General features: G+C 72.5%; 39 protein-coding genes and 1 pseudogene. 24 read left to right on the top strand and 16 right to left on the bottom strand.

Going from position 1 to position 43319, the window contains the following annotated elements:
* From MHY49_RS11425 to MHY49_RS11435, 3 genes are all read left to right on the top strand, one after another.
* A partial coding sequence (locus MHY49_RS11425; RefSeq protein ID WP_239204186.1) for a lipopolysaccharide assembly LapA domain-containing protein occupies nucleotides 1-486 on the top strand: 486 nt, incomplete at its 5' end.
* 137 nt (nucleotides 487-623) lie between these two features.
* Nucleotides 624-1343, top strand: a complete 720-nt coding sequence (locus tag MHY49_RS11430; protein WP_239204188.1) for a response regulator transcription factor — start codon at nucleotides 624-626, stop codon at nucleotides 1341-1343.
* A 10-nt stretch (nucleotides 1344-1353) separates the two neighbouring features.
* Nucleotides 1354-2964, top strand: coding sequence for a HAMP domain-containing sensor histidine kinase (locus MHY49_RS11435; protein WP_239204190.1), 1611 nt, complete (start codon nucleotides 1354-1356; stop codon nucleotides 2962-2964).
* A gap of 9 nt (nucleotides 2965-2973) precedes the next feature.
* Here MHY49_RS11435 and MHY49_RS11440 read toward each other — a convergent pair whose 3' ends face one another.
* Together MHY49_RS11440 and MHY49_RS11445 are read right to left on the bottom strand one after the other, a co-directional pair.
* A complete protein-coding gene (locus MHY49_RS11440; protein ID WP_239204192.1) occupies nucleotides 2974-3549 on the bottom strand; it encodes a DUF4031 domain-containing protein in 576 nt (191 codons plus the stop codon).
* A 46-nt stretch (nucleotides 3550-3595) separates the two neighbouring features.
* The gene (locus tag MHY49_RS11445) at nucleotides 3596-4051 is read right to left on the bottom strand and encodes a DUF1772 domain-containing protein (RefSeq protein ID WP_239204194.1); all 456 of its coding nucleotides are present in this window, start codon (nucleotides 4049-4051) and stop codon (nucleotides 3596-3598) included.
* A gap of 70 nt (nucleotides 4052-4121) precedes the next feature.
* On the opposite strand from MHY49_RS11445, the gene MHY49_RS11450 reads away from it, so the two are divergent.
* Nucleotides 4122-4469 (top strand): helix-turn-helix domain-containing protein, encoded by a 348-nt coding sequence (locus MHY49_RS11450; protein ID WP_239204196.1) that lies wholly within the window; start codon nucleotides 4122-4124, stop codon nucleotides 4467-4469.
* 18 nt (nucleotides 4470-4487) lie between these two features.
* On the opposite strand, the gene MHY49_RS11455 is transcribed toward MHY49_RS11450, so the two are convergent.
* Entirely contained in the window at nucleotides 4488-5567 is a 1080-nt protein-coding gene (locus tag MHY49_RS11455; RefSeq protein ID WP_239204198.1) for a ribonuclease HI family protein, read from the bottom strand.
* Between the two features lie 155 nt (nucleotides 5568-5722).
* Here MHY49_RS11455 and MHY49_RS11460 point away from each other — a divergent pair, with 155 nt between their 5' ends.
* Entirely contained in the window at nucleotides 5723-7708 is a 1986-nt protein-coding gene (locus MHY49_RS11460; protein WP_239204200.1) for an OPT family oligopeptide transporter, read from the top strand.
* Nucleotides 7709-7765: 57 nt separating this feature from the next.
* On the opposite strand, the gene MHY49_RS11465 is transcribed toward MHY49_RS11460, so the two are convergent.
* From MHY49_RS11465 to MHY49_RS11490, 6 genes are all read right to left on the bottom strand, one after another.
* Nucleotides 7766-8596 carry a hypothetical protein gene (locus tag MHY49_RS11465; RefSeq protein ID WP_239204202.1) on the bottom strand — a complete coding sequence of 277 codons (831 nt, stop codon included), beginning with the start codon at nucleotides 8594-8596 and terminating at the stop codon, nucleotides 7766-7768.
* On the bottom strand, nucleotides 8593-9483 hold the full coding sequence (locus tag MHY49_RS11470) for an ABC transporter ATP-binding protein (RefSeq protein ID WP_239204204.1): 891 nt from the start codon (nucleotides 9481-9483) through the stop codon (nucleotides 8593-8595). The genes MHY49_RS11465 and MHY49_RS11470 overlap by 4 nt, the downstream gene beginning before the upstream one ends.
* Before the next feature lie 185 nt (nucleotides 9484-9668).
* A complete protein-coding gene (locus tag MHY49_RS11475) occupies nucleotides 9669-10046 on the bottom strand; it encodes a GntR family transcriptional regulator (RefSeq protein ID WP_239204206.1) in 378 nt (125 codons plus the stop codon).
* 96 nt (nucleotides 10047-10142) lie between these two features.
* Nucleotides 10143-11192 carry an alcohol dehydrogenase catalytic domain-containing protein gene (locus MHY49_RS11480; RefSeq protein ID WP_239204208.1) on the bottom strand — a complete coding sequence of 350 codons (1050 nt, stop codon included), beginning with the start codon at nucleotides 11190-11192 and terminating at the stop codon, nucleotides 10143-10145.
* Between the two features lie 88 nt (nucleotides 11193-11280).
* A complete protein-coding gene (locus tag MHY49_RS11485; protein ID WP_239204210.1) occupies nucleotides 11281-13269 on the bottom strand; it encodes a sugar-binding domain-containing protein in 1989 nt (662 codons plus the stop codon).
* A 99-nt stretch (nucleotides 13270-13368) separates the two neighbouring features.
* Nucleotides 13369-14427, bottom strand: a complete 1059-nt coding sequence (locus MHY49_RS11490) for a LacI family DNA-binding transcriptional regulator (RefSeq protein ID WP_239204212.1) — start codon at nucleotides 14425-14427, stop codon at nucleotides 13369-13371.
* Between the two features lie 358 nt (nucleotides 14428-14785).
* Here MHY49_RS11490 and MHY49_RS11495 point away from each other — a divergent pair, with 358 nt between their 5' ends.
* From MHY49_RS11495 to MHY49_RS11510, 4 genes are all read left to right on the top strand, one after another.
* Nucleotides 14786-16369 carry a DEAD/DEAH box helicase gene (locus tag MHY49_RS11495; RefSeq protein WP_239204214.1) on the top strand — a complete coding sequence of 528 codons (1584 nt, stop codon included), beginning with the start codon at nucleotides 14786-14788 and terminating at the stop codon, nucleotides 16367-16369.
* A gap of 49 nt (nucleotides 16370-16418) precedes the next feature.
* A complete protein-coding gene (locus MHY49_RS11500; RefSeq protein WP_239204216.1) occupies nucleotides 16419-16820 on the top strand; it encodes a rhodanese-like domain-containing protein in 402 nt (133 codons plus the stop codon).
* Between the two features lie 61 nt (nucleotides 16821-16881).
* Nucleotides 16882-17466: a hypothetical protein gene (locus tag MHY49_RS11505; protein WP_239204218.1), complete on the top strand. Its 585-nt coding sequence runs from the start codon at nucleotides 16882-16884 to the stop codon at nucleotides 17464-17466.
* A 102-nt stretch (nucleotides 17467-17568) separates the two neighbouring features.
* Nucleotides 17569-18627 (top strand): LLM class flavin-dependent oxidoreductase, encoded by a 1059-nt coding sequence (locus tag MHY49_RS11510; RefSeq protein ID WP_239204220.1) that lies wholly within the window; start codon nucleotides 17569-17571, stop codon nucleotides 18625-18627.
* 326 nt (nucleotides 18628-18953) lie between these two features.
* Here the strand turns inward: MHY49_RS11510 and MHY49_RS11515 are convergent, their stop codons facing one another.
* Nucleotides 18954-20111, bottom strand: coding sequence for a hypothetical protein (locus MHY49_RS11515; protein WP_239204222.1), 1158 nt, complete (start codon nucleotides 20109-20111; stop codon nucleotides 18954-18956).
* 331 nt (nucleotides 20112-20442) lie between these two features.
* On the opposite strand from MHY49_RS11515, the gene MHY49_RS11520 reads away from it, so the two are divergent.
* Genes MHY49_RS11520 through MHY49_RS11550 form a run of 7 tightly spaced genes read left to right on the top strand, consistent with a single transcriptional unit; the run spans nucleotide 20443 to nucleotide 29169 of the window.
* Entirely contained in the window at nucleotides 20443-21963 is a 1521-nt protein-coding gene (locus MHY49_RS11520) for an FAD-linked oxidase C-terminal domain-containing protein (protein WP_239204224.1), read from the top strand.
* A gap of 5 nt (nucleotides 21964-21968) precedes the next feature.
* Nucleotides 21969-23309, top strand: a complete 1341-nt coding sequence (locus tag MHY49_RS11525; RefSeq protein ID WP_239204226.1) for a PLP-dependent aminotransferase family protein — start codon at nucleotides 21969-21971, stop codon at nucleotides 23307-23309.
* Nucleotides 23306-25069 carry an ABC transporter substrate-binding protein gene (locus tag MHY49_RS11530; RefSeq protein ID WP_370646121.1) on the top strand — a complete coding sequence of 588 codons (1764 nt, stop codon included), beginning with the start codon at nucleotides 23306-23308 and terminating at the stop codon, nucleotides 25067-25069. The genes MHY49_RS11525 and MHY49_RS11530 overlap by 4 nt, the downstream gene beginning before the upstream one ends.
* Nucleotides 25066-26001, top strand: a complete 936-nt coding sequence (locus MHY49_RS11535) for an ABC transporter permease (protein WP_239204228.1) — start codon at nucleotides 25066-25068, stop codon at nucleotides 25999-26001. The genes MHY49_RS11530 and MHY49_RS11535 overlap by 4 nt, the downstream gene beginning before the upstream one ends.
* Nucleotides 25998-26894, top strand: a complete 897-nt coding sequence (locus MHY49_RS11540) for an ABC transporter permease (protein WP_239204230.1) — start codon at nucleotides 25998-26000, stop codon at nucleotides 26892-26894. Before MHY49_RS11535 ends, MHY49_RS11540 begins: the two co-directional genes overlap by 4 nt.
* Nucleotides 26891-28669 (top strand): ABC transporter ATP-binding protein, encoded by a 1779-nt coding sequence (locus MHY49_RS11545; RefSeq protein WP_239204232.1) that lies wholly within the window; start codon nucleotides 26891-26893, stop codon nucleotides 28667-28669. Before MHY49_RS11540 ends, MHY49_RS11545 begins: the two co-directional genes overlap by 4 nt.
* On the top strand, nucleotides 28666-29169 hold the full coding sequence (locus MHY49_RS11550) for a GNAT family N-acetyltransferase (RefSeq protein WP_239204234.1): 504 nt from the start codon (nucleotides 28666-28668) through the stop codon (nucleotides 29167-29169). Before MHY49_RS11545 ends, MHY49_RS11550 begins: the two co-directional genes overlap by 4 nt.
* A gap of 58 nt (nucleotides 29170-29227) precedes the next feature.
* Here the strand turns inward: MHY49_RS11550 and MHY49_RS11555 are convergent, their stop codons facing one another.
* Nucleotides 29228-30196, bottom strand: a complete 969-nt coding sequence (locus MHY49_RS11555; RefSeq protein WP_239204236.1) for an MsnO8 family LLM class oxidoreductase — start codon at nucleotides 30194-30196, stop codon at nucleotides 29228-29230.
* Nucleotides 30197-30373: 177 nt separating this feature from the next.
* On the opposite strand from MHY49_RS11555, the gene MHY49_RS11560 reads away from it, so the two are divergent.
* The 4 genes from MHY49_RS11560 to MHY49_RS11575 are packed head-to-tail and all read left to right on the top strand — an operon-like array spanning nucleotide 30374 to nucleotide 34453.
* Nucleotides 30374-31243 carry an S-adenosyl-l-methionine hydroxide adenosyltransferase family protein gene (locus MHY49_RS11560; RefSeq protein WP_239204238.1) on the top strand — a complete coding sequence of 290 codons (870 nt, stop codon included), beginning with the start codon at nucleotides 30374-30376 and terminating at the stop codon, nucleotides 31241-31243.
* Nucleotides 31240-31794, top strand: coding sequence for an ECF-type riboflavin transporter substrate-binding protein (locus MHY49_RS11565; RefSeq protein ID WP_239204240.1), 555 nt, complete (start codon nucleotides 31240-31242; stop codon nucleotides 31792-31794). Before MHY49_RS11560 ends, MHY49_RS11565 begins: the two co-directional genes overlap by 4 nt.
* Entirely contained in the window at nucleotides 31791-33623 is a 1833-nt protein-coding gene (locus MHY49_RS19365; protein ID WP_239204242.1) for a DUF3744 domain-containing protein, read from the top strand. The genes MHY49_RS11565 and MHY49_RS19365 overlap by 4 nt, the downstream gene beginning before the upstream one ends.
* On the top strand, nucleotides 33620-34453 hold the full coding sequence (locus MHY49_RS11575) for an energy-coupling factor transporter transmembrane protein EcfT (RefSeq protein WP_239204244.1): 834 nt from the start codon (nucleotides 33620-33622) through the stop codon (nucleotides 34451-34453). Before MHY49_RS19365 ends, MHY49_RS11575 begins: the two co-directional genes overlap by 4 nt.
* 17 nt (nucleotides 34454-34470) lie before the next feature.
* Here MHY49_RS11575 and MHY49_RS11580 read toward each other — a convergent pair whose 3' ends face one another.
* Complete coding sequence (locus MHY49_RS11580; RefSeq protein WP_239204246.1) at nucleotides 34471-35286, bottom strand: hypothetical protein; 816 nt, start codon at nucleotides 35284-35286, stop codon at nucleotides 34471-34473.
* Nucleotides 35287-35465: 179 nt separating this feature from the next.
* Here MHY49_RS11580 and MHY49_RS11585 point away from each other — a divergent pair, with 179 nt between their 5' ends.
* Nucleotides 35466-35984, top strand: a complete 519-nt coding sequence (locus tag MHY49_RS11585) for a GNAT family N-acetyltransferase (protein WP_239204248.1) — start codon at nucleotides 35466-35468, stop codon at nucleotides 35982-35984.
* A gap of 154 nt (nucleotides 35985-36138) precedes the next feature.
* Here the strand turns inward: MHY49_RS11585 and groL are convergent, their stop codons facing one another.
* The 3 genes from groL to MHY49_RS11600 form a co-directional block, all read right to left on the bottom strand.
* Complete coding sequence (groL, locus tag MHY49_RS11590) at nucleotides 36139-37776, bottom strand: chaperonin GroEL (protein WP_239204250.1); 1638 nt, start codon at nucleotides 37774-37776, stop codon at nucleotides 36139-36141.
* A 338-nt stretch (nucleotides 37777-38114) separates the two neighbouring features.
* Nucleotides 38115-38681: a LytR C-terminal domain-containing protein gene (locus MHY49_RS11595; RefSeq protein WP_228357509.1), complete on the bottom strand. Its 567-nt coding sequence runs from the start codon at nucleotides 38679-38681 to the stop codon at nucleotides 38115-38117.
* A gap of 80 nt (nucleotides 38682-38761) precedes the next feature.
* The gene (locus MHY49_RS11600) at nucleotides 38762-39076 is read right to left on the bottom strand and encodes a DUF3263 domain-containing protein (RefSeq protein ID WP_239204252.1); all 315 of its coding nucleotides are present in this window, start codon (nucleotides 39074-39076) and stop codon (nucleotides 38762-38764) included.
* Between the two features lie 99 nt (nucleotides 39077-39175).
* Between MHY49_RS11600 and MHY49_RS11605 the strand changes: the two genes are divergently transcribed.
* Entirely contained in the window at nucleotides 39176-39856 is a 681-nt protein-coding gene (locus tag MHY49_RS11605) for a uracil-DNA glycosylase (RefSeq protein WP_239204254.1), read from the top strand.
* A gap of 81 nt (nucleotides 39857-39937) precedes the next feature.
* Nucleotides 39938-41716: a maltose alpha-D-glucosyltransferase gene (treS, locus tag MHY49_RS11610; RefSeq protein WP_200503421.1), complete on the top strand. Its 1779-nt coding sequence runs from the start codon at nucleotides 39938-39940 to the stop codon at nucleotides 41714-41716.
* 22 nt (nucleotides 41717-41738) lie between these two features.
* Here the strand turns inward: treS and MHY49_RS11615 are convergent, their stop codons facing one another.
* A complete protein-coding gene (locus MHY49_RS11615; protein WP_228357506.1) occupies nucleotides 41739-42725 on the bottom strand; it encodes a siderophore-interacting protein in 987 nt (328 codons plus the stop codon).
* 241 nt (nucleotides 42726-42966) lie between these two features.
* On the opposite strand from MHY49_RS11615, the pseudogene MHY49_RS11620 reads away from it, so the two are divergent.
* Nucleotides 42967-43319, top strand: a pseudogene (locus MHY49_RS11620) (hypothetical protein); the annotation flags it as partial.

Here is a 43319-nt window from a genome sequence, read left to right on the forward strand (position 1 = left end):
ACCCCGCGCGAGCCGCGCGACCCGCGCCCCAGCGAGGCCCCCGAGAGCCCCGTCGGCGGCACGACCGGCCGCACGACCGGCGGCCTCGACGCCCCCACCTCGCCGGAGACCACTCGCGAGGCCGACGGGAAGACCCCAGGCGGGAAGGGCGCCGCCTCCGGACGCACCGGCACGACGCCCCGCGAGCAGGTCGCGGACGTCCCGGCCTCCGGCAAGCGCACGGCGGGCGTCTGGATCGCCCTCGTGCTGGGCGCCATCGTGCTGATCCTGCTGCTCGTGTTCATCCTGCAGAACAACCACCCGGCGAACTTCCACTACTTCACCGCCGACTTCTCGCTGCCGCTGGGCGTCGCCATGCTGCTGGCTGCGATCGCCGGCGCCCTGGTGATGGCGCTGGTCGGCTCCGTGCGCATGTTCCAGCAGGGCCGCACCATCAAGAAGCTCCGCAAGCAGCAGGGCAAGATCCAGAGCATGCTGGACCGCTGAGCCGACTTCCCCGTCGGCCCGGATCCCGGGAGCGAAGCCGGGATCGTGTCCGGGATCTCCTGGGAAACCGACCTGGACGTGCGCTGTGCACAGCGCACGTCCAGGGAACTCCCACCCGTGCGGTTCACGGTGGTGCCATGACCACAGACCAGGATCAGAACTTCGAGGCCCGTCTCCTCGTCGTGGACGACGAGCCGAACATCCGCGACCTGCTCGCCACCTCGCTGCGCTTCGCGGGCTTCGAGGTCTTCACCGCCTCGACCGGCAACGAGGCCATCCGCGAGGCCACCGAGCACCAGCCGGACCTGGTGGTGCTGGACGTCATGCTCCCCGACATGGACGGCTTCACCGTCACCCGGCGCCTGCGCGACCGCGGGGAGCAGTACCCGATCCTCTTCCTCACCGCCAAGGACGACACCAAGGACAAGGTGCAGGGCCTCACGGTGGGCGGCGACGACTACGTCACCAAGCCCTTCAGCCTCGAGGAGGTCGTCGCGCGGATCCGCGCCGTGCTGCGCCGCACGCACGGCGGCACCGAGGACACCGTCGAGAGCGCGCTGGTCGTGGGCGATCTGAGCCTCGACGAGGACTCGCACGAGGTCTACCGCGGCGACATCGCCATCGACCTCTCCCCCACCGAGTTCAAGCTGCTGCGCTACCTCATGCTCAACGCCGGCCGGGTGGTCTCCAAGACGCAGATCCTCGATCACGTGTGGGACTACGACTGGTCCGGCGAGGTCGGCATCGTCGAGTCCTACATCTCCTACCTGCGCCGCAAGATCGACGTGATCGGCGAGCCGATGATCCACACCAAGCGCGGCATCGGCTACGTGCTGCGCTCTGCCGAGGGCCGCTGATCCGCTCCCCGTGTCCTTCCCGACCCTGAACGCCCAGCGGCCCGTGTCCCTGTGGACACGGCTGGTCACGCTGATCTCGCTCGTGCTGGTGCTGGGCACGCTGCTGACGGGCGCGCTGTCGCTCACACTGCTGCACCGCACCCTCATGCAGTCCAAGGACAGCGAGCTGCGCACGGGCATGCAGGGCATCGTGAGCGTCGCCGCGGCGGGTCTCGACGACTCCAGCGAGTCCGACGGGACCGGGGACTCCGACAGCTCCGACACCGAGGACCACCACGCCTCGTACGCCCCGGTGGACTTCGTGGTCGCCGTCCACGACGACGACGGCAAGCAGATCTACCGCAACGACAACTACCACGACGACAGCTCCGTGGACCTCACCTTCCCCGCCTGGACCGTCGCGCAGGTGAAGCAGCAGGGCGGGCAGCCGTTCACCATGATCGACACCGACGGCAACCGCTGGCGGGTCCGGGCCATGGTCGACGGCGACACGGGCGGCGGCAGCGTCTTCGTAGCCCTGCCCCTGGACAGCGTGGACCGCACGATGCGGGAGATGGCACTGGTCATCGTGCTGGTGGGCACGTTCGTAGTGCTCGTGGGCATGGGCGCCGGCGGGTACATGGCCCACCGCGCGCTCGAGCCGCTGCGCGATGTCGAGGAGGTCGCCTCGCAGATCGTCGCCGGCGACCTCTCGCGCCGCGTGCCGGTGACGGACACCAGCCAGGAGGTCAACGCCCTCGCGGTCTCCCTCAACGAGATGCTCGTGCGCCTCGAGCAGTCGTTCATCGCGCAGGCCGACAGCGAGGAGAAGGCGACGGCCTCCGAGGCCCGCATGCGGCGCTTCGTGGGCGACGCCTCCCACGAGCTGCGCACGCCGCTGGCCGCGATCCGCGGCTTCGGCGAGCTCTACCGGATGGGGGCGCTCAGCGGCGAGGAGAACGTGGCCTCGGCGATGCGCCGCATCGAGGACGAGGCCCGCCGTATGGGCTCCCTCGTGGAGAACCTGCTGCGTCTGGCCCGGCTGGACGAGAACCCCGAGATGGACCTCGAGCCCCTGGACGTCACCGACGCGGTCTTCGACGTCGCCCAGGACCTGCGGGCCCTGGACCCGACCCGCCAGGTCATGGTGGTTTCCCTCTCGGGCACGCCGCTGTCCGTGAGCCCGCACATCCCCGTGGGCGTGCAGGGCGACGAGCCCTCGCTGCGCCAGGTGCTGCTGAACCTCGTGGGCAACACCAACCGCCACACGCCCAAGGGGTCTCCCGTGGAGATCGCCGTGGGCCGCGAGGACGGCGGCACCGTCGCGATCGAGGTGCGCGACCACGGCGAGGGCATCTCCGAGGACCAGCGCGAGAAGGTCTTCGAGCGCTTCTACCGCACGGACGTCTCCCGCCAGCGCTCGGCGGCGCAGGGCGGCGGCGCGGGCCTGGGCCTCTCGATCGCCGCGACGATCGTCCAGCAGCACCACGGCTCGATCCGCGTGCTCGAGACCCCCGGCGGCGGCGCCACCTTCCGGGTCGAGCTGCAGGCCGCGGACCTCACGGCCGACCAGGTGGTCGAGCCCGATCAGACCAGCACGATCACCGGCGACGGGCCCGCGGGGGCCGACGGTCGGGGCTGACCGGCCCTCTCAGGCGCCCGGCCATTCGGGGGCATCGAGCACCTGCCCCACGAAGGTGTGCCCGGTCAGCTGCTGCGAGAGCACGTTCGCGCGGGCGAGGAACTCGCGGGCCGCGACGCGTCCGAGCTCATCGTGCGCCTCGACGCGCACCTGGCCGCAGGCGTCGTCGCTGCCGAGCCGGAAGGCGCCCTCGGGCGCCTCGCCGACGGGAGGCAGCGGATCCACGTGCCCCTCGAGGCCCAGCACCAGATCGTGCGGGACCTCGTCGGGCAAGAGCTCCAGCGCCGCGGCGGCGCGGGCCGTGCGCTCGCGCCGCGCCTGCGCGCGCCGGGCACCGGGAACCCGCAGACCGCTCGCGAGCAGACGGCGCGTGAGCTCCTTGTTGCCCAGGAACTCGACCCCCGCGGCCTCGAGCCCGGGCCGGGCCTGCTCGGGCCAGTCGTAGTGGTCGAGGTCGAAGGACCGCGGGTGCAGGCCGGCGCGGGCCGCCGTCTCGTGCAGCTCGACGAGCGAGGCGTCGGAGACCAGGTGGCCCCAGAGCGTGCCGTGGCGCTCCCAGCGCGGGGTGTCGGCGAGGACGGTCATGGGCCCATCGTCTCTCACCTGGGGCCGGGCCGTCCGGAGGCCCGGGTCAGATCACGGCCGCGACCGCGAGCAGCACGAAGCCCGTGAAGATGACGCCGACACGCCCCACGTGCCAGCCGTCCCATCTGCTCAGCTGCGCCCTCCAGTCGCTCGGCGCGCCCCTCTCGTCGCAGTCCCAGGTCCTGACCCTGTTGTTGATCGGCACGAGAAGGACGATCGAGAGCACGATCCCGACGACCAGGAGCGCACCGGACGCTCCGGCGAGCACCGTGCGGTCCGCCCCCTCGGCCGTGACAGCGCTGAGCAGGACGAGCAGGATAGCTCCGGCATACCACCAGGGCATGAGCCTCCCCATCACGCGAGCGGAGTCCGCACGGGCGAGAAGTCCGGTCTCTCCCGGAAGCCGGGAGAAGAGCGGAGCGGCGATCGCTGCGACCATGAGCTCGACGCCAACGAGAGTGCCGGTGACGACGAGGGCGAGTGCGAGAAGTGCGATGTGCATCGGTCCACCGTCCCAGCGTGGTGACGCGACGTGAAGTACTGACGGGAATGTCAGCGCTATCGTCAACCGCATGGAGACACGACACCGTCCATCCCTCGCCGGGGACTGCCCCGTCGACGCCGCCCTCGAGGTGATCCGGGGCCGGTGGAAGGGAACGATCCTCTGGCGCCTCGAGGACGGCCCCATGCGCACATCAGAGCTGCGCCGCAGCATCCCCGGCATCACCGAGCGGATGCTCATCCGGCACCTTCACGAGCTCGTCGCCGATGGGATCCTCGAACGTGAGGACGCGGGGACGATCCCGCCGCACGTCACCTATCGGCTCTCGGAGTACGGCCGGACGCTCGCTCCCATCGTGTGGGACCTGTGCCGTTGGGGTCGACTGCACCAGGAGCGCCGCGCCACGGAGAGCCTGTGACACCGCGGCTCCACGAGCTCAGGTGCCCGGCGCTCCCTGGGGGTCCGGCGTGCTCTGGTGGTGGCGCAGCAACCAGGTCCCGTCGACCCGCACCCACAGCGAGGAGCGCCGCTGGGTGCCGCGGGCGTCGGAGGTGACGAAGCGCAGCAGCACCACGCCGTCGGAGATCTCCTCGACGATGAACTCGCGCGCGCGCAGACCCGGCACCGGGGCGAGGACGGCCAGCACCTGCTCGCGGTCGTAGCTGCGGCCCGAGGTGCCGATCTCCGTGAAATCGGGGTGCAGCAGCTCGGCCGCGCGCTCGGGGTTCTTGCGCAGGAGATCGCTGAGCAGCACCTGCTCGCGGGCGACGATCTCCTCGAAGGGGGCCGAGTCCGGATCGGCGGAGGACCAGGCCGACGGGCCACCACTGCCCTGTGCGTCGTCGGCCCCCGCGCCGGAGCGCTCGGGGCCGGCGCTGTCTGCGTCGAAGAGGCTGAACAGGTCGTCGGCCGGAGAGGCGGCCGACGCGGAGTCGGCGCCGGGATCCGCAGGTGCGGAGCTGTCCGGGGTCAGGCACAGTCGCGGAGCGGACGCGGATCCCGTGGACCCTGAGGCCCCCGTCGCACTTCCTCCGTCGCCGGATCCCTCGGAGGCGCGGTAGCCGGGACCGACCTCGGGGTCCTGCTTCTTGGAGAAGGCGACGGCGGCGCCGTTCGCGCGGCGGTCGGCGGCTTCGTTCATGCGGTGGCCGGCGTGGCCCTTGACCCACTCGAACTCGACGCTGCGGCCGGCGAGCGCCCGGTCGATCGCCTTGAGGAGATCCACGTTCATGACGGGCTTGCCGTCCTTCTTGCGCCAGCCCTTGCGCTTCCAGCCGGGCATCCACTTCGTCACCGAGTTGATGACGTACTGGCTGTCGCACAGCACGTGAAGGTGCTGGTCGGCGTCCACCGCGGTCGCCTCGAGCAGATCGAGGACGGCCTTGAGCTCCCCCATGTTGTTCGTCCCGTGCGGCCACCCGCCGGCCCGCCAGGTCTGATCATCGATGTACCAGGCCCAGCCCGCCGGGCCGGGGTTTCCGAGCGCAGACCCGTCGGCCGCAGCGGTGATCGTCATGGCCCAATCGTTCCACAGCCCGGAGCAGGGCCGATCCCCGATCGACGCGGAGAGTTGGTCACGCGGGGGTGTTCTCGGTTACCCCGCGGGCGCCCGGGAAGAGTACGGTAACCGGTCGTCGGGGCGCGTCCATGCTCCGCGAACAAGGAGCATCCATGTCCTCGACCTCTGAGTCGACGCGCGCGACGGCCGCGCCCTCGGTCCGCGAGCTCACGCTGCGCGGCGTGATCCTCGGCGGGATCATCACCCTCGTCTTCACCGCGGCGAACGTCTACCTGGGCCTGAAGTCCGGACTGACGTTCGCGACCTCGATCCCGGCCGCGGTGATCTCCATGGCCGTGCTGCGGTTCTTCCGACGCCACAGCGTCGTCGAGAACAACATCGTGCAGACCATCGCGTCCTCCGCGGGCACGCTCTCGGCGATCATCTTCGTGCTGCCGGGCCTCGTGGTCGTCGGCTGGTGGAGCGGCTTCCCGTACTGGACCACCGTCGCGCTGTGCGCCGTGGGCGGCCTGCTGGGCGTCATGTACTCGATCCCGCTGCGCCGCGCCCTGGTCACCGGTTCCGACCTCCCCTACCCCGAGGGCGTCGCCGGCGCCGAGGTGCTCAAGGTCGGCGATGCCGAGGGCGGGGCCGAGGAGAACCGGCGCGGCCTGCGCGCGATCCTGCTGGGCGGCATCACGTCGGCCGCATTCGCCCTGGTCGCCGCGCTCCAGGCGATCAGCAACTCGGTCACCGCGGCCTTCCGCATCGGTGGGGGCGGCACCATGATCGGCACGAGCCTGTCGTTCGCGCTCGTCGGCGTCGGCCACCTCGTCGGCATCACTGTCGGCATCGCGATGCTCGTGGGCCTCGTCGTCTCCTACGGCGTGCTGCTGCCCATCATGTCCAGCGGCCAGCTGCCCGCCACCGGCGCGATCGCCGACGCCGTGGACACCGTCTTCTCGGGCGATGTGCGCTTCGTGGGCGCCGGCGCGATCGCGATCGCCGCGATCTGGACGCTCGTGCGGATCGCGCGTCCCATCATCGGCGGGATCCGCGGCTCGCTCGCCTCGACGATCACCCGCCGCGGCGGCGGCAGCGTCGAGAAGACCGAGCGCGACCTGCCCTTCACCCTGGTCGCCGTGATCACGGTGGTCTCGATGATCCCGATCGGGATCATGCTGTGGCTGTTCGTGAAGGACACCGCGCTCGTGCACAGCGCCGGCGGCCTGATCGCCGTCTGCATCCTCTACGTGCTGATCGCCGGCCTGCTCGTCGCCTCCGTGTGCGGGTACATGGCCGGACTGATCGGATCCTCGAACTCGCCGATCTCCGGCGTGGGCATCCTGGTCGCGATCACCGCGGCGCTCGTCATCAAGCTCGTGCACGGCTCCGACCCCTCGCAGACCGCTGCGCTCGTCGCCTTCACCCTGTTCACGACCGCGATCGTGTTCGGCATCGCGACGATCTCGAACGACAACCTCCAGGACCTCAAGACCGGCCAGCTCGTCGGCTCCACCCCCTGGAAGCAGCAGGTCGCGCTCGTGATCGGCGTGGGCTTCGGCTCGCTGATCATCCCGCCGGTGCTGGGGCTCATGTCCACGGCCTTCGGCTTCCAGGGCGCTCCCGGCGCGGGCCCCGACGCCCTGGCCGCGCCCCAGGCCACGCTCATCGCGTCGCTGGTCAAGGGCATCTTCGGCGGGGACCTGGACTGGGGCCTGATCGGCATGGGCGCGCTTATCGGCCTGGTCGCGATCATCATCGACGAGATCCTCAGGGCCCGCAGCTCGCGCCTCGCGCTGCCGCCGCTGGGCGTCGGCATGGGGATGTACCTGCCGATGAGCACGACCCTGCTGATCGTGGTCGGCGCCGTGATCGGCCTGTTCTACGGCCGCTGGGCCAAGCGCTCGAAGCGCCCCGAGCTCGCCGGGCGTCTGGGCACCCTGCTCGCGACCGGCATGATCGTGGGCGAGAGCCTGTTCGGCGTGGTCTTCGCGGGCATCGTCGCCGCGACGGGGAAGGACGCCCCTCTCGCGATCGTCGGCGACGGCTTCGCGACCCCGGCGATGATCCTCGGCGTGATCGTGTTCGTGATCGCCACCGCGGCGCTCTACCGCACCGTGGGCCGCAGCGCCGGACGGGAGATCGTCGAGAAGTGAGGGCGGGCCCGGTCGGGCCGGTCTGTCGGGCCGGTCCCGCGGGTCGGGCCGACGGGATCAGTCGGTGCGCTCTCCAGCGTCGATGCGGCGCTTCCGCGGGCGCGCGGGCGCTGAGTCCCCGTCCTGCGAATCCAGCTCACGGATCCACTGGCGCACGCCGCGGCGGAGCACGAACGCCCCGATCAGTGCGATCACGCAGGAGACGATCGCTCCGATCCAGGTCGCCGCGGCTGCGGCGGCGGGCGCCGATGCGACGGCGAGGCTCAGCGGGAGCACGACGACCATCGAGATGAGCGAGATGATCATGGCCGCTCCGATGTAGGTGAGGATGCTGAGCACGAACATCGAGATGCCCGGCCTGCGCGTCGTGCACTCCCGTCCCAGAACGATCGCCGCGAGCGCGAGGATCGCGCAGGATCCAGCGATGCTCGCGACCAGTGAGCCCACGAGGCTCCAGCCCGTCGGGACGGCGTCATCCATGATCGGCGTGTGCCCGCCCAGGACTGTGAGCGCGGTCCCCGCGGCGGAGACGAACACCATCAGGGCGGATTCGAGGGCGACGAGCGCGACGCGGCCGTGGACGCGGTCGGCGCGGGACATCCCCAGGCTCGCCCACAGCTCGGTGCGCGAGGCGGTGTCCTGGCGGCCGTAGCGGTACCAGGCCAGCACTCCCCACACGGGCGCGATGCTGGCCATCGCATCGGTGACGGTCACCGCCAGGACGAGCGCGATCACGGACAGGATCACCGTGCCGGCGAAGGTCTCGGAGTTCAGTCGCATGTCCGCCGCCAGGGCGCGGCGCCATGCGGAGGTGCGGGCCGGACCGTCGCCCTGCACGGGTCGAGAAGGTCGGGCACCGTGTGCGGGTGCTGCCTCGTGTGCGGTCATGCCGTCCCCTCCTTCGTCGTGCGGTGCGTGCGTGCTCTCGACGCCGCCGCCCGCAGCGGATACGTGACCAGGTCGCTCAGCTCGGGCCGGTGCAGCTGGGTCTCGGTGTCGAGCCCGACGGCGTCTTCGGCGGAGATCAGCGCCCAGGTGGTCCCGCTGATCTCCGCCGGGCCGATGAGCCCGGGCAGGTCGTTCCCCTGGGTCGTGGGCGCGGGTGCTCCCAGCACCAGGAAGTCGTCCTTCAGGTCCTCGACGGATCCTTCGAGCACTGCGGCGCCGTCGGCCATGACCACGAGGTGGTCGATGAAGCGGTCCATGCCGTCCAGGTCGTGCGTGCTCAACAGCAGGGAGCGCCGCTCCCGCGCCAGGAGGTCGCGCAGGATGTCCACGAGGCGCTCCCTCGCGAGGGGATCCAGACGCGCGAGCGGCTCGTCGAGGATCAGCAGCCGGGGATCCTGCGCGAGGGCCGCGCTCACGCCGAAGAGCGCCGCCTGCCCGTCGGACAGGTCCTGCAGACGGCGGTCCATCGGGACGCCGAAGGACCGCAGCCGGCGGCCGAAGTCCCGCACCGAGAAGCCGGGGATCGCCGCCCGGCGCAGGCGCGCCACGTGGTGGGCGGTCCAGTGCTCCGGGTAGCCGTGCGGATCGGGCACCGACGCGAGCCCCTCGGGCGGAGCCGTCCGCGCCGCGCCCTGCTCGATCCCGAGCACCTCGATCCGACCGGAGGTCGCACGGATGGCGCCCTCGATCGCCCGAAGTGCCGTGGTCTTGCCCGCTCCGTTCGCCCCGACCAGTCCCGTGACCTGGCCGGCGGGAGCCGTGAACGTCAGCCCGCGCAGCGCGCGGATGGGATCGCCGTACGGCTTCTCCGGGCTGGGGATGCTCACACCGAGACCGCGGACGGCGACGGCGGGCGCTGGTGAGCCATCGCTCTCCGGTCCGACCTGCGTCTCCGTGCGGTCCGAGTCAGCGGGCACGGACGGCGTGCGGCCCGGTCCTGTGAGGCCCGGTCCTGTGAGGCCCGGTCCTGTGAGGCCCGACCCCGTGCGGCTCGGTCGTGGGCGCCTCGGGCTCATCGTTCCTCCTCGATACGTCGGCCGAGCATCGTGCGCAGCGTCGCGTCGTCGATCCCGCCCGAGCGCGCCGCGTCGACCGCCTCGCCGAGCGACCGGTCGATGCGGTCCAGTGCGCGTGCGCGCAGCTCGTCGGGGTCCTGGGCGCGCACGAACACGCCCTTGCCGCGGACCGAGTCGGCGAGGCCATCGGCCACGAGCTCGTTGTAGGCGCGGGTGGTGGTGATGACGCTGACCCGCAGGTCGCGGGCGAGCGTGCGGATCGAGGGCAGGGCCTCGCCGCTCGCGAGCTCGCCGCTGAGGATCGCGGCGGCGAGCGCGGCGCGGATCTGCTCGTAGATCGGATCGGAGGATCCAGGATCGATGTGCAGCTGCATCCTGCTCGCCCCCTCCCCTGCTCCGGCGTTGCCGCGTGTGCTTACTGTCTATATGCGCTATAGACAGTAAGCACGGCCTCCGGTCGCGTCAAGGGGTCAGGGGATCCGGGCGACGGTCATCCCGGTCGACGTCGGCGCTCCGCCGAGCCCGACGAGGGCCTCCGGCAGGTCCTCCAGACCGATGATCGACCCCAGGTGCGCGGCGGGATCCAGGCGGCCGTCGGCGATCTCCTCGAGCAGTTCCCGGTACTCCCCCGCCGCCAGGCCGTGGCTGCCCAGCACCTGCAGCTCGAGGCCGATCACGCGGCCCATCGGCAGCGCGGGGTCCGCGTCCTCGCCCAGCAGCAGCCCCACCTGCACGTGACGTCCGCGGGGGCGCAGGGAGCGGATGCCCGCGGCCGCAGTGCGCGCGGAGCCGAGCGCGTCGATCGTGACATCGGCGCCGCCGCCGCTCGCCGCGAGCAGCCGCTCGACGAGGTCATCGACCTCCTCGTCGGGAGTGGTCGGCACGGGCTCGGCGCCGAGCGCCCGGGCCGCCTCGAGCGCTCCGGGCGAGACGTCCACGGCGAGCACGCGTGCGCCGTCCGCCACCGCGATCTGGATGACGGAGAGCCCGACGCCGCCGCACCCGAGCACCACCACGCCCTCCCCGTCGCGCACGCGGGCCTGGGTGCGCACGGCGTGGAACGCGGTGCCGAAGCGGCAGCCGAGTCCCGCGGCGGCGAGCATGTCGATGCCGTCGGGCAGGGCGACGAGGTTGTGGTCGGCCTCGATCACGACGACCTGCTCGGCGTAGGAGCCGGGCAGGTCGAAGCCGGGCTGGTGCTGGTCGGGGCACACCTGGGTGGCTCCCGCGCGGCACTGCGCACAGCGCCCGCAGGACAGGATGAACGGCGCGGTCACGCGGTCGCCCACGCGGAACCGGGTGACCTCGGGGGCGACCTCGCGGACCACGCCGGCGAACTCGTGCCCGGGGGTGTGCGGGAGGGAGACGGAGTCGTCGTGCCCCTGCCAGGCGTGCCAGTCGCTGCGGCACACGCCCGTCGCGCGGACCTCGATCACCGCCCCGCGCGGCGGGCACGCGGGGTCCTCCACCTGCTCGACGCGGGGCGGGGTGCGGAAGGCGTCGTAGCGCACGGCTCTCATGGAGCCATCGTGCCGCACAGGGGCCGCGGCGCATCCCGCCGTCTCGCCGGGGCCGGGCGGGGCCGACGCCCGACGAGACGCGCGCCCGTCACTCCTCCTCGTACGCAGCCCTCTTCTCCTGCACCGCGCGCAGGCGGGCGAGGTCGAGCTTGCGGCCGCGCTGGAAGTCCACGACGCCGTTCTTCTCCTGGAACACGTCGGTGAGCTGCGTGTAGCAGTAGGCGAACATGAGCGGGTCGCCCAGCAGCACGTCCGTGAGGCCCTCGAAGCGCTCGTAGAGCTCCTCCTCGCTCGAGATCCGCTGCCCGTAGCCCCACGACTGGGAGGCGTTGTTGCCGGCCTCGCGGGCGGCGCGCGCCGCCTCCTCGGCGTTCCACCAGATGCCGCCGTACTCGGAGACGAAGTAGGGCTGCCCCTCGTAGTCCAGGGAGAAGGAGCCGTCCGCGAAGGGCAGCTCGCCGTCGCCGAGCTCGCGGCGGTTGGCGAAGGGGCGGCCCTCGGCGAGGCCGGACTGCTCCGCGCGGAAGCGCTCGGGATCCTGCTCGTAGGAGTGGGAGTCGAAGACGTCGGCCCCGCGCACGCGGTGCGAGTAGCCGGAGGTGTCGAGCACCGGGCGGGTGGGGTCGGCGAGCTTCGTCGCGTCGTACATCGCCTGGGTGACGTCGTCGAGCTGGGTGATGCGGTCGTGGCGCACCTGGTGGGTCTCGTTCAGGGGGCACCAGCCCACGATCGCAGGGTGGTTGATGTCCCGGCGCACCGCCTCGACCCACTGGCCGATGAACGCCGCGGTGGGCTGCTGGTTGTCGCCCGTCGGCCCGCGCCCGGAGACGCCCCAGTCGCCGAACTCGCCCCAGACCAGGTAGCCGTGGACGTCGGCCCAGAAGAGCATGCGCTCCTCGAAGACCTTCTGGTGCAGGCGCGCACCGTTGAAGCCGGCCTCGAGGGAGAGGCGCACGTCGCCCTTGATCGCCTCGTCCGACGGGGCGGTCATGAAGGTGTCCTCCCACCAGCCCTGGTCCAGGACCAGGCGCTGGAAGACCTTCTCGCCGTTGATGCGGAACTCGTGGTCGCGCAGCGAGGTCGAGCGCAGGCCGGTGTAGGAGCGGACCGTGTCCAGGACGGCGCCGCCGTCGGCCACGAGGCGCAGCTCGAGGGAGTAGAGCTGCGGGTCGCCCGGGCCCCAGACGCGCACCTGGTCCTCGGGGACCGTGATCTCGAGGTGCGGGGCGAGGTCGAGGTCCGCGCGGACCTCGGCGCTCGCGACGGTGCCGCCGCCGACCTCGCCGAGCACGGCCTCCAGTCGGGTGCCGGGGGTGCTGCGCGAGAGCGGGACGTCGATCGCGAAGGAGTGGGAGGCGAGCGAGGGCACCACGCGCAGCGAGCGGATCGCGTCCTCGGGGACGCCCTCGAGCCAGACCGTCTGCCAGATGCCGGTCACCCGGTGGTAGGTCGCGTGGCTCGCCTCGTAGAAGACCGACTGCTTGCCGCGCGCCTGCAGGTCGTGGCGGGAGTCGCGGGCGCGCACGACGATCTCGACGCTGCCCCCGGCGGACACGACGCCCGAGAGGTCCGCGTCGAAGGGCGTGAAGCCGCCGCGGTGGCGGGCGACCTCGACCCCGTCGGCCCAGACGGTCGCGTCGTGGTCGACGGCGCCGAAGTGCAGCACCGGGCGCAGCCCCTCCCAGCTCGCGGGCACGCTGACCGTGCGGCGGTACCAGACGGCCTCCATGAAGTCACGGTCGCCGATGCCGGAGGCCGGCGACTCCGGCGGGAAGGGCACGAGGATCTCGGTGGCGAGCTCGCGCTCGAGCAGTCCGCGCTCGCGGCCTGTGTCGCCGCGGTCGATCTCGAACTGCCAGGTGCCGTTGAGGTTCAGCCAGGCCTCGCGCTGCAGCTGCGGGCGCGGGTGCTCAGGGCGCGGGACGTCGCCGGTCGGGACGTCGCCGGATCCGTCCGACGACGGGGCGTCCAGCGCGGCGGCGAGCTCGTCGGCGCGGGCGAAGAGGTCGGTCAGGTGCGAGGGCAGCTCGGGCACGGCGTGCTGGTCGCTCGCGGGGCTCTGCTCGGGTGCGGTCACGGTGGTCCTTCCATCGGCGCTGATCGGCGGGCCGGACGGCGCCGGCACCTCAAGTCAACACCGCCGCGCCCCGGATTGCAACGTGGGAAACACGGATGGTCAGCGACGCGGCCCTGCGGAGCTCTCGCGCGCCACCAGGCGATAGGGGACGACGTGCTCTCCCCCGCCGGGCGTCCCTTCACCCGGCCCACCGGGACCCGATCCTCCCGGGCCTTCCGAACCTCCCGGGCCGATCGCGGCGTCGAGGGTCGCGGCGATGAGGTCGTCGAGGTCCGGGGCGATCGAGCTCAGCGCGGGGTGGGCGTGCCGCGCTCCAGGGGTGTCATCCCAGCCCACCACCCCGACGTCCCCGGGGACGTCGAGCCCGGACTCGCGCAGGCCCGCGAGGGCGCCGATCGCGAGCTGGTCGTTGGCCGCGGAGATCGCGTCGAACGCGACGCCGCGCTGGACGAGGTCGAGCACCGCGCGCCGCCCCTCGGCCATGTCCCACGCGCCCACGTGCGCGATCCGCTCCGGGTCGCTCGCGATGCCGCTCGCCCGGCAGGCGGCGCGGAAGCCCGCGAGGCGGTCGGTGCCGGCCGAGCGCTGCTCGGACTCCCCGCCCAGGAAGACGGGTCGGCGATAGCCGCGCTCGACCAGATGGCGGACCACGTCGGCCGAGGCCTCGACGTTGTCGACGGCGACGTGGGTGACGCCCTCGGCGCTCAGCAGGTGCTCGCCGAGCAGCACGAGCGGCGGCCCGTCCCCGCGGTCCCGGATCTCGACGGGGTCCAGCGCCTCCGGGGAGATCACGACCGCATCGACCGGGCGGCTGATGCGTCCGCGCACGTGGGCGCGCTCGACCTCGCCCCGGCCCAGCGACAGCTCGACGCTCACGGTGTACCCGCGCTCCTTGGCCGCGACGTGCAGCATCTGCGCGAGCTGGGCGAAGTAGGGGTTGGAGAGCTCGGGCAGCACGAGGGCGATGGTGTGCGTCGGGCCGCCGCGCAGCTCCCGGCCGATCGTGTTCGGCACGTAGCCGAGCTCGCTGATGGCCCGTTCGACCCGCTCACGGGTCTCGGGCCGCACGACGGGCCGGTCGTTGACGACGTTCGAGACCGTCTTCCACGAGACCCCGGCGGCCTTCGCCACGTCCTTGATGCTCACGCGCCTGGCCATCGCGCACCGCCTTCCTGCTGTTCCGGGGACCGTCCACCCCGCCCCCGGTGATCCGCCGAGGATACCGGCCGGCCTCGCCCCCCCAGGTGCGTTGCTCACATCGGGACCCGCAGATGAGGGTGAACGGCGAGGACAGCCGTAGGCTGATGGCTTCGTGTGCCGTCCCACCTGCCATGGCACCGCGCCTCGCCGCGCACTGCGCGACGACGGCGGCGCGCCGTCCGCGCGCAGCCCCGGGGAGCCTCCCCGTCGGGCACGTCCCCGGGCCCTGCCCGTCGGACGCCGACCGGGTCTCCCCCCGTCGGACCAGCGGACCGCAGCGCGCAGGGCGGGACCGCGTCCTCTAGAACGGAAATCCGTGACCTCCACTGACTTCGCGCGCCTCGGCGTGCCCTCGCACCTCATCGACGCCCTCGCCCCGCAGGGCATCACCACCCCCACCCCGATCCAGTCCGCGACCCTCGGCGACTCCCTCGCCGGCCGCGACGTGCTGGGCCGCGGCCGCACCGGCTCCGGCAAGACCTATGCCTTCGGCCTCCCGCTCGTCGCCCGCCTCGAGCAGGACGCGCGCAAGCGCCGCGCCCGCTTCCCGCGCGCCCTCGTGCTGGCACCGACCCGCGAGCTCGCCGCCCAGATCGACCAGTCCCTGACACCGCTGCTGCGCGCAGCGAACCTGCGCAGCACCGTCGTCTTCGGCGGCGTCGGCCAGAAGCCGCAGGTGGATGCGATCGCCCGCGGCGTCGACGTGCTCGTCGCCTGCCCCGGCCGTCTGCTGGACCTCATGGGCCAGGGCCACGTGGACCTCGGCGCCGTCGAGATCACCGTGCTCGACGAGGCCGACCACATGGCCGACATGGGCTTCCTGCCGATGGTCCGCCGGATCCTCGCCAAGACCCCCGCGAAGGGCCAGCGCATGCTGTTCTCCGCGACCCTGGACCAGGGTGTCCAGAAGCTCGTCAAGGAGTTCCTGCACTCCCCCGTCACCCACTCGGCCGATCCGGAGACCAGCCCGGTCTCGACGATGGAGCACCACGTGCTCGAGGTCGGCGCGGATGCGAAGTTCGACGTGCTGCGCGACCTCGCGGCGGCGCCCGGACGCACCATCCTGTTCACCCGCACCAAGCACGGTGCGAAGAAGCTCGCCCAGAAGCTGAGCCGCTCGGGCGTGGCCGCCGTAGAGCTGCACGGCAACCTCTCCCAGGGCGCCCGCACCCGCAACCTCGAGGCCTTCGGCTCGGGGACCGCGAGCACGCTGGTCTCCACCGACATCGCCGCCCGCGGCATCCACGTGGACGACGTCGCCCTGGTCGTGCACGCGGACCCGCCGGTCGAGCACAAGGCGTACCTGCACCGCTCGGGCCGCACCGCGCGCGCCGGCGGCTCCGGCACCGTGATCACCGTGCGCACGCCCGACCAGAAGAAGGACGTGCACGACCTCATGCGCAAGGCCCGCATCACGCCGGCCCAGCACGAGGGCGTGGTCGTCACGAGCCCCGTGCTGAGCGAGCTCGCCCCCGGCGAGCGCGTCTTCACCGAGCCCGCGCCGGCCCCGGCGCAGCAGCCCCAGCAGGGCGGCGGACGCGGCCAGGGCGGTCGTGGGCAGGGCGGTCGCGGTCAGGGCGGCGGTCGCGGTCAGGGCGGTCGCGGCAGCGGCGGCGGTCGCTCCTCCGGGGGCCGCGGTCGCGGCGGCCAGGGCGGCCGCGGACAGGGCTCCCAGGACGGTCGCTCCGGCGACGGCTCGCGCTCCGGCCAGGACGGCCGCTCGGGCCAGGGGTCGCGTTCGGGGCAGGGATCGCGCTCGGGTCAGGGCTCGCGCGGTCGCGGCCGCGGCGGCCGCTCGGGCTCCGGCTCGGTGACCTCCTACTCGACCTCGAGCTCCGGCGAGGGCTCGTCGCGCCGCTCCGGCGGACTCGCGGCCTTCTCCTCGGGCCGCCGCGGCTGACACCGGACGCGCCCGACCCGTCTCGGGTCCGGGCGCCCCGGGGCGCATCATGGCTCGCAGCATCGCGGAGATCCTCGCCGAGGCCCGGCGCGGCACGGCGCGCGTAGCACCGAGCGACCTGCCCGGGCGACTGCGCGACGGCGCCCGGGTGATCGACGTGCGCACGCCCTGGACGCGCGACGCCGAGGGGCACATCCCCGGAGCGATCGTGGTCGAGCACACCGTCATGCTGTGGCGGCTGGACCCCCTCAGCCCGAGCCGCATGGCCGACGGGCCGAGCTACGACGACGACGTCATCGTCGTGTGCAACGAAGGGTTCTCCTCCTCGCTCGCCGCGCGCGACCTGCGCGAGCTCGGCTTCTCCCGGGCCACGGACCTTGAGGGCGGCTTCCGCGCCTGGGCCGCGGCGGGCCTGCCCGTGCAGGCCGAGCCGACGCGATACGTGACCTGAACCCCGCGCGTCCGCGTAGGGTGCGACGCAAGCACATGCGCACGACGAGCGAGGGGCACTCATGAGCCAGTCACCCTGGGACCGACCGGATCCGCACCGCGGACCCCATCCCGTGATCCCGGGCGAGGTCGTGCACCATCACGCCCCGGACGCGGCGCAGCGGAGCTTCGACCCCTACGCGGCGGACGGCCAGGATGCCCCCGGCGGACCGCCGCCCGGATCCGCCCTCCAGCCCTACGGCGCGCCGACGGGGAACCCCGGTGCCGGTACTGGTCCGATGCCCGGCGTGATGCCCGGTGTGATGCCCGCGCCGGTGGCCGTGATGCCGCTCAAGAGCGTGGGCGTGGCCTTCGTCCTCACCTTCTTCTTCGGCGTCTTCGGGGTGTTCTACTCGAGCGTGACCGGGGCACTCGTCCTGATCGGCATCACCGTGGGCCTGCTGGTGCTCTCGACGATCGTGTTCGGCATCCTCTCGGTGCTGACGATGGGGGTCGGGGCCGTGCTGTTCGGGCTGGTCCCCCTGATCGGCGTGGGAGCGTGGATCGCGAGCATCATCTGGGGCTGCACGGCGGCCTCGAACCACAACCAGCGGGTGCAGGCTCAGTACGCGCAGATGGCGGCGCACCACCAGCATCCGACCTGGTGATCACTGCAGGAAAGCAGTGCTGACCTCGTTATTCCCCGGGGCGACGCTCGAGTGCTCACAGCGCCCAGCACCCCGCACCGGGCGCGGCGTAGCCTCGGCTCCATGAGCACTCCCGCCCCCGGCCCTGGGCCCAGCGGCCCGTCCGCATCCTCCGCGTCGCGCACCCCGCACGTCCCGCTCTCGATCCTCGACCTCGTCCCGATCTCCGAGGGGATGAACGCCCGCGAGGCGATCGGGCACTCGATGCGCACCGCACAGCTGGCGGATCGCCTGGGCTTCCGCCGCTACTGGTTCGCGGAGCACCACAACACGGTCTCCCTCGCCTCGAACGCGACGTCCCTGCTCATCGGCCAGGCGGCGCAGCTCACCGAACGGATCCGCGTGGGGTCGGGCGGGATCATGCTCCCGAACCACTCCCCGCTCTCGGTGATCGAGCAGTTCGGGACCCTCGTGCAGATGCACGGCGAGCGCATCGACCTGGGGCTCGGGCGCGCGCCGGGGACGGACCCGCTGACCGCGCAGCTGCTGGCCCGGACGTCGGCTGATCCCGAGGCGTTCATCGCCGCCGTCGAGCAGATGCGCGACTGGTCCCGGACCGAGCAGCCCACGGGACTGCGGATCGCGGCGCCCGTCGCCGAGGGCACCGAGGTGCCGATGTGGATCCTCGGCTCGACCGCGAACGGCGCCCACCTGGCGGGGCGCCTCGGAATGCCCTTCTCGGTCGCCTCGCACTTCTCGCCCTTCGGGTTCGAGCAGGCGCTGGACACCTACCGGCGCACCTTCGACGCCGACGCGGACTCCGCGCAGATCACCGCCCCGCACGCGATGGTCGGCGTGAACGTGCTGGTGGCGCCCACCGACGAGGAGGCGCAGCACCTCTTCACCTCAGCCCAGCAGGGCTTCCTGGGGATCCTGCGAGGAGAGCGCACCAAGGTGCGTCCTCCCCGCGATCTCGAGGGTCTCGCCGATCCTGTGCTGCTGGACAAGGTCGACCAGACGCTCTCGGTCCGGGCCGTGGGCTCTCCCGAGACCGTCGTCGCGCAGCTCGAGTCCATCGTCCGCGCGACCGGGGCCGACGAGCTCATCGTCACCGGCCAGGTCTTCGACCCCGCGCATCGCGACCGCTCCCACGAGCTGCTCGCACAGGCATGGGGGCTCTGAGGTGCTGGGTCGACGCGGCGCTGAGTCGACGCGGCGCTGAGTCGACGAGGCGCCCAGGCATATCGCTACCGGAGCACGCTCTCCACCACATGCTCCTTCGCAGGGGTTACGCGGCGCGAGGCCGAGGGCGGGTCGTCGCGGTACCCCCGTGTGCGCGAGCGTTACGAGTTGCGGTGGGTTTTGGACGGACGTGCGAAGCGTCGAAAATCCACCGCAATTCGTAACGCGCCAGCAGGCACACCGGCGCCGAGGCAGGGCACGGCGTGAGGTGCTGAGGTGGGAGCCCCCGGCGTCACCCGGGCCCTCAGCCTCCGGCGTCGCCCGGGTCAGGCCTTACCGCCTTCGCTCTCCGGCTGCCACCCGAGCTCCTCTGCGGCCCCAGGAGATCCGAGAATCCTGCGCAGGGTGTGCGACCGGATGTGCGATTCGGCCTGCTCCATCCGCGCCCGGTGCGCGCGCCGCTGGTCCAACACGGCATTGCGCACGGCGAACCTCACCTGACCGGGGTCATGGACGAGCACCTGCTCGGGAATGCGCACCTCCAGCCATCCGGGCAGACCCGGGGCGTGGGCGATGCGCACGGGCAGCAGACGCGGCACGAAGGGCAGAGTGCAGCGAGCGCAGTCCCCACAGCGCAGCGCGCACACGGGCTCCTTGCGGAACACCGCATAGACCCGGTCCGCCCACCAGATCGCATGCGCACGTCGCAGCAGCAGCACCGGGACGTAGTGAGGGGACGACGGGTCTGGATCCCCGCCCGTCAGCGGCATGTTCAGCCGCACCCGTCCCCACGCGGGGCCCGAGCGCATCAGGCGGGAATGCAGCACGCTCGGCCTGTCGGTGCCCGAGCTCATCAGGGCGGTCGCGGCCTTCGGTGCACCGTGCACACCGCTGCCGGAGGCCCAGATCAGGGCACCGTCGGGGACCCGCGGGTCTGTAGGTTCCATGAACCTGTCCTGGGTGATCCGCGCGCGCAGCCGGTCGGTCACGACGACCAGCGAGACGTCGTCGAGCACCGAGGCGAGATCCGTCCATGTGCGCACCAATGTCGCGATGCGCACCCCGTCGACCGTCTCGATCTGCCAGGGCTGAAGTGGCACCCGGCTCCACTGCACGACGTCGTCGGACGCGCGATGCGCAGCGTTCGGGGTGCCGAGGTGCACCGTGGGGATCCCCCAGCGCGCGTCCACCGGTTCGCGCCCGGTCATGTCGGCGTCGCCCGGACAGGGAAGTCCCCAGGCCCGGGCCGCGGTCAGACCGACCAGGGCGGCCTCGGGGTGCAGGCGCAGCATCGCGTCGGCGACGTCCCAGCGCGTGACCCTGCCGGCGCGGAGCGCGTCGGTGCACGCGTAGAGGCCCTGCCGGAGCCGAGTGACGTCCCGGCGGCGGAGGCGCTGCGGCTCCACGCCTGCGACGCGGGCGTCATGCGTCGTGAACACGGGACGGGGCAGGGCGTCCGGGAGATCTGCCGGGGCATGGGGCATGTCGTGAAGTGTCCCGTCTTCGCCAGGTGTCCGGGCTCTGTCCCCAATCCGCAGGTCAGAGGATTCGACGCGACACGAGAAGTGATCGCGGGGAAGAGACGACCACGGGGAAGAGACGCCCGCACGGGGAGGGCGGGTCCCCCGAGAGCACTGGGCGGCAGAGAGTCCGACCGATGGTGACGTGCCGCCCGGAGGTGAACCCTCATGTGACCTGCGCCCCACTCGCGAGGCGAGTGCACTTCTGTGTGTCTCCTTATGTGAAGCATCAGTTGCGCTAATACTCATGGACCTCCACGATGGGACGGTCCTGCCACCGACCCGTGGAGCCCGCGTGACGACCTCGATCTCTGCCTCGACCTCCGCTGACGCGTCGGCCGCCCCGCCGCCTGCGCCCTCTGCCCCCTCTGCCGACGCATCGACCCTCTCGCCGCGTCTGCGCGGCCTCGCCGAGCGCCTGCGCGGCCTCCTCGGGGAGGGCGTCGTGCACACCGATCCCGACCCGGTGTACGCGGGGGACCACGCGGTTCCCTCCGCTCCCGGCACGAGCTTCCTGCTGGTCCTCCCCCGCGACGTCGAGGGAGTGCAGGCCACCCTCCGCCTGGCCCACGAGACCGGCACGCCCGTCGTCCCGCGCGGTGCGGGCTCGGGTCTGTCCGGGGGCGCCACCCCGGTCGACGGGTCGATCGTGCTGGGCCTCGAGCGCCTCACGCGCATCCGCGAGATCGACGTGCTCGACGAGGTCGCCGTGGTGGAGGCGGGCGTGATCACCGCGGACCTCTCCGAGGCGCTCGCGCCGCACGGCTTCTTCTACGCGCCGGACCCGGCGAGCGCGCGGCTCTCCAGCATCGGCGGGAACATCGCGACCAACGCGGGCGGGCTGCACTGCGCGAAGTACGGCGTGACCAGGGAATCCGTCCTCGGACTCGAGGTGGTCCTGGCCGACGGCACGCTGCTGCGCACCGGACACCGCTCGATCAAGGGCGTCACCGGGCTCGACCTCACGCAGCTGCTCATCGGCTCCGAGGGCACGCTCGCGATCGTCGTCGCGGCGACCGTGCGGATCCGCCCGCTGCCCGTCGCCCGACGCACCGTGCTCGCCCGCTTCCCCACCGTCGCGGGTGCCGCGGCGGGGGTGAACGCGATCTCGCGCAGTCCCGTGCGGCCGGCGGCCTGCGAGCTGCTGGACGCGCGCTCCCTCGAGGACATCGACGAGAACACGGGAGCGGGCGTCGCCGCGGGCGAGAGCGCGGTGCTGCTCGTCGAGCTCGACGGCTACGGCATCGCGGAGCAGACCCGCGACCTGATCGCCGCGCTCGGCGGCGCGGGCGGCTCGGCCGATGACGGCGGGGACGGTGGGGACGCCGGCCCGCCGGAGGTCGGGATCCGCGTCCTCGAGGACGAGGCGGAGGCGGAGCACTGGTGGGAGCTGCGCCGTTCGGGCCGCGGCTCCGGCGCCGGGCACTTCCGCCTCGGCGAGGACGTCGCGATCCCGAAGTCGCGCCTCGCAGATGCCTTCGCGGTCATCGAGCGGATCGGCCGCGAGCACGGCATCCGCACGTCGGCGGTCGCCCATGCGGGCGACGGCAACCTCCACCCCTCGCTCTCGCTCCCCCGCCCCGAGGACAACCCCGATCCCTCGGCGCCGCTGCCGCCCGTGCTGCACGAAGCGGCCGACGACCTGGTCCGCGAGGCCCTGGCCCTCGGCGGCACGATCAGCGGCGAGCACGGCATCGGCACCGCCAAGCACTCCTGGCTCGACCTCGAGCTCTCCGACGCGTCCCGCGCGCTCCAGCGCCGACTGAAGGACGCCTTCGACCCCCAGCACCTGCTCAATCCCGGGAAGGCCCTCTGACCCCGATGAACACTGCGACCACTTCGGACACAGCGACCACAACGACGACGGCCGGCGCCGATCCCGCCCCTGCGCTCTCCCCCTCCGCGCTGCTCTCGGATCTGGGCTCGCGCGAGGACCGCGCGCGGGGCTTCGGGAAGGCCTCCTCGCTGCCCGCCGACTCGATCCCGCTGCTCGGCGGCGCCCCGAGCGAGGACCTGCTGCCGCTCGCGCAGATCCGCCACGCCGCCGAGGACCTCACCGCCGACCCGTCGGCCCTCGCCGCGGCGCTCCAGTACTCCCAGAGCCCGGGCCTGGCGGGCCTCCGCGACTGGATCGGCCGACGCGAGGGCGCGGAGCCCGCGCGGATCGTCGTCACCAACGGCGCCTTCCACGGCCTCTCGCTGCTCTTCGACGCCCTGCTCGACGAGGGCGACGCGGTGATCGTCGAGGATCCCACCTACCCGCTGATCTTCCGCGACCTCCAGCACAAGCGCCCCCGGCTCGTCCCGCTGCACCTCACGGAGAGCGGCTTCGACATCGACGCGCTCGAGGCGCGGCTGGTCGCGGGCGAGCGCCCGAAGCTGCTGTACACGGTGCCCGATCACCACAACCCCACCGGGTACGTCACCACGCCGGCCGAACGCGCGCGGCTGGTCGAGCTCGCCGAGCGCTTCGGCTTCGTGATCGTCTCCGACAACGCGTACCACTCGCTGGGGTTCGACGGCCCCTCGCTGCCGGACTACCCGCTGGGCTCGGACCGCGTGGTCCACGTGCGCACCTTCTCGAAGGTGCTCGGGCCCGGCCTGCGGCTGGGCTGGCTCGCACTGCCGACGTGGCTCGTCGGCCCCGTGACGCGGCTGCGCGCGAACCAGGACCAGCACTCCTCGGTGCTCGTGCAGGCGATCGTCGAGCGGGTGCTGGGGGCCGGATCGGCCGCGCACCCCGCGCCGGGCGACGGTCCGCTCGCCCCGCGCGGCTTCGACGCCATCGCCGCCCGCGCCCGCACCGCCTACGCCGAGCGCTTCGACCTCGTCACCTCGATCCTGGACGAGCAGGTGCCCGGCGGCATCGACGTCGTCCACCGCACGGGCGGCATCTTCGCCTGGGTGCGGGTGCGCGACGAGCGCATCGATCTCGCCGCGGCCCAGCGCGTGGCCCGCGAGCGCACCGGGACCGACGCGGTGCTGGGCCGGTACTTCTTCTGGGAGGGCGCGGACGGGGGCCCGGCCGCGGGGTCGGGCACGAACCCTGCCGACGATCGCGGCGCGCTGCGCGTGGGGATCAGCCATCTGCCGCCGGAGCGCCTGCGCGAGGGGGCCGAGCGCCTGGCCGCGGCCCTGTCCGACCCGGAGGCCCGAGGGTGACCCGGCCCGTCGGCCCAGCGCCCGTCGACCCCGCTCCCGTCGGCCCGTCCCCCGTCGATCCGACCCCGGCAGACCCGACCCCCGTCGGCCCCGATGTCACCCGCCGACGCCTCCTGCGCGGTCTCGGCGCGGGCGCGCTGGGGCTCGCCGCGCTGCCCCTGGCGGGCTGCGCGCTCGAGGCCGCCCACGCGGCGGGCGGCTCCGAGACGCCCGAGGACGAGCTGACCTTCCTCATCTCGAACCTCGATGGCGGGTGGGTGCCCTCCAAGAGCGCGATCTCGAGCTACGAGGCGAACGTCTGGCAGCAGCTCACCGACAAGCTCGTGCACACGGACGAGAAGGGGACCATCACCCCGTGGATCGCCGAGAGCTGGGACGTCGCGAGCGACTCGACCGAGTTCACGCTGCACCTGAAGGACGGCGTCACCTTCTCCGACGGCACTGCGCTGGACGCCGACGCGGTGGTCGCGAACCTCGACGTCTGGGCGAAGGGCCGGCCCGACGCGGGCATCGCGAAGGTGGGCCTGTTCCCCGGCTCGACCTACGACGGGGCCGAGGCGCTCGACGAGCGCACCGTGCGCGTGCGCTTCACCGCCCCGTCCCTCTCCTTCCTGCCGACCCTCGGCTACCACGGCTGCCTGCTGCTCAGCCCCGAGTCCGTGGCCCGCTCCCTGGGCGAGCAGTCGGACCTCGCCCACCAGATCGGCAGCGGACCCTTCGTGCTGGACTCCTGGGCCGCGAGCGACCACGTCACCCTGGTGCGCCGCGAGGACTACGACTGGGCTCCGCCCGTGCTCGGACGCAGCGGCGCCGCCGCGCTGCGGAGGATCACCTTCAAGGTGCTGCCGGACGACACCCTGCGCGCCTCCGCCGCCCGCGCCCACCAGAGCGACGTGTCCTACAACGTGAACCCGCAGGTCCTGGACTCCTTCACGGAGGCCGGGTTCACGATCGAGGTGCCGCGCTATCTCGGCTTCACCCACGGCTTCCGGGTGCGCACGAACGTGGCGCCCTTCGACGACGTGCGCGTGCGCCGCGCGATCACCCGCGGCATCGACCGCGACGAGATCCTGCGCACCGTCTTCACGAAGGACTGGGAGAGCGCGACGAGCTGGCTGCAGTCGAGCGTCCCCGAGGCCGAGGACCATTCGGACCTCTTCCCCTTTGACCCGGACTCGGCCGCGCGGCTGCTCGACGACGCCGGATGGACCGGGCGCTCCGACGACGGCTACCGCACGAAGGCCGGCACGGAGCTCGCGTTCACCCTCTACCCCACCCCGTACCTCACCGGCTCCGTACCCGAGGCCGAGCTGATCTCCCAGCAGCTGGGCCGCCTGGGCATCCGCGTCGCGACCCAGAAGATCGACGTCGCGGCCTACTCCGGGAAGGTCGAGGACAACCCCGACCAGGGGCTCGCCGAGGTCACCCGCAGCTTCGTGGACGCCGGCACCGTGGCGGGAGTGATCACCGCCGACGGCGAGGACTGGTTCGCCCTCGGGGACTCCGACGAGCGCCTCGCGGATCTCGCGGGCCGGGTGGCCGGCACCGCCGACCGCACGGAGCGCGCCGGGGTGATCGACGAGCTCTCGCAGCACGTCCTCGAGCAGGCCTACTTCATCCCGCTCGAGCAGAACGTCCAGCGCATCTACGTCCAGACCCCCGAGCTCTCCGGGATCACGGTCAACGCCGTCGCCATCCCCTCGTACCACGCGGCGACGAAGACGGGCTCCGGGTCCGACGGGAACGGGGCGGACGCATGATCGCCCTGAAGCGCGTCGGCCAGGCCGTCCTCGTCATCGCCCTCGCCTACGTGCTCGTGTTCCTGGTGCTCGCCGCGATCCCCGGCGACCCGGTGAGCGCGCAGCTCGAGAACCCGCAGGCCGGCTACTCCGAGGCCGAGAAGGCGCAGATCCGCTCGTTCTACGGCCTCGACAAGCCCGTGCTCGTGCAGCTGCTGATCTCGATCGGCAACGCGCTGCGCGGCGACCTCGGGATCTCGCTCTCGACCTCGGCGCCGGTGTCCACGACGATCGGTGAGGCGATCCCCTCCACCCTCGCCCTCGCCGCGACCGCCCTGGTGTTCGCGCTGCTGATCGCCCTGATCCTGGGCTTCGCCTCGCAGAGCCTCGGCGAGGGCCGGATGGGCGGCCTCGTGCGCTCACTGCCCACGGTGTTCCTGTCCACCCCGAACTTCCTCATCGGCCTGGTGCTGATCCAGGTGTTCGCGGTGCAGCTGGGCGCCTTCTCCATCATCGATCCCGAGACCGCCGGATCCACGGCCTTCGCGGCCCTGACCCTCGCGATCCCCGTGTCCGCGCAGATCGCCCAGGTGTTCATCACCGCCCTGGACACGACCTCCGCGCTCGACCACACGGAGGTCGCGCTCTCCCGCGGGCTCGCCCCGGTGCGGGTGTTCGCGCGCCACCTGCTGCGCCCCTCCCTGCTGCCCACGGTCACCGTGTGCGGGCTCGTGGTCGGCGAGCTGCTGGGCGGCTCGCTCATCACCGAGACGATCTTCGGGCGCGCCGGCATCGGCACCGTCGTCCAGAAGGCCGTGACCAGCCAGGACGTGCCCGTGCTGCAAGCCGCCGTGGTGCTCTCCGCGGCCGTGTTCGTGGGCGTCAACCTCGTCATCGACCTCGTGCTGCCGCTGCTGGACCCGCGACTGCGCGCACCCCGGGAGGCGTCATGACCGCAGCGGTCCTCACCACCGGCGACCCCTCGGGCTCGCCCGAGCACGCGCCCGCCGGCACCCCCGCGCAGGCAGGGTCACGGCTGCGCGGTCTGCGGCGCCTGCCGCTGACCGTGTGGCTGTCCCTCGTCGTGCTCCTCCTCGTGCTCGCGTTCTCGCTCGCACCGGGTCTGTTCACGAGCGCGGACCCGGCCGTCGGCGTGCCCGACCGGAAGTTCACGCCGCCCGGGTGGCGGTACCTGCTGGGCACCGACCACCTGGGCCGCGACCTGCTCTCGCGCATCATCCACGGCTCGGCCTCCTCGATGACCAGCGCCCTGATCGCAGTCGCGATCGGCGTGCTCGTGGGAGGGGCGATCGGCCTCGTCGCCGGGTACGCGGGCGGCCGGGCCGACGTGGTCCTGGGGCGCCTGGTCGACGTGCTGCTGGCGATCCCGAGCTTCCTGCTCGCCGTCGTCGTGGTCACGGCGCTCGGGTACGACACCCGCAACGCCGCGATCGCGACCGGCGTCTCCGCGGTCGCGGTGTTCGCCCGGCTCATGCGCGCGGAGGTCCTGCGCGTGCGCACGAGCGTGTTCATCGAGGCCGCCCGCCTGAACGGCGGCTCGGACGCGTACATCCTGATCCGCCACGTGCTGCCGAACGCCGTGCGCCCCGTGCTCTCCCTCGCCGTCCTCCAGTTCGGCCTCGCGATCCTCACCATCGCGGGCCTCGCGTTCCTGGGCTACGGCGATCCGCCGCCGGCCTCCGACTGGGGGCTGCTGGTGGCCGATGGACGCGAGCATCTCCTGCACGCGCCCTGGCTGGTGATCGCGCCCGGCCTCGTGATCGCGATCGTCGTGCTCTCCGTGAGCCGTCTCAGCCGCTTCATCGACACCGAGAGGAACCGATGACCTCCGCCGACACCGACACCCACCCCGAGGCAGGGGGCACCGCCGCAGGCGACACCGAGCACGACACCGCTCCCCTGTTGACCGTCGAGCACCTGCGCGTCACCTACGGCGAGCGCGCCGCGGCCCGCGAGGTCGTCCGCGACGTGTCCTTCTCCGTCCCCGCGGGCTCGACCCTCGCCCTGATCGGAGAGTCCGGCTCCGGCAAGTCGACGATCGCCCGGGGCGTGCTGCGCCTGCTCGAGCGCCGCGGCGCCCGCGTCGAGGGCAGCGTCCGCCTGCGCGGACGGGAGATCTCCCGCCTGCGCGAGCACGCCCTGCGTCCCCTGCGCGGACGGGTGCTGGGCTTCGTCCCTCAGGACCCCGGCAGCGCCCTGAACCCCGTGCGCACCATCGGCTCCCAGGCCCTCGAGGCCGCGGCGCTCGTCCCGGAGGCCCGCAGCCGGGCCGCACGCGAGGCGCTCGTGCGCGAGGGGCTCGAACGGGCGGGCCTCACGGACCCGGAGCGGATCGCCGCCTCCTACCCGCACCAGCTCTCCGGCGGACAGCTGCAGCGCGTGCTCATCGCGCTCGCGATCATCCCGGGCCCCGCCCTGCTCGTGGCCGACGAGCCCACGAGCGCCCTCGACGTCACCGTCCAGAAGCAGATCCTGGACCTGCTGACGTCCCTCCAGGACGAGCTCGGCATCGGCCTGCTGCTGATCACCCATGACCTCGCCCTCGCGGCCGAGCGCTCCCAGCAGGTCGTCGTCCTCTCGGGCGGCACCATCCAGGAGGCGGGCCCCACCGCCGAGGTCTTCGCCTGCCCGCGCTCGGAGTACACCCGGCGCCTGCAGGCCGACGTCCCCGGCCTGCACCCCGATCGCTTCGCCGACCTGCGCGCCGCCCGGGACCTCGGGGAGGGCGGCGAAGCCCCGCCCGCCACGGCGCCCCGTGTCACCGCCCGCGACATCACCCGGACGTTCCGCAGCACCGGCGGCCACGAGGTCCGGGCGCTTCACGGGGCGTCCTTCTCGATCGCGCGCGGGACCACCCACGCGCTCGTCGGCGAGTCGGGCTCGGGGAAGACCACGGCGGCCCGGGCCCTGCTGGGGCTCGAGCGCCTGGACGCAGGGGCCCTCGAGGTCGACGGCCGGGCGGTCGACCCGTCGGACCCCCGCTCGCTGCGCGCCCTGCGGCGCGACCTGCAGCTGGTCCATCAGAACCCCTTCACCTCGCTCGACCCGCGCTTCACCGTGGGCCGGATCGTCCGCGAGCCGCTCGACCTGTACCGCGTGGGCGATGCCTCCGCGCGCGAGGAGCGCGTGCGCTGGGCGCTCGCCGCGGTGCGCCTCGACGAGGAGCTCCTGGGCAGGCGGCCGACGGCCCTCTCGGGCGGGCAGCGCCAGCGCGTCGCGATCGCCCGCGCCCTGGTGCTGCGCCCCGAAGTGCTGGTCCTCGACGAGCCGACGAGCGCCCTGGACGTCACGGTGCAGGCCGGGATCCTCGAGGTGCTCGTGCACCTGCAGAAGGACCTGGGCCTCACCTACCTGTTCATCTCCCACGACCTGGGCGTGGTCCGGCAGGTCGCCGATACCCTCACCGTGCTGCGCCGCGGCGAGGTCGTCGAGGAGGGCGAGACCGTGCGCGTCTTCGCCGACCCGCAGCACGAGTACACACAGCGTCTGCTCGCCTCGATCCCCGCGCACGTCGCGGGCGCGGAGAGGACGACGCGCACAGTCAGCACGGGGAGCACAGCGAGCACGCCCGGCGACGAGATCCTGGAGGCCACCGCATGACCGACACCCGCACCACGCCCGCCCCCTCCATCACCTGGGAGGAGGTGTCCTGGGAGGATCCGCGCGCGGCCGCGCTGCGCGACGCGATGGACGCCGAGGTCGGCCCGCGCTACGTGCCGATCCGCGGCGCCTCGGCCCCTCCGGGACGGCCGACGGGCGACGACGTGGAGACGGTCGTGCTCGCGCTCGTCGACGGCGAGGCCGCGGCCACCGGCACGCTGCGCCGCCTCCCCGAGCGGCTCGAGGTCAAGCGGCTGTTCGTCGGCCCCGCGTTCCGCCGCCTGGGCCTCGCGCGGGCGATCCTCGCCCACCTCGAGAACGCCGCCCGCGCGCGGGGCGCCGTCGAGCTGTTCCTCCAGACGGGGAACCGCCAGCCCGACGCGATCGCGCTGTACGAGCGGGAGGGCTGGGAGCACGTGGAGGTGTTCGCGCCCTACGACCCGAGCGACGGCATCAGCGTCTGCTTCCGCAAGGACCTGGCGCCGCCGGCCGAGGGCTGAGCGGCCGGCTCGCGTCCACCGCGGCCATCGGGCCGGTCCCGCACTCCGGGCCGGATCCTCACCCCAGCAGCGCGGCGACCCGGGCATCGGAGTCGGCGAGCGCCGCCCGGTCGAAGGTCGCCCCGGAGGCGAGGATCTCGTCGGCCCCCGTGGTCTCCACGAGGCGCTCGAGGCGGGGGCGCAGCGTCGACGCGCTGCCCGCCCACGAGGCGTCGAGCCCTGTCCCTAGCCGGTCGCGCTCGCGTGATCCGAGCGCGCGCTCCCGGATGCTCGCGGGGCTCTCGAGCGGAGGGAACGCACCGGTCTCGCGGGAGCGGACCATCGCCCAGACCTCGGGCAGGGCGAGCTCGCGGGCCTCGGCGTCGGTGTCGGCGACCAGCAGGTCCATCGAGAGCATCACGTGCGGGACGCTGCCCGCATGCGGGCGGAACTCCCGGCGGTAGGCGGCGATCCGCTCCCCGAGGTCCTCGCCGAGCAGCACGGGCCCTCCGATCACCACGGCGAGCCCCAGACGGGCCGCGGTGCGCAGCCCGGAGCCGGTGGCGAGCAGGTGGATCGGCGGCGGGGGCCCTCCCGCCGGGCGGGCGGTGACCGGTGCCTCGCCCTCGAGGTGCGCCCGCACGTGGGTGACCTCCTCGGCGAACTGGTCGGCGGTGATCCGGGTGCGGCCGAGCGCCTCGCGCACCGGCGCCGTGAAGCCGAGCGAGCGGCCGATGCCGAGGTCCACGCGACCGGGCGCCAGCGCCTCGAGCATGAGGAACTGCTCGGCGACGACGAGCGGGCGGTGGTTGGGGAGCATCACCCCGCCGGAGCCGAGCCGGATCCGCTCCGTGCGCTGTCCGATCGCCGCGAGCAGCACCGGCGGGGAGCCGCTCGCGATGCCCGGCACGCCATGGTGCTCGGCCACCCAGAAGCGGTGGTAGCCCAGGGGCTCCGCCGCGACGGCCCGCTCCACGCTGTCGCGCAGGGCGGCGGCCTCGGGGCGCCCCTCGCGCGTGCGGGAGCGGTCCAGCAGGGAGTACCTCACGCCCCTCCCAACGCGCAGGTCGCCCGAGACCTTCCCGATCGGTGCGGACCAGTGCGGACCGGTGCGGCCCCGTCACCGGCACGACTCGTGGATCCGCGTCGACAGCAGGATGAACCCGGATGAACCGGACGTCGGGCCGGCCGTGCCCGCCGTCCCTCCGCCTGCGATACTTCCCGTGTGAACCCGCTCGTCCTGCAATCCGATTTCGGTCTCGACGACGGCGCCGTCAGCGCGATGCAGGGCGTCGCCGTCGGCGTCGATCCTCGGCTGCGCATCCACGACCTGACCCACAACATCCCGCCCTACGACATCTGGGAGGGCTCGTACCGTCTCGCCCAGGTGGTCTCGTACTGGCCGGAGGGGACCGTGTTCGTCTCCGTCGTCGACCCCGGCGTCGGCTCGGACCGGCTCTCGGTGGTCGCGCGCACCGCCACGGGCCACCTCGTCGTCACGCCGGACAACGGCACCCTCACGCACCTCCACGCGATCTTCGGGGTGACCGCCCTGCGCCAGATCGACGAGGCCGTGAACCGTCGGGCCGGCTCCGAGGAGTCGTACACGTTCCACGGCAGGGACATCTACGCCTTCACGGGCGCACGACTGGCCTCCGGGGCGATCGCCTTCGAGGACGTCGGCCCCGAGGTCCCGCTCGAGCGCATGGTCGCCCTCCCCCTGCTCGAGCCCGAGCTGCGCGAGGGAGCCGTCCACGGGTCCATCGACGTCCTCGACGTGCGCTACGGGTCCCTCTGGACCTCGATTCCGCGCACGCTGTTCGCACGGCTCGGCGTCCGCCACGGCGAACGGGTCCAGCTGCGCGTGCGGCACCAGGGGCGCGTGGTCCACTCCGCGCAGATGACCTTCGCCCCGAGCTTCGCCGCGGTCGAGCTCGGCGAGTCCCTGATCTACGTGAACTCGCTGGACCGGATGGCGGTCGCGATCAATCGCGGCTCCTACGCCCGCGCGTTCGACCTGGGCACGGGCTCCTCGTGGGAGGTCGCCCTCGAGCCCGTCCGCCCCGCACCGTCCGAGGATCGGAGCCGTCCATGAGCCCGCGCATCTCCCCCGTCACCCGCGTCGTCGCGATCGGCATCGGTGCGGCGCTCACCTTCGTGCTGGGCAGGTTCCTGGCGATACCGAGTCCGATCCCGAACTCGGCGATCGACTTCCGCTTCGCCCTGCTCGCGGTCTTCGCGGTTCTCTACGGGCCGGTCGTCGGCATGCTCGCCGGTCTCATCGGACACGTGCTCGTGGACATCACGGGATACGGGATATGGCCCTCCTGGGAGACCGCCTCCGCAGTGTTCGCACTGGTCGTCGGCCTCATGATGCTGCGCAACCGTGTGCGCGAGGGAGAGTTCCCACCCAGGACGACCGTGCGCTTCGTGCTCGCAGTGCTGCTCGCGAACGCCGTCGCATGGCTGATATGGGCACCGGCCGGGGATGTTCTGTTCATGGGTGAACCTGCGTCGAAGGTCTTCGCCCAAGCGGGCTTCACCTTTGTCGTGAACACAGTGACCGCCGCCGTCCTGGGCGGGATCATCCTCGGGATCTACGCCCGCTCGCGCACCCGGACCGGCTCCCTGACGCTCGACAGGTGAGCGTCGAGAACCCGAGGTCGGGCGGGGCCGTCACCTCCGACAGGCCCGACGCAGAGGTGCCCGTCCGCCTCCGCGACTTCTCCTTCCGCTATCGCGCCCAGTCGGAGCCCACGCTGCGCGGCATCGATCTCACGGTGCGCCGCGGGGAGAAGATCGCCGTCGTCGGCCCCTCGGGATGCGGCAAGTCGACGCTCCTCGCGGCGCTCAACGGCCTCGTCCCCCATGTGCACGCGGGAGAGGCGAGCGGGAGCATCGAGGTCTTCGGGACCGATCCCGCCGCCGCGCCGATCATCGAGACCTCGCGGCGCGTGGGGACGGTGCTGCAGGACTCCTCCGGCCAGTTCGTGGGGCTGACCGTCGCCGAGGACGTGGCCTTCAGCCTCGAGAACCAGCAGGTCCCGCACGCGCAGATGCCCGACCGCGTGGCCGAGGCCGCGCGCGCCGCCGGCATCGCCGACCACCTCGACGCCTCCCCGCAGCAGCTCTCCGGCGGGCAGAAGCAGCGGGTCGCGATCGCCGGCGTGCTCGTGGACGACGTCGAGATGCTCCTGTTCGACGAGCCGCTCGCGATGCTCGACCCCGCAGCCGGCCGCGCGGCCGTCGAGCTCATCGACGACCTGCACCGCGAGCAGGGGCGCACGATCATCGTCGTCGAGCACCGGCTCGAGGACCTCCTGCACCGTCCGCTGGACCGGATCGTCCTCATGGACGAGGGCCGCATCATCGCCGACCTCCCGCCCGACGAGCTCCTCGCCTCACCGCTCCTGCGCGAGCACGGCATCCGCCCTCCCCTGCACGTCGAGGCGCTGCGCCTCGCGGGCGCCCCGGTCACCGCCGGCCAGCATCCGGCGGACCTTCCCCGCATGGAGCTCTCGTCCGCGCAGAGGGACGCCGTGCGCACCTGGGTCGAGCACGCGCCGGCCGATCCGTCCCGGAACTCCGCGACCGCTGCCCGGCCCCCGTCAGACGTCGAGGTCCCAGCCCTGGACCTCGAGCGCGTCGGCGCGATCCTGCGTCGCCCCGGCGCCTCGGCCGACGTCCGCGCGCTGCGGGGCATCACGGCCCGGATCCGCCGCGGTGAGATGCTCGGCGTGATCGGCTCCAACGGTGCGGGGAAGTCGACGCTCGCGCGTGTGATCAGCGGCTTCGAGAAGGCCACCGAGGGCGTCGTGCGGATCGGAGGGGCCGACGCCGCCTCCTGGCCGCTGGCCGAGCACGGCGCGCACGTGGGCTTCGTCCTCCAGGAGCCAGGCCAGATGCTTTCCCAACCCCTGCTCGAGGACGAGATCCGCCTCGGCCTGCGAGCACGCGGCCTCGACGCCGAGGAGATCGAGCGGCGCACGGCGCGGGTGCTCGAGGTGACGGACCTGCGACCGATGCGCTCCTGGCCGATCTCGGCCCTCAGCCACGGGCAGAGGAAGCGGCTGAGCATCGCCTGCGTGCTCGCGCTCGAGCCGGAGATCCTGATCCTCGACGAGCCGACGGCCGGTCAGGACTTCGCCCACTACAGCGAGTTCATGGACTTCCTCGCGCGGATCCACGCGGAGGGCACCACGATCCTGCTGATCACGCACGACATGCACCTCGCCCTCGAGTACACCGACCGGGTGCTCGTGATCTCCGATGGAGAGCTCCTCGCCGACACGGACCCCGCCGCCGTGCTCACCGACGAGACCCTCGCCGAGCGCGCGGACCTCGTGGTCACGGGCCTGTTCACCCTCGCCCGGCGCTGCGGGATCAGCGACCCGATCGCGCTCGTCCACCGCTTCGTGGCCGCGGACCGCGCCGAGCGGGCCCTTCCCTCGGACTCCGGGGAGGATGCGCGATGACCGCTCCCCTGCTCGGGTACGTCGAGCGGCCCGGACTGCTGCACACCCTCACGGGCACCGCGAAGCTCGTGCTCACGATCGCGATGGTGCTCGCGGCGATGATCAGCTTCGACGTGCGCTTCCTGGCGGCGCTCGGGGTGCTGTCGATGATCGGCTGGGCGCTCTCGAGGGTCCGGCTGCGCGATCTGGCGACGGTGCTGTGGATCATCCTCACCTTCATGGTGCTGAACAACCTGCTGATCTTCGTGTTCGCGCCGGGCTACGGCAGCGAGCTGCTGGGCGCCCGGCACGTGATCGTCGACGGCCCCGGGCGCTGGGACCTCACGCAGGAGCAGCTGTTCTACCAGCTCGCGGTCACCCTCAAGTACTTCGCGATGCTGCCGGCGGTGCTGCTGTTCGTGGCGACCACGCGCCCGCCCGAGTTCGCCTCGTCCCTGCACCGCATCGGCGTCCCGTACAAGGTCGCCTTCGCCGTCTCCCTCGCCCTGCGCTTCATCCCGGACATCCAGCGCGAGATGCGCACGATCTCCCAGGCGCAGCAGGCCCGTGGTCTCGACATCTCACGGAAGGTCGGGCTGGTCACGCGCGTGCGCAACGTGGTGTCGACCCTCATGCCCCTGCTGCTGGGCTCCCTGGACCGCATCGAGACGGTCTCCAGCGCCATGGAGCTGCGCGGCTTCGGCCGCGGGCGCCGCCGCACCTGGTACGACGTGAAGCCGATGCGCACGAGGGACTGGGTCACGATCCTGGGCGCAGCCGCGGTGGTCGCCGCCGCGATCGTCCTGGTCGTCGTCGACGGCGGCCGCTACTGGAACCCGTTCGGGGCCTGAGGGCTCCCGACGCCTGCTCAGGCCGAGACCCGCCGCATCACCGGGTCGGCGATGCGGCGGCTCGGCGCGCACAGCGTCTGCCCCAGCAGGGCGAACGCCTCGTCGCGATCCGTGAAGCGTCCGTAGTCGTGGCGCACGAAGCCGGAGAGGTCGAAGTCGGGTTCGTCGGTCCGCCCGTCCCAGTCGATCGCGCAGCGTCCGGCGGCTTCGAAGAGCGTCTCCGAGCCCGTGTTCGTGAAGGCTGCGCCTCCGCGGCAGCCGATCGACCCGAACAGCTCCGCGGCGCTCGTCCAACCGGCGCCGGGCCCGCCGGCGTCGGCCCAGTTGCCAGCGGTCGTGCCCGCATACCGCTGCGATGCGAGCTCCAGCTCGGGCCAGACCAGCAGCATCGCGTCGGGCAGCACCCACCGCGCGGGACCGAAGCGGTCGTACCAGAAGGAGGCGTCGATGAGCAGCGCCCGCACCCGTGTGCGCACGCCGATCGCCCGCGCGACGCTCTCGAGCACCGCGAGCCGCTGGCTGCACGATCCCGTGCCGCGCGCGATGATCCGAGAGGCCGGCACGGTCTCGTCGAGCGCGTAGACCGGGGAGATCTCGGTCGCGATGACCCGGTGGGCGGCCTGCAGGACAGTCCTCGGACCGGTCGACACGGCCGCGTCGCGGGCCCGGTCGACGAGCGTCGTCACCGCCGCAGAGCGATGGTCGAGGATCGGAGTCGGAGCAGTCGACCCGTCCGCCGCCGCTCGCGGCACGTCCTCATCGCTCAGCATCAGGCGGCGGCACCACGGCGTGAGCATGATCGTGGGACGTGCGCAGGTGGATGCGGTGCTCATGAGCATGGCCCTTCGGACTCTCGGCGCGACGGCTCTCCCGACTCCGGACGCCACGATCCTCTCACCCCATCCAGGCTGCTGTGCCGAGGTGGACCGGCCATGCTTCCTCATGACCACCGCAGGAAGGTGGCCGCCGCCGCGGAGCCGGGTCGAGATCTTCTGCTGCTACGGTCCACGACATGGGCTTCACGATGCGGCGCGCAGTGCCCGACGACGAGGAGGCGATGCGGCGCGCGGTCTACGCAGCGTGGCGCTGGCGCGAACCGTGGGACGACTCCGCGTACCGGATCCACGCTGCCGCTGGGGCACCCGACTCCTACGTGGATGGCTTCGGGACCCGCGCAGGCGACGCAGGAGTGGTGGCCGTCCCCGACTCGACCGACAAGGAGATGTGCGGGGCGGCATGGTTCCGACTCTTCACGCACCAGAGCGCACGGGCAGGATTCGTGAAGGACACGATTCCTGAACTGGTGCTGGCCGTCGACGAGCGCTTCCGGGGCGTCGGGGTCGGTGGCAGACTCCTCGACCGGCTGCTGGAACTCGCGCATGACATGGGCTTCCTCGCACTCAGCCTCCACGTCGACGCCGAGAATTCGGTGGCGACTGCGCTCTACAGGTCTCGGGGCTTCGAGACAGTCCGCACCACGCCGAACGGAAGCGTGATGGTGCGTGCCCATGGGCCTCGCGGCTCGTTCTGACGAAAGACGCGGCAGTCTTGTACGCACGAGCAGACGGCACCCCGCGCACACAGCAGCGCGGCCGCGTGACCATGCAGGTCACGCGGCCGCGCCGTGTGGTGAAGCGTTCGCGATCGCTGGTGCGATCACCGCCGGGCAGCTGCCCGGCGGCGGATCACATCATGCCGCCCATGCCTCCCATGCCGCCCATGTCGCCGCCGCCGGCGGCCGGGGCCTCGGGCTCCGGCTTGTCGGCCACGACGGCCTCGGTGGTGAGGAACAGGCCGGCGATCGAGGCCGCGTTCTGCAGCGCCGAACGGGTGACCTTGACCGGGTCGATGATGCCCGCGGAGAGCAGGTCCTCGTACTGGCCGGTCGCGGCGTTCAGGCCCTGGCCGATCGGCAGGTTCTTGACCTTCTCCGCGACGACGCCGCCCTCGAGGCCGGCGTTCACGGCGATCTGCTTGAGCGGGGCCTCGATGCCGACCGACACGATGCCCGCGCCGGTCGCCTCGTCGCCCTCGAGCGAGAGGTTGGCGAAGGTGTCCTTGCCCGCCTGCAGCAGCGCGACGCCGCCACCGGCGACGACGCCCTCCTCGACGGCGGCCTTCGCGTTGCGCACGGCGTCCTCGATGCGGTGCTTGCGCTCCTTGAGCTCGACCTCGGTCGCGGCGCCGGCCTTGATGACGGCCACGCCGCCGGCCAGCTTCGCGAGGCGCTCCTGGAGCTTCTCGCGGTCGTAGTCCGAGTCGGAGTTCTCGATCTCGGTGCGGATCTGCTTGACCCGACCGGCGATCCGGTCGGCCTCGCCCGCGCCCTCGACGATCGTGGTCTCGTCCCGGGTCACGACGACCTTGCGCGCCTGGCCCAGCAGCTCGAGGCCCGCGGTCTCGAGCTTGAGGCCGACCTCCTCGGAGATGACCTGGCCGCCGGTGAGGATCGCCATGTCGTCGAGCATCGCCTTGCGGCGATCGCCGAAGCCGGGGGCCTTGACCGCGACGGACTTGAAGGAGCCCTTGAGCTTGTTGACGACGAGGACCGCGAGGGCCTCGCCCTCGACGTCCTCGGAGATGATCGCGAGCGGCTTGCCGGCCTGGATGACCTTCTCCAGCAGCGGCAGCAGGTCCTTGACGTTCGAGATCTTCGAGTTCATCAGGAGGATGTAGGGGTCCTCGAGGACCGCCTCCTGGCGCTCGGCGTCGGTGACGAAGTAGGGCGAGAGGTAGCCCTTGTCGAAGCGCATGCCCTCGGTGAGCTCCAGCTCGAGGCCCATGGTGTTGGACTCCTCGACCGTGATCACGCCCTCCTTGCCGACCTTGTCGAGGGCCTCGGCGATGAGCTCGCCGATGGCCGGGTCGGCCGCCGAGATGCCGGCGGTGTGCGCGATCTGCTCCTTGGTCTCGATCTCCTTGGCCTGCTTCAGCAGGGTCTCGGAGACCGCGGCGACGGCCTTGTCGATGCCGCGCTTGAGAGCGATGGGGTTGGCGCCCGCGGCGACGTTGCGCAGGCCCTCCTTGACGAGGGCCTGGGCGAGGACGGTGGCGGTGGTGGTGCCGTCGCCCGCGATGTCGTCGGTCTTCTTGGCGACCTCCTTGACGAGCTCCGCGCCGATCTTCTCGTACGGGTCGTCGAGCTCGATCTCCTTGGCGATGGAGACGCCGTCGTTGGTGATGGTCGGCGCGCCCCACGACTTCTCGAGGACGACGTTGCGACCCTTGGGGCCGAGGGTGACCTTGACGGCGTCGGCGAGCTGGTTCATCCCGCGCTCGAGACCGCGCCGGGCCTCCTCGTCGTATGCGATGAGCTTGGCCATTGTGGAATCTCTCCCGTATCCGTGGTGTCCACCCGACCCTGTGCCCGCGACGGACGGCACCAGGCGCCGTGTTCACGTCACGCGGCGCCGGGTCCCTCACGGGGCCGGAATGCTCCTGGCTCTCCGCCGACGATCGCGCCCTTCCGGACGCTGTCACTCGTCGGCGTCGAGTGCCAGATCATCATAAGCACTCTCCCCCTCGGAGTGCTAACCCCTCCCACGGATTCCGCCGTCGGCGCATCCCTCCCAGGGGGGACCCCGGCACGCAGAAAGGCCGGCCACCGTCCCCGGTGACCGGCCCCTGCGCGGCGCCTGCGCGCGTGGCTGCGCCGAGCTTCTCAGCCCTCGGGCTGCTCGACGGCGACGAAGGTGATGCGGTTGTCGTACTCGTCGCTCTGCCGGGCGTCGCCCGCGCCGACCTCGTCGGCCAGGGCCTGCGCGGAGGCCTTGTCCTTGTCATCGCGGTAGAAGACGACGCTCTCCTGCTGGACGTTGTCCGCGGTGCCGATGCCGACCTTCGTCCACCCGGCGTCCGTCAGCGACTTCTCCCAGGCGCCGGCCATGCCGGAGATCCCGCCGGCGTTCATCACGAGCACAGGGGTGGACTTGTCCGGCTCGGACTGGTCCTCGCCGCCGCCGTCGGAGGCGTCATCGCTCTTCGACGAGTCGTCCTGCGAGCTCGCGGCCGTGGTGGGCGCCTCGGCGCGGTCGTCCCCCGACTTCCCGAGCCCGCCGATGGTGAACAGCAGCACGAGCAGGACCACCACCGCGACGGCGATGATGATCAGGTAGACGAGGTTCTGGCGCCAGAACGACTCCTCGGCGCGATGCGCGCCGTGGTAGGCGACCTCGGTCGCCTCCTCGTCGAACTGGTCCGGAGGGTAGGGGTACTCGGAATCTGCCACGGACCCATTGAACCAGCTCCGGGCCGACGGAGCGGGGAGCCACACGCGATGCGCGGGCGACGTCTGTGCGGTGTCCCGGCTCAGGCGGCGTGGCCGGCGTCGCTCGCGCTCACGCGCCTGGCGCGCAGTCGGTGCACCAGGGCGGGCGCGGCGCGCAGCGCCTCGGGGCGGTCGAGCAGCGCGTTCAGCCGCACGTAATAGGCGGTCGGGGTGAGAGCGAGCTCCTCGCGGATCCGCCGCTCCTTCGCGCCGACGTACCGGAACGTCCGCTCCTCCATCGCGAGGATCGCGCGCTCCTGCGCCGTGAGCCCCGTGCTCCCGTCCTCCCCGGAGCGCTCGGCGACCCCGGAGAGGTCGTCGGGATCCTGGGCGGGGAGGTCGGCGGAGGCGGGCATGGATCCACCCTACGGCCGCGCGCCGGGCCGTCCGTCCCGGCGCGCCGAGGGCCCGTCGGACCGCCCCGGCCCCGTCGCGCCGCATGCCAGACTTGCCCCATGCCGCGCCCCCTCGCCGAGACCATCGCCCCCGACTGGGCCGAGGCCCTCTCCCCCGTCGAACCGGCGATCCATCAGATGGGCGACTTCCTGCGCACCGAGGCGGAGTCCGGCCGCGGATACCTGCCGACGGGACAGAACGTGCTGCGCGCCTTCACCCGGCCGCTCGCCGACGTGCGCGTGCTCATCGTGGGCCAGGACCCGTATCCGACGCCCGGCCACCCGATCGGGCTGTCCTTCGCGGTCGAGGAGCACGTGCGCCCGATCCCCCGCAGCCTGCAGAACATCTTCAAGGAGATGCAGGAGGACCTGGGGATCGCCCCGGCGCCCCACGGCGACCTCAGCGCCTGGCAGGACCAGGGGGTGCTGCTGCTGAACAGGGTGCTCACGGTGCAGCCGGGCTCCCCCGCCTCGCATCGCGGGAAGGGCTGGGAGGCGGTCACGGAGGCGGCGATCCGCGCCCTGGCCGCCCGCGGCGGCCCGCTGGTGGCGATCCTGTGGGGCCGTGACGCGCAGAGCCTGCAGCCGATGCTGTCGCCGACGCCCTGCATCACCTCCCCGCACCCGAGCCCGCTCTCGGCCTCGCGCGGGTTCTTCGGGTCCCGCCCCTTCTCCCGCGCGAACGCCCTGCTGGAGCAGCAGGGGGCGCAGCCGATCGACTGGCGGGTCGTGCGGGACTGACGCGCCCGGAGGCATGGCGCCGGGGCACGGGCCCGCCTACTGTGGGACGACCCGCTCGGCGTCACTCCGGAGGATCGCGCGATGGCACTGAACCCCGCCCAGTTCACACCGCAGGGCCCCGGGGTCGACTACGACCCCCACTGGTACCGCAAGGCCGTGTTCTACGAGGTGCTCGTGCGCGGCTTCGCCGACGGCAACGGCGACGGCACCGGCGACTTCACGGGGCTCATCGAGCGCCTGGACTACCTGCAGTGGCTGGGCATCGACTGCCTGTGGCTGCCTCCCTTCTTCGCCTCCCCGCTGCGCGACGGCGGGTACGACATCTCCGACTACGGCGCGGTGCTGCCGGACTTCGGCTCCATCACGGACTTCGAGCGCCTGGTCTCCGAGGCCCACCGCCGGGGGATCCGCGTGATCATCGACCTGCCGATGAACCACACCTCGGACAAGCACCCGTGGTTCCTCGAGTCCCGCGCGGACCCGGAGGGCCCGTACGGCGACTTCTACGTCTGGTCGGACACGGACGAGAAGTACCGCGAGGCGCGCATCATCTTCGTGGACACGGAGGAGTCGAACTGGACCTTCGACCCGGTGCGCCGCCAGTTCTTCTGGCACCGCTTCTTCTCCCACCAGCCGGACCTGAACTTCGAGAACCCCGCGGTGCGCGAGGCGATGTTCGACGTGGTGCGCTTCTGGCTGGACAAGGGCGTGGACGGATTCCGGGCCGACGCCATCCCCTACCTCTTCGAGGAGGAGGGGACCGACGGCGAGAACCTCCCGGCGACCCACGCCTTCCTCGCCGACCTGCGCCGCTTCGTGGACGAGAGCTGGCCGGGCCGCGTGATCATCGCCGAGGCCAACCAGTGGCCCGAGGACGTGGTGGAGTACTTCGGCACCCCCGAGGACCCCGAGTGCCACATGTGCTTCCACTTCCCGGTGATGCCGCGCCTGTTCTACGCGCTGCGGGAGGGCAGCGCCCGCCAGATCGTCGAGATCATGGCGCAGACCCCGGAGATCCCGCAGGGCGCCCAGTGGGGCACGTTCCTGCGCAACCACGACGAGCTCACCCTGGAGATGGTCTCGGGCCAGGACCGCTCGGCGATGCTCGGCTGGTACGCGCCCGACGCGCGCATGCGCGCGAACGTCGGCATCCGCCGACGCCTGGCCCCGCTGCTGGACAACTCCCGCTCGGAGATCGAGCTGATCCATGCCCTGCTGCTCTCGCTGCCTGGCTCGCCGTTCCTCTACTACGGGGATGAGATCGGCATGGGCGACAACATCTGGCTCACCGATCGCGACGCGGTGCGCACCCCGATGCAGTGGACGCCGGACCGCAATGCGGGCTTCAGCGACATCACCGATCCCGGCAAGCTCTACCTGCCGGTGATCCAGTCGCTCGTCTACCACTACGCGACCACGAACGTCGAGGCGCAGATGGCGCACTCGGGATCGCTGCTGCACTTCGTGCGCTGGATGCTCGCGGTGCGCCGCGAGCACGACGCCTTCGGCATGGGCGCCTACCGGCACGTCGAGGCGGACAACGAGCGCGTGCTCGCCTTCACCCGGACCTACGACGGCGCGGACCACGGGGAGGAGGCCGCGCAGCACGCCGAGACCCTGCTGTGCGTCTTCAACCTCGCCCCGCAGCCGGTGACCGCGCGCGTCGCGCTCGAGGGGCCGGGCCGACGCACCGTGCGCGACCTCTTCGGCGGCGCCGAGTTCCCCTCGCTCGGCGAGGACGGGACCCTGGACGTCATGCTCCCCGGCCACGGCTTCTACTGGCTGAAGGTGCGCCCCCTCGGCGAGCAGGGCGAGCCGATCACCCGGACCACGGCGATCCCGGTGATCGACCCGGAGTGACCCGGAGCGACCGGCCCCGCGGTCAGCCCTCGGCCTTGCCGATCCGCCAGTACCCCATGAAGGCGACCTGCTTGCGGTCCACGCCGATCTCGCGCACGAGGTAGCGGCGCAGGCGCTTGACCACGCCCGCCTCGCCCGCGATCCACGCGTAGAAGGGGCGCTCGTCGGGGTGGACCTCGGAGGTGCTGCCGTGGGCGGCGTGGGTGAGCTGCTGGGGAACCTCCCAGAGGATCGTGGAGTCGATGTCGACGTCCTCGAGCTCGACCCGCTCGCCGGCCGACGGGTCAGCGGGCAGATCCGCGTCGGCCGCGACGGCCTCGCGGACCGCGGGCTCGAGCAGGGAGCCGTGCTCGGCGCCGTCGCGGGCCAGCCACACGACCTCGACGCCGGCCGGCCCCTCGAGATCCAGGCGGTCGGCGGCCGTGGGCACCTCGAGGAGGGCCCGGCCGCGCACGTCGGACCCGCGCAGGGACTCGAGGATCGAGGCGATCGCGGGCACCGCGGTCTCATCGCCGACGAGCAGCAGGTCCTTCGCACCGCCGGGCTCGAACTCGATGCCGCTGCGGGACTGCTCCCCTCCGCGGCGGGGGCCGATGAGGTGCAGGCGCCCTCCGGGGCGCACGGCCTGCGCCCAGCTGCCAGCGGGCCCGCCGACGCCGTGCTCGTCCGTGTGCAGGACCATGTCGACGACGAGCTCGCGGGCGGCCTCGTCCCAGTCGCGGATCGTGTACGTGCGCATGGCGCCGCGCACGTCCTCGTCGACCTGCAGCCAGGCCTGGTACCAGGAGAGGTCGTCGCTCTGGTGGCTCTCGAGGAAGTCCACGAGATCGAAGGCCGGATCTCCCCCGCCCGGCGGGATGATGAGCTTGAAGCGCTGGTCGAGCGGGTGGTGGTCGATGCCGAACTCCGCCATGCCCTCACCGCCCAGCACCACGCGGCGGAAAGCGGGGGTCATGTCCTCGACGCGGAGGACCTCGGCGAGATGGGCGGTGGTGGACGGACGCGTCACAGCAGCTCCTTCGGATGTGCGGGCGGGCAGCGCGGGGCTGCGGGGCGGAACAGCAGGGCGCTCGACCATTGTGCCAGGCAAGGCTGTCCTCACTGAAGGGCGCCGGAGGGTCCGCCAGATCACATCCGGCTCGACCCGCCGACCGGGGCGTGTGGCATCCTCGGTGACTGCGCACAGCGCCGCCCTCGCCGCGCGCCCGGAGACGGGCCGCGCGCAGGGCGCCCACGGACAGGAGAACGATGTGAACGAGACCCCCCGGTCACCCGCCGAGGAGGCCCAGGATCCGAGCACCTCGCCCGAGAGGCTGATGGAGCTCACCGAGCGGCACCCCCAGCTGCACGGACTCCTGGTCGAGAACCCCTCCTGCCCGGAGGTGGCGCGGCAGTGGATCCTCGCGACCAACCCGCGCGTGCGCGCGAAGCAGGAGGCGCAGCAGCCCGACCAGCAGCAGGAAGAGCGGCAGCAGCAGCCCGCTCCCGCCGCGGACGGCGACCTCGAGGACACCGGGGACGTGCTCGCGACCCGGCAGCTCCAGCGCGCCGACTCCACGGACCCCGCCCCCGCCTCGTCGGCCCCCGAGGGCGATGACGGCCC

Source organism: Brachybacterium sp. ACRRE (assembly GCF_022346485.1).
GTDB lineage: Bacteria > Actinomycetota > Actinomycetes > Actinomycetales > Dermabacteraceae > Brachybacterium > Brachybacterium halotolerans.

Coding starts and splice junctions, on each gene's coding strand:
- MHY49_RS11430 (WP_239204188.1), top strand. CDS start 624: ATGACCACAGACCAGGATCAGAACTTCGAGGCCCGTCTCCTCGTCGTG.
- MHY49_RS11440 (WP_239204192.1), bottom strand. CDS start 3,549: ATGACCGTCCTCGCCGACACCCCGCGCTGGGAGCGCCACGGCACGCTC.
- MHY49_RS11445 (WP_239204194.1), bottom strand. CDS start 4,051: ATGCACATCGCACTTCTCGCACTCGCCCTCGTCGTCACCGGCACTCTC.
- MHY49_RS11450 (WP_239204196.1), top strand. CDS start 4,122: ATGGAGACACGACACCGTCCATCCCTCGCCGGGGACTGCCCCGTCGAC.
- MHY49_RS11455 (WP_239204198.1), bottom strand. CDS start 5,567: ATGACGATCACCGCTGCGGCCGACGGGTCTGCGCTCGGAAACCCCGGC.
- MHY49_RS11460 (WP_239204200.1), top strand. CDS start 5,723: ATGTCCTCGACCTCTGAGTCGACGCGCGCGACGGCCGCGCCCTCGGTC.
- MHY49_RS11465 (WP_239204202.1), bottom strand. CDS start 8,596: ATGACCGCACACGAGGCAGCACCCGCACACGGTGCCCGACCTTCTCGA.
- MHY49_RS11475 (WP_239204206.1), bottom strand. CDS start 10,046: ATGCAGCTGCACATCGATCCTGGATCCTCCGATCCGATCTACGAGCAG.
- MHY49_RS11480 (WP_239204208.1), bottom strand. CDS start 11,192: ATGAGAGCCGTGCGCTACGACGCCTTCCGCACCCCGCCCCGCGTCGAG.
- MHY49_RS11490 (WP_239204212.1), bottom strand. CDS start 14,427: ATGGCCAGGCGCGTGAGCATCAAGGACGTGGCGAAGGCCGCCGGGGTC.
- MHY49_RS11500 (WP_239204216.1), top strand. CDS start 16,419: ATGGCTCGCAGCATCGCGGAGATCCTCGCCGAGGCCCGGCGCGGCACG.
- MHY49_RS11505 (WP_239204218.1), top strand. CDS start 16,882: ATGAGCCAGTCACCCTGGGACCGACCGGATCCGCACCGCGGACCCCAT.
- MHY49_RS11510 (WP_239204220.1), top strand. CDS start 17,569: ATGAGCACTCCCGCCCCCGGCCCTGGGCCCAGCGGCCCGTCCGCATCC.
- MHY49_RS11515 (WP_239204222.1), bottom strand. CDS start 20,111: ATGCCCCATGCCCCGGCAGATCTCCCGGACGCCCTGCCCCGTCCCGTG.
- MHY49_RS11525 (WP_239204226.1), top strand. CDS start 21,969: ATGAACACTGCGACCACTTCGGACACAGCGACCACAACGACGACGGCC.
- MHY49_RS11535 (WP_239204228.1), top strand. CDS start 25,066: ATGATCGCCCTGAAGCGCGTCGGCCAGGCCGTCCTCGTCATCGCCCTC.
- MHY49_RS11540 (WP_239204230.1), top strand. CDS start 25,998: ATGACCGCAGCGGTCCTCACCACCGGCGACCCCTCGGGCTCGCCCGAG.
- MHY49_RS11545 (WP_239204232.1), top strand. CDS start 26,891: ATGACCTCCGCCGACACCGACACCCACCCCGAGGCAGGGGGCACCGCC.
- MHY49_RS11550 (WP_239204234.1), top strand. CDS start 28,666: ATGACCGACACCCGCACCACGCCCGCCCCCTCCATCACCTGGGAGGAG.
- MHY49_RS11565 (WP_239204240.1), top strand. CDS start 31,240: ATGAGCCCGCGCATCTCCCCCGTCACCCGCGTCGTCGCGATCGGCATC.
- MHY49_RS11575 (WP_239204244.1), top strand. CDS start 33,620: ATGACCGCTCCCCTGCTCGGGTACGTCGAGCGGCCCGGACTGCTGCAC.
- MHY49_RS11580 (WP_239204246.1), bottom strand. CDS start 35,286: ATGAGCACCGCATCCACCTGCGCACGTCCCACGATCATGCTCACGCCG.
- MHY49_RS11585 (WP_239204248.1), top strand. CDS start 35,466: ATGGGCTTCACGATGCGGCGCGCAGTGCCCGACGACGAGGAGGCGATG.
- groL (WP_239204250.1), bottom strand. CDS start 37,776: ATGGCCAAGCTCATCGCATACGACGAGGAGGCCCGGCGCGGTCTCGAG.
- MHY49_RS11600 (WP_239204252.1), bottom strand. CDS start 39,076: ATGCCCGCCTCCGCCGACCTCCCCGCCCAGGATCCCGACGACCTCTCC.
- MHY49_RS11605 (WP_239204254.1), top strand. CDS start 39,176: ATGCCGCGCCCCCTCGCCGAGACCATCGCCCCCGACTGGGCCGAGGCC.
- treS (WP_200503421.1), top strand. CDS start 39,938: ATGGCACTGAACCCCGCCCAGTTCACACCGCAGGGCCCCGGGGTCGAC.